Source organism: Rhizobium sp. JAB6 (assembly GCF_003024605.1).
GTDB lineage: Bacteria > Pseudomonadota > Alphaproteobacteria > Rhizobiales > Rhizobiaceae > Rhizobium.
On record NZ_PYJQ01000005.1, the window covers coordinates 333,671 to 390,690 of the forward strand.

The following is a 57,020-nucleotide window of genomic DNA, read 5'->3' on the forward strand; positions in this document are numbered from 1 at the left end:
GGCGCTTTGGGGCGGCGTGGGCGTTCCGGTCAACGACAAGCTGAAGTGGAACCTGCAGCTCGCCTACACCGAATCCAAGATGTTCGAGGCGACCACAAACCTCAAGATCTATCCGGTGAAAGATTTCCTCATCGAGCCGGAACTCACCTATGTGCGTTACGACTACATCAAGGATGATACGATCGCCGGCATTCTTCGTTTCGAGCGGAACTTCTGATCGAAAACGTTCTTCAGCCTGCGGGCCGCAGCCTGCAAATCGGATATGGGCCTCGCGATCAAAGCGGGGCCTTTTCATTTTGTCCTAACCCGCTATCCGGCTGTTAAGCACGATACGATCATTGCATGCAGCTTTACCTCCATGGGGAGAATTTTCGCCGTCCGCGAGACAAGGCTAACTTGCCAAAGCTTACCCTTGGCTGTATTTCGCTTCCCTGAGGTTGTATCACTATTGCCGGAGGGAACATGCGCATACGTGCCACAATGGCGGCGAGCCTCGTCGCTATATCGACCATTCTATCGAGCTGTCAGACACCGCAGGAATCTGCGATGAATGCCGAAATGACTTGCCAGTCGCAAGGGTTCCGTCCGGGAACGCAGCGTTACAATCGCTGTGTCGGCGCGACCTATCAGTCCAATCGCGCCCAGGCGCAACAGGCTGAAAACCAGGCTGCCGCTCTGGCTGCCGCCGGTATCATCGGCGGCGTTCTCGTCGGTGCCGCTGTCAGCGACAATCATCATCATCGCGGTTATTACGGTCGTCCCTATTATCGCCGCTGCTATCGCTGCTGGTAACGCACAGCCTATTCGGCGTCATATGCTCCGTCGGCCCGCGCTGACGGAGTTTTCTCTTCCAGGGCAGAGTCAGTCGCTAGTCCGGCGGGCTCATTTCCTGGCGGTTGACGAGTTTCACGCTTCGGTCCGGCTGAACGATGTAGGTTTCAACGACATCCTGGCCCCACTGATTGGTGAAATGATGCTGGAATTGCGAGCCGGGGGGTGAAAGCGAGAGCTTCATATGCGGCTGGCCGCCGTAGGTGATGCTGCCTGGTATCGGCTGCACCGTTTCGGTTGTGTTGCACGCGGCAAGCAGCGGTGCGCATATGATGAGAGCTACGAGCGACTTCATAACCTTGACTTTCCGCGCCCTTCCGCTCTGTGCAATCAGTCGCACAACAAAGGCGGGAGGGCATCTATGAGTGTGGTTTCAAATCACTATATAGACATAAGGACGGCGTACTCGGCAGCAAGGTTTGCGTTCAGATTTACTTCGTAACGCCGCCGGATTTCGAAGGAGTCGCATATGTTTACGATTGTCAGATCGATAACTGCCGCAGGCTTTGGTCTTTTGCTGGCGGCCGGCGCAGCGATGCCGGCTAGCGCCATCACCATGCCTGCGCTGACCGTTCCTGCAACCGAACGGCCTGACGTCATCCAGGTTCGCAACCACGGCCACGGCCATGGCGATGGCCATGGCCATTGGCATCATCACCATCATAATCGTTGGGGCAGCGGCCATCGGCTGCACGGCTCAGACAGCTATTATGACGATGATTCAGACAGCGGCGTGCTCTTCAAATCGTTCGTGACCGGCACTCTGTTCAACAGCCAGCGCTCGCAAAGCTATTACGAAGGTCATGTGCGTGACTGCGCAAGCCGCTACCGCTCGTATCGCGCCTCGGATAACAGCTATCAGCCGAGCCATGGGCCGAGGCAGCTGTGCCGCTGAACGGCAACTTTTTCTGAGCAGGCTGCTACTTTTCGCTTGCGTCGGCAAACGCTAAACTCTAAACGAAACAAGCCGTTTCGGCAGGTCGGGGCGTAGCGCAGCCCGGTAGCGCACTTGACTGGGGGTCAAGGGGTCGCTGGTTCAAGTCCAGTCGCCCCGACCATTTATCTCCTTGAACTCCCAATCGAATTTCTGAAAATCAGCTACACCAGGATGTCGCCTGGCCCGTCCAGCGGCGTGCGAGGCCTTCCGACACCATCTGGTCTCCGAGCGAGCGCCCCGCGCGCATGGCGATGCGCAGCTTGCCGCCATTCGGGTCGTCACGACGGCTGCTGCCCGAAAGCACGAAGTTTCCATCGTTAAGAATGGCCTGCAGCCGCAGCTTCGCGGCCAGGCCTCTCTGCTTTTCGCTGGGGCAGCGCGCTGCACTGGCATCGGGGACGTCGATATCCGCCAGCTGTATTCTGATGCCGTCCTGCCAGAAAGTATTGCCGTCAACGACGCAATTGGTGCCGGAACCCGCGCCGCAAAGCACGAAGCGGCCGCCGGATTGGGCTCGCAAGCTGGGTATGGGCCGTTCGACCGGTATCTTGTTAACCGGCATCGCCACCGGAATGATGGCGGGCGGCACCGGCAGGGAAGACGTCGCCCGCGGCTCGGAAGTAACCGCCGCCGTCCTTATCTGCGGCTTCGCTGCCGGTACCGGCGCTTCCCTGGCCACCTGCGGCATGCCGGCTGCTGCGCCGGCATGCGCCAGCATGGACGGTACATCCTTGCGATGCTGATAGGCGTAGATGCCGGCTACCGTTGCCAGACCGACAACACCCCATAGCCACATCGAATTGCCCGCCTTGGACTGCGGCTTGCGCCGCGTGCGTCGTTTCGCTTTCGCCATGGTATCATCCCTCAATTGCGAGGGGGATTATCGCCGCGATTTCTTACCGATCCGTTGGCTTCGGCGGAGATCGTGAGCAGCGACGAGCGGGGCTATTTCGCTGCCGCTGCCGACGCTTTCAATTTCACCGACATCGTCACCTGCCCGTTGATGGAGAGCCTGGCGCCGCGATTGTCGAGATTGTTGACCGAGGTATTGCTCGACACGGCGCTGATCTCGCAGGCATCGGCTATGGTTTCGAGCAGGGTCGAACAGCTGCTTGCGGCGATCTTATAGAAGGATTTCAACGCCTTCTCCTGCTGTTCCTCGCTGTCTCCATCCGGCACCGGATAGGAAATCGATACTCCGGATTGAACGGAAATATATCCCTCGGGCGGCTGACGAGGGGTGCGTAGCGGAAGGTTTGAAAAATTCTGCGCGAGGGCCGGCAGGGCCATCGCTGCCAGCATCAAGCCGAGAGTGGTCGGGATCAGAAGTCTGGTCATCATTGTGCCTCTGTTTATCCGCTTATTGCATATGCAGATGAAGGCTGGGTAATGCCATAACTTAAAATTGTATCTTGGATTGACTTTCCTTAAAATTTGCGAATCGGAAATACTTCGCGCTGAAATGCTTTCTTGCCAACCCAATATGCAAGGCGCATAGTCTAGTTCCATCGTCGGAAATAAAAGGGGTGCCGGCGAAGTACTGCGTGCTTCCCGAACGGACAATGAGACGCGCGAATGCTGGATACACCTATCCATCCACGAGATCTGCCGCTGTTTTCGGACGATCTGGATCGTCTTGAGAAGGTGCTTGACACTGTTTGCAAGGATCGTGACATGAACCCTCGCAGCCTCGAGGCGGAACGCCTTGGAGCGTTGATCATCCAGCTTTATCGCCAGGGCGTGAAGGATGACGCTAAGCTGCTGGCGCTCGCACGGGCTTATTTCTGACATAGCTGCGTTTTTTTGCGGCTGAAATCTAATCGATTTAAGCTGATTTCACATAGCTGCAATGATGCATTGTGCCTGTTCGAAGCGGGCCAGCCTTCCTATATTTGCTGCGTTGCACAAAGAGATTCGATTTCTCGATATCACTGATTCTCGAAAGGAACGGTGCGCGCCAGCCAGCGGGAAAAACCGAGCGCGGCTGGTGTGGATGGAAAGGTCCATAATGAATTTTAAAGTTCCGAGCCGGCTTCGCCGCTTGCTCGTCGATTCCGTCGAGCTGCCGCAGCTTAAGTTTCCGATGACGCAGCCGCAATCGCAGCCGTCGCGCCGTCGCGTTTCCACGCGTCCGTCGCCCCAGCGGCTGACGGAAGTCCTATGGTTCGGCCGCAATCCCGGCAATCTGCGCATGCTGGAATATGTGCCGCCGGGTGTAAAGGGCGCGGTGCCGCTTGTCGTCGTTCTGCACGGCTGTCATCAGAATGCCGAGGATTTCGATCGTGCGAGCGGCTGGACTGCACTTGCCCGTCAGCATGGATTTGCCGTGCTTTATGCGGAGCAAAAGGTTTCGAACAACCCCAATCTCTGTTTCAACTGGTTCCGTCCGAGCCTGGTCACACGCGATCGCGGCGAGCTCGGCTCTATCAGAGAAATGATCGATTTCAGCCGCCGGCTGCATGCGATCGACGATAGCAGGATTTTTGTCATGGGCCTCTCGGCAGGCGGCGCCTTGGCGGCTGCATTGCTGGCGACCTATCCGGAGCTGTTTGCCGCGGGCGCCATCATTGCCGGTCTGCCTTTTGGTGCTGCCCGCGACGCGATGTCGGCGCTTGATGTCATGAAGCGCGGTTCAAGCCGTCCGGCCGAAAAATGGGGCGAACTTGTGCGCGAAGTGTCTCCCGATGCCGTTCGCTATCCTGTCGTTTCCATCTGGCATGGCGATGCCGATGAGGTGGTATCCTTCGCCAACGCGGAAGCCTCCGCTGCACAATGGCTCGCCGCACGCGAGCGTCCGCGCACCAAGGGTCGGCTGCGTCTCTTCGAGGGCGGCGAACGGCGCGAATGGCGCGACGATTACGGCCATATGATTCTGGAGCTCGTGAGGCTGACCGATTTTGGGCATGGCCTACCAATAGGCGCAACCGTCGAAGGCTGGGAGCCGGCCAACGACACGGAGCGCTACATCCTGCCGGCTGCCCTGTCGGCGCCTGACGAGCTCGTCAAAAGCTGGAAGCTTGCATCCTGAGGCAGACCAGCAAAACTATGTAGCGGTTTGCGTCCGCAATCGAGGACAAGGAGATGGTGCGGTTGGGTGCTTTCGTGAAAAGCTGAACCGCTCTGGAGATCGGGGCTTGCTTCAGCCCTCAATCGTCATTGGTGGCATTCAGGTTTTCCGGCCGAATGCCATCATCGTCGGACCAGTGCTTGAAGCGAATGCCGGGTCCGCCCGTGCCGTCGCTGCCGCCGGCGAGGAAAAGCACGCCATGGTTCTCGAGGACGGAACGGACCGCCGCAAGAGCTCTCATGTCCGCCGCGGGGCCCTCTGTTTCCAAGGCTTCGATCGCCGAAACCGGCAGTTTGCTCTCGCTGGCAAGCGTCTCCACCGTCAATCCGAGCATGGCGCGCGCACCGCGCAATTGTGCTGAAGTAATCATAAGTTAAGTCTATCGCATCGGCTCGAAAAGCGGAACCGGTTTCGCATGAAAATCCCACGGGAGTTTAGAGGGCCGGCGCGCTTTTCTTGCGGTCTTTGATCGCGTCTTCGAATTTCGAATTTGCCGCCCATTCCAGCGGGGCGGGGAAGGGATGGCCAAGCAGGTCGTAATAGATCTTCTCGGTCGCATGAGCCATGCCCGCAAGCGTATAGTTATTCTTGCGGCGACGAGCTTCGGCGCTGAAACTTGCAAGCCGTGCCGGGTCAGCAAGCCTCGCCATCGCGGCTGCCAATGCTTCCGGATCATCGCTGTTTGGCACGATGTATCCATTCTTGCCGTGTTCCAGCACCGTGCGTGCGCCCCCGACATCGGTGAGCAGCAGCGGCTTGCCTGCGGCCGCCGCTTCCAGCATCACATAGGACATCGCTTCGTAGCGGCTGGGCATGACGACGACATCGACGGCATCGATGGCAGTCACTCCGGTCACGCTGCTGTCGATGCGGGCACGATCTTCAAGCCCGGCCGCCCGGATCATCTCTCTGGTGGTATCGGCGAGCTCGCCGATCCCGATCATCAGCAGATGCGCCTGCGGCAGATGGGCCGCTATTATCGCAAAAGCTTCGACCAGGCGCTCCGGCGCCTTCTGCCTTGTCATTCGGCCGACGAAGCCGAAGAGCAGGGCGTCCTGCGGGATGCCATAGCGTCTGCGGATGGCCGCACGCTGGCTGACGGGCGGGGCATTTACGCCGTTGACGACGACGCGCAGGCGTTTTTCCGGGATGCCGAGCGACAGGGCATGATCATATTCGTCCTGCGAAACACAGATCAGCCGATCCGTCAGAAAAGCCCCGAGAAGACGCTCTATGCCGCCATAGATCAGGCGGCCTTTCGAACCCAGCGTCGGATCCATAGTGCGAAAGGCATGCGGCGTGTAAAGAACCGGTACATGCCGTCCCGGCAGCCGCAAGCGCGTGAGAGCGCCGGCCTTTGAGCTATGACCGTGGATCAGATCGAATGGCCCATGAATGGCGGCGAGTTTGCGGAGCTGCCACCATGCCGTCAGATCCCAGGGGCCGGGAGCGCGCCGCATGGCAAGCGGAACGACATTGTCCAGGCCCATATTTTCCAGTTCCGCGACGAAGGCGGGCTCGGCGCGCACGGGGGAATAGATGGCGGTCACGGAATGGCCGCGATGCTGCATGGCTCGGCAAAGATCGAGAAAATGCCGTCCGGAGCCGCCGCCGCTCGGTTCGAGAACCTGCAGCAACGACAGGCGTTTGACGCTCGTGCGAATATTCACCGCGCGGCCTCCCTTCCGTTGAGGTCACGCTGATATTTTTGCTCCAGGGCGCCGCAGCCCCAGACGATGCCGATCAGCATGTAAAGATGGCGCCAATGGTCGGTGTCGATGACATTGCCGATGCCGACATGGCCGAGGATGACGATCCAGGCAATCATCAGGAAAGGCTGCCACGGCCGCTCCCTCAGCAGGTTGCGGAAGCCGATATAGACGGTCCAGCAGATCATGCTGATCCAGGTCGCGAAGCCGATCCAGCCATAGGTCGTCAGCGTTTTCAGCCAGGTATTGTGCTCGTCTTCGCGAAAGATCTGACCGAAGACCAATGGGCCGATGCCGAGCGGCCGTTCCATGGACATCTGGAAGCCGATGCTGTGGCGTTCGAAGCGGCCGAGATGGCCGCCATCATAGCTCTGCACCAGTTGCAGGCGCGTCGAAAACAGATCGCTGACCTGCGGAAACTGAAGCGCGACCATCAATAGCACGACCATCAGGATGATCGCCGTCAGCGACATCACCAGGATGCGCAGCCGGAACCTATTGCTTCGATGCTTCAGGAGCATGCAGAAGATCAGCATCGCCGAGGCGAAGGCGAAGAGGGCCCAGGCCGCGCGGGAAAAGGACAGGAAGATGCCGAAGGCGAGAACGAACAGGCAAATTCCCTTGATCGGCGCCTTCTTCAGATCGCCGATCAGCAGGCCGTGCATGAGATAGAGGCTTGGCGCCACCAGATACGGGCCGAAGACGTTCGGGTCCTGGAAGGCGCCCATGGCGCGGTCGTAGCGGGTGAAGATGTCGAAGCCCGGGACGGCGTGGAAATAGCCGAGGATGCCGAGGCTCGCAGTGATGAGCGCCGCCGCCACCCATGTATTGAAGATGAGCTTCAGCCGCTTTTCGTTGTCCTCGGTTATGGCAGCATAGAAGACCGCGCTCAGCGCCAGAAAGGTGGAGACGGCGATATAGATCGGACCATCGAGATGATTGCCGGCCGCAAGATCATGCATCTGCGTAATCGAGAGCATCCCGCCGACATTGAATGTCAGAAACAGCGCCAGCAGCGGCGCGACGCTGCGCGATATCCTGAGCCCGAGGATGAACCATGTGCCGATCAGGAAGGCGAGCCACAGCTCATAAGGTGCAGGCTCCGCGATGACGAAGCCCGACAGGAATACGCCCATGGCAACGCTTGCCGTGCCCATTAGCCGCAATGCGGCGAGCTGCGGCTGCAAGACGCGCAGTGGTGGCAGGTCGATCGCGCTCAATAGGCATTTTCCGTATTGAGCAGACGGAACGGCGTCAGGAACAGGATTTTCAGATCGAACAGCAGCGACCAATTCTCGATGTAATAGAGATCGTAGGCCGTGCGGAACTTGATCTTGTCGTCGCTGTCGATCTCGCCGCGCCAGCCGTTGATTTGCGCCCAGCCGGTCACGCCGGGCTTGACGCGGTGGCGCGCGAAATAACCTTCGACCACGTCGGCGTAGGTGCGGTTATGGCTGGCGGCAAGCACGGCATGCGGCCGCGGGCCGACGAGCGACAGGCTGCCGAGCAGCACATTGAAAAGCTGCGGCAGCTCGTCGATCGACGTCTTGCGGATGAAACGGCCGACAGGGGTCACGCGCGGGTCGTTCTTCGTCACGGCATTGCGGGCCGTCGGATCGTTCATATGCGTGTACATCGAGCGGAATTTGAACACGTTGATGATCTCGTTGTTGAAGCCATGGCGCTTCTGCATGAAGAAGACCGGACCCTTCGAGGTTGCCTTCACGGCAATCGCAGCCCCCAGCATGATCGGCCAGACAAGGGCGAGCGCGACCAGGCTGAAGAAGATGTCGAAGATGCGCTTTGCAACGCCATCCCAGTCCCGGATCGGCTTGTTGAAGATGTCGAGCATCGGCACGGCGCCGACATGCGAATAGGCGCGAGGACGGAAGCGCAGCTTGTTGGCATGCGCCGCCAGTCGGATGTCGACGGGCAGCACCCAGAGCATTTTCAGCAACTGCAGAATACGATCTTCGGCGCTGATTGGCAGTGCGATGATCAGCATGTCGATGCGCACGAGCCGCGCGAACTCGACCAATTCCGCCACCGTGCCGAGTTTCGGATAGCCGGCCACCATGATGGGAGACCGCTTTTCGCCGCGATCGTCGAAGATGCCGCAGATACGGATATCATTGTCGGGGTGATGTTCGAGGGCTCGAATGAGCTCTTTGGCCGGTTCGCCGCCGCCGACAATGACGGCGCGCCGTTCCATGACGCCGTTTCGGGCCCAGTTGCGGATGCCATAAGCAAAAAGCAGCCGGGCCACGAGAAGGAAGCCCGCGCCGGCCGCGAGCCAGAGGCCGAGAAGGGGGAGGGAATAGATATTGCTGATGTCGAACGGGACGAGGGCGGTGACCATGACCGCGAAGGCCGCAGCCCAGGCTCCGAGAATCCGGTGCAGGAAATGGTGAGGCGAGCGCAGGACGGGGATCTGATAGGCATCCGCGATCTGCAGGAAGACGATGGCAAGGCCGCAAAGGGCGGCCGTCACCACGGCCTTCGACAGGAAAGGATGACTATCCGGCGTGCCGAAAAAGAGGATCGCAAGCCCGAATGTGAGCAGCGACAGAAATTCAAACAACCGGTATTGTCCGAGGATGATGGACGGAGACTGGTTGGTTTCGCGAAACTGCTCGGCGATTTGCCGCGCATAGGCGTTCATGCCGCCGGGGTGGTGGTCGGACGTCTCGCCGACGCCGCGCGTGCGGATTTCCGAAACCTGCTTGCGAAGATTGTCCAAGTTGAACTGCTCGGACTTTTCGGTAGTGTTCATGACAGCTTATCCGGTCGTTACCGGAGAAGGGCTACCAGATATCAGCTAAGAAACACTTACAACATTCGCTTGTATTCTAATCGTCATTGGTCAGACCAAGTATATTTTGATACAGCCGCAAAGTATCCCGCGCCATGGCGGAGGCGGAAAAATTCGACTGGATTGTCCCGATATCGGGCATGTTGCTGGCGCCCCATTGCGGCTCCATGACCGCTTGCGCCATGATGCGGGAGAGGTCGTCGGCATCTTCCGGCTTGGCAAGTGCCGCACTGTTTTCGCCGAGCGCTTCCGGGATGCCGCCGACACTCGAGGCGATGACCGTCTTTCCGGCCGCGAGCGCCTCCAGAACGATATAAGGCATGGCTTCTGCGCGCGAGGGAACCACTACATTCTCGGACACTGCAAAGGCTTCCTGCACGCGCATGGCCGGCAGCATTCCAATGCGGTGACCCAGGCCCCGTTCGACCATCATCCGGTGATATTTGTCTCTGTCCGGTCCGTCGCCGATCATCAGCGCCGAAAGCGGCCTGCCGATCCGCCGCTCCGTTTTCGCAAAAGCGTCCACAAACAGATCGGGCCCTTTGAGGTCCCGCAGCATGCCGATATAGACGAAGTGCACCGAGTCCGATCGTGTCGGTATGATCCGAAAATCTCTTTCGGTGATGCCGTTATAGATCATAACCGAACGGGTGCGCGGTTTGCCGATCTTTGTTTCATAGGTGCGGCGTTCGAAATCGCAGATAAAGATCAGCCCGTCGGTCAGAAATTCCAGCATCCGCTCCAGGCTATGCACCAGCATGCCCTGGAACGAGCGGCGGGGAAAATGCAGGCTTCCGCCATGCGCTGTGTAAAGGCGGGCTACGCGATACTTGTTGACCCGCAGGATCGAGCCGAGAACGCGCGCAAGCAGGCCGCCCTTGGCGCCGTGCCCGTGCAGCACATCCGGCCGCAAACTCTTGATTTCCTTGTAGCTGCTCCAAAGAGTGCTCGCATCCGACAGCGCAATCTGCCGCCGGATCGGCAGGCGGATGATGCCGAGAGCGAGGAAGGGCGCGATGTCGTCGAAGAGACGATCCTCGTGCTCGCCGCCCGTCAGGCTGTCGCAAAGTATACCGATTTCATGGCCCGCTTTGCTCTGTTCCTCCGCCAAATCCCGGACATGGCGGAAGACCCCGCCGACCGGCGATCTGAAGCAATGAAGGATTCGAAGGGGTCTGGTCATGAGCGGTCGCGGTTAGAACAACCGCTCTCTGACATAGATGGTGTCACCCGCCAGTACCGGATCGGAAATGCCGACCCGCCCGGTCATGACATGACCGTTGATCTTGCGGGTAACATCCGCGTTGGATTGGTTCGCGCGGCTGGTGAAACCGCCCGCAACCGCAATGGCATTCTGGATAGTCATGCCAGGAACGTAGGAATATTGGCCCGGCTGACCGACTTCGCCCATGATATAGACGGAGCGATAGCGGTCGATGTCGATGGTGACGTCGGGATCGCGAATATACCCCTGGCGGAGCTTCTGCGCGATCTGGCCGGAGAGCTGCTGCAGCGTCCGCCCGCGCGCGGGAACCTGGCCGATCAGCGGGAAGGCAATATAGCCGGCTTGATCGACCGTGTAGGTGTTGGTCAGGCCGGCTTGATCGAACACTGTGACGCGCAACCGGTCGCCGCTATCCAGTGTATAGGGCTGGATCGTAGCCTCATTGAAGGCCTTGGGCGCCGGTTGATAGGTGTTGCAGCCGGTGAGCGCGGCGCTCGCGGCGGCCATGCCGAGTGCAAGGACAATCTTTGACTTTGCGAAGGGCATTTCGTGCTCATTGGAAAGGGGAAAACATTGCCGTCGTTATCGATCCGTTAGGGTTAACGGCCGGTAAAGAGCAACGAAAATTCGGAAAAAATCAGCGGGATCAAAAACAATGCCGACGAAATACTATTAACGCTTGGGTTACTATAGTCGTTTACGATTAACTCCGGCTTTCTATTACGGAGTTTTGTATATGTCCGGTGTCAACAGCACTCAGCAGGATGTGGACATCGATCTCGCTCAGCTCTTTCGCGCTGTCTGGCAGAGGCGGGTGCGCGTCATCGCCATCACGCTGGCCGGCGCGTGCGTGGCATTTGCAATTGCGAAGGTCATGGCGCCGGAATATCGCAGCGAAGCCCGCATCCTCATCGAGCAGCGTGCCCCGGCCTTTGCGACGACGACATCTGGCAATGATGCCGGTGCCGGACCGCTGCTGGATGAGCTGAACATTGCCAGCCAGGTGCAGATCCTGCAGTCGGCGGATCTGGTGAAGCAGGTCATTACCAATCTGAAGCTCTACGATCGTCCCGAATTCGCCTCCGGCAGCAATGGCTCCGCGCTATCGGATATCCTGATCAAGCTGCATCTGAAGCAGCCGGCGGCAGATAAGGCACCCGAAGAGCGGATGCTGGATGCCTTCAACAGCCGGCTGCAGGTCTATCAGATCAACAGCTCGCGCGTGATCGGCATCAGTTTCATGTCCCGCAATCCGGATCTTGCCGCGAGCGTGCCGAATGCCATGGCGCAGGTCTATCTGTCGATGCAGAGCGGAGCCAAACTCGATTCCAACAGCGAAGCAACACGCTGGCTGGAGCCGGAGATCGCCAAGCTGCGCGATAAGGTCAGCGAGGCCGAAAAGAAGGTCGCCGACTATCGTTCCGCCAACGGTCTTCTGCAGACCAGCCAGAACAGCAATTTCGCCACGCAGCAGCTCGCTGATATTTCGACGCAGCTGGCGCAGGTGCGCGGCGACAGGGCCAATGCCGAGGCGAGGGCGCAGGCGGTGCGCAGTGCGCTGTCCAGCGGCCGCTCTACCGATACGCTTGCCGATGTCGCTGGATCGCAGACAATTCAGCGGCTGAAGGCGACCCAGTCGAACCTCGAGTCCCAGATATCCGATCTCTCCACGACGCTGATGGATGGGCATCCTCGGCTGAAGAGCCTGCGGGCCCAGCTCGCTGATATCCGTCAGCAGATCGACCGCGAGACGCAGAGAATCCTGGCAAGCATCGAAAATGAAGCGAAAGTGGCGCAGCTGCGCGAGCAGCAGCTCCTGGCGCAATCGAATACCCTGAAGGCGGATAGTGCCCGAGCAGGGGAGAATGAAGTCGGTCTCAACGCACTGGAACGCGAAGCTGCGGCCGAACGGCAACTGCTTGAAACCTATCTTGCCCGATATCGTGAGGCAGCCTCTCGCGTCGACAAGAATTCCAGCCCTGCGGATGCACGCATCGTTTCAACGGCGGTCGAGCCGGTCGATCCGTCCTTCCCGAAGGTCGGTCCGATCGTCGTTGTTGCCACCCTTGCTACCTTTATCCTTACGGCCATCATCATCATGCTTGCGGAGCTGTTCAGCGGACGCGCATTGCGGCCCGTCGGGCCTGCCCGCGAGGAAGATGTTGCCGTGCTGGAGACGGCGAAGCGCCCCCAACCCGTCGCCGAACCGGCTCTGGTTCGGTCAGTGGCACGAGCAAGCAGCGCCGAGGCGCCGGCAAGCATGCTCTCGGTTCCCGTGGAGGAAATCCCGGTTCGGGTTGAGGACACCGCGATTGCTCCGGAGGCGGCAATCGCCTTGGACGCTGCAATCGCTCCGGATCATGGGCCAAAGCAGGCTGCTCAGGCTGCTGCAGAGGAGGAGGAAGATTTCTCCATCCAATCCGTCGCGGATTATCTGATCGACAGCGGCTCGCGGCTGGCGATCGCCATATCGCCGACCGGTGATAATGGCTCGACGGCGACCGTCATGCTGGCGCGGACTATCGCCGATGCGGGCTGCCGCATCGTGCTGGTCGACATGACCGGCACAGGATGTCCTTCAAGGCTGATGGCCGAGCATGACGAACTCCCCGGCGTGACCGACCTGCTGTGCAGCGAAGCGGCCTTTGGCGATACGATCCATCCGGATCGCCTGTCGGATGCCCATCTCGTGCCGCAGGGCATGAGTGATCTTGCACGCGCCATGCGCGGTGCCGATCGTCTGTCGCTGATCCTCGACGCCCTGAATTCGGCCTATGACATCGTTCTGGTGGAGTGCGGCGCGGCCGAGGTTTCCGGCGTCGCGCGGCTGACGCGCAGCAAGGAGACGGAAATCGTCCTTTCCATGCCCGAACCGGATGAAAGCCAGTTCATTGCGGCCATGACGGAGTTCCAGAAGGCCGGCTACGAGCACATCATCCTGATGTCCGGCTGGCGCGAGGAGCATGATCCGGATACGCGCCGCGACGCAGCCTGATCAATCGCCGTCACTGTCGTCAATATCCCCCGCTGCGCCGGCGCCGCGTCGCGCCCGCAGCCGCTGGATGAACGAATAGAGCTTTCGATTGGATTTGATCGCGGTCTTCGAGCGCGTGACGCCCCGTTGTGCCATTGCCGCCAGATAGCCAATGCCGGATACCGGCAGAAAAAGATCGTGCTGCACGGTTTCCGTAGGACACCAGGAGCGCTTGTAGATCTGGTCACCGATGCCGAAGTCGAAAAGCGCGACGCCTTCGCGATGCAGCCGCTCGATCATCAGCCAGAACAGCAATTCGCCAGGGCTTGCCTCTGCAACCAGAGCTTCGTCGATGGAGGCAAACTGGCAGATGACATGGTCTCCCTTGCGGGAGAGGGCGGCGATGGCCGGAATATGGCCCTCATGCTCGCCTTTCAATCGAAGCGCATGCATCTGCAGCGTCGCGCTGATCCCATCGTCTTGGCGTAGGTGCAACATCGCGTGCAGCGCAGCCTTGATCCGGTCGTCCTGGAACGCGTCGGGCAAGCCGGCATCCTGGAAGCGAACCGCCTTCTGCCGGAAGAACAGATCGAGCAATGCGTGCTGCTGGTCGGGACCGGCGATCACATATTCGTAGCCGCCCTTGGCGTCGAGAAGCCGGCTCTGATGCTTGAACTTTTTGCGCCGTCGCTTGGCATTCACCTGCTTTAGGCTTGCTTCGAAACTGTCGAGGAAGGGCAGTTGAAAGGCATGGTTCTGGTTTTCGATCGACGTCAGCGAGGCGAGCGCGCTTTGGCGTCCCCGCCATTCGAGCGGGATATTGCGCAGGATGACCACATCGACCTTGCCGCGCAGAGCCCTGGATATGGCGTTCACCTGCACGGGGGTCAGCGGACCGCTCAACAGGAACTCGGCTGAAAACAGGCCGGTATTGATATTGTTGTGGTGGCCCCCAATGAACTCGGCTCGTCTTATCCGGTGACTGCGGACGATCTCGAGCGGCAGGATGAAGGCGACGTTCTCTCCGATGGAACCCCTGACGATGGCGAGAGGGCGTTTGAGGTTCTCCACCCATGCTGCGCACCAGTCATAGCTCTGGTGCAGCGAGTTGAGGTGATCCCGTTCCAGCAAGCGCCATTCGGCTTCAAGCGGTGCCATGCTGTCGAAGATGTCTATCTGCAGGTGCTCGACGGCCGCGGGCTCCGTCTCGATCGACGCAATTTGCTCGGCTGCGGCCGCGATGCCGGCGATATCTTGCGTCTGGGTCTGCATCCGATCTTCTCCGCTCCGGCGGTATTCGAAGACAGTGTGGCGGGCAACGGCTTATTTTTGGCTTAAGATGAGACATTCGTGCCGGATACGGCACGGATCAGGGTTAGCCCAATGTAAATCGCGCCGGGCCGAGCGTTACTGCGGGCGTGGCCCGGCCATCCACTTGATGATGCCCATTGCCGGCAGCACCCAGATGATGCCGCTGAGAAAGAAATACAGGAAATGTACCCAGCCCGGTTGATCTGCAAGCGTTCGCACTGCAACGATCATGGCAACGATCGCATAAATTGCAACCAGCAGCACGAGCAGGATCATGCCAATGAATTTGCGCAAGCGAAGGGGCACGGGGTTTTCTCCTCATTATAACAGCACGCCGCGACGGCATGCCGCAAACTCCCGGGACTTGTTTTGCACGCGCCTATCGGGCAAATCAACAGCCTGATTGAAGGGAGAAGCCATGGCTGCCACTAATTTTACGACCGAACAGGCTATTTTGAAGGAAGTGGCTCGTCAGGACCGCAATCGCCGCGCCATCCGTATCTGGCTTGCCTGTGTTCTTCTCGTCCTCTTCGGCCTCGTGCTGGTGGGAGGTGCCACGCGGCTTACCAATTCCGGCCTGTCGATCACGCAGTGGCAACCGATCCATGGCGTCATCCCGCCTCTGAATGCGCAGGAATGGCAGGATGAGTTCGATCTCTACAAGCGCATTCCGCAGTTCCAGATCCTGAACAAGGATATGACGGTCGAGGAGTTCAAGAGCATCTTTTGGTGGGAGTGGGCGCATCGTCTGCTGGCACGCACTATCGGTGTCATTTTCGGCCTGCCGCTGCTGTTTTTCGTCCTGACCGGCCGGGTCGAGCGCAAGCTCTGGCTGCCGCTCGCCGGCATTTTCCTGCTGGGGGGCCTTCAAGGTGCGATCGGCTGGTGGATGGTCTCCTCGGGCCTGGAAGCGCGCACCGACGTCAGCCAATACCGGCTTGCCACTCATCTGGTGACCGCCTGTCTGATTTTTGCCGCCTGCATGTGGTTCATGCGTGCCTTGTCGCCGCATTCGAACGAGCCGCCGCCAACGCGCCATTCGGCGAAACTCGCCGGCCTCATCGCCTTCATGGCCTTGTTCCAGATCTATCTCGGCGCGCTTGTCGCCGGTCTCGATGCCGGCCTCAGCTACAATACCTGGCCGCTGATGGATGGTGCCGTCGTACCCAGTGATCTTTTCATACAATCGCCGGCCTGGATCAATTTCTTTGAGAACCCCAAGACGGTCCAGTTCGTTCACCGTCTCGGCGCCTATGCGCTCTTCGCCGTCGTCGCTATCAATATGGTCATCTCGCTGCGCGCGGCGGCGCATACGACTCATGCGCGCCGATCCGTCGTTCTCTTCGTGCTTGTGCTGATCCAGGCGATCCTCGGCATTTCGACACTGCTGCTGCACGTGCCGCTGCATCTCGCTCTGGCGCATCAGGCTGGTGCCCTGATCGTCTTCGGCTTCGCGATTGCCAATTGGCGCGGTTTCCATGGCGAATTGCCGCACCAGACATCGATCATCGTGAGGGATTGATTGAGGCGCATTGCGCCTCAATCCTTTTAGCGTGCCGAAGCGACGCTTGCCGCCGACGACATCCGCGAAACGACTTTCAAACGCTTGATTTCGCCGCGCCGGAAGGCGGCCAGAAAGCGGTTGTAATCCTTGAAGACCACGCAGCCATTCGATTCGCCGCGGCCTCCTCTGAGCATATACGTATGAGCCAGCAGGCCGTTGCGGCCATAGACCCGGGCACCGTTTGCAGGTGTCAGGCGCAGCGCCTGCACGCCATGGAACAGGCTTTCCCTATAGGTCAGATTATAAGTTTCAGGCGGCGTCGGGCCCGTATTCTTGCGGTCGACATAGCGCGGATTGTCACGCATGTGGCCGAGGCCGGAATGGGCCTCGAGACGTTCGCCGGTCGGCAGGTAAACGGTCTTCGCTTCGATGTCATAGATCGCCGTGCCTGGGCCGGGGCTGATGGCGGCAAACGGATTGATGAAGGGCTTTGTCTTGCGAACGGAGCTGTCATCCGGATCGGCATAGGCCATCATGCGCGATGGCGGCTGTGCGGTCGTTTCGCTGTTCGTTGCCCGGGCGATGGCACTTGTGGCGCTGGCGCGTTGCACCGGTGTTTCGCGGGCGGGGCGGGCCATGGGAATGACGTTCAGTACGGCTTCCGCCACCGCAATGTCGGCGTCTTTCGCAGGCACCGGCTTTGCTTCCGCAATGGCGGGCAGGCTGACCTCGGGGGCTGCGGAAGCGACCGCCGGCGGCTGCTCCGTAGTTTTCAGCGGACCTGCTGCCGGCATCAGGGCGGCCGCATATTTCGCCTGGCTTAGCGATTGCACTACGGTTGCGAAATTGATCGCGATCACCTTGCGCAGATGATCGATCTTCTCGGGAGAAGCCGCGGCCACTTCGAGACGGCCGCTCTTGATGCTTGCGGCCGCAACCTGAGCCTGCTTCATATCGGATGTCTGTTGTGCGAGCGCGTATGCCAGTTGCGCACGAACCGCATCGGTCCCGCCAGCATTCGTTTGAACCTCTGCAGCGACGAGGTTGCCGAAGCGGCTTTGCCCATGCAGCGAAGTTGTCTGGCTGACATAGCGGGCAGGGCGCGCCACGTAGTTTTGCGGAACGATGAAGGCCGAGGCTCGCGGTGCCAGGAAGCTGTCGGTCGATGTCGCCGCCCCGGGAAGCGACAGCACCATTGATTGGGTCGTCATCAGCGTTGCAGCGACCCAGGCAAAAGCCGCGACTGCGACGCCGGTGGCTAGGGTGCCGGGACGGATGCTGAGGGATTTTTTCGATCGCGAGGCGTAGCCGGAGCGCGAATTGAAGTTACCGAACGTTTCGGTCACGAACGCCATGATACTCGTTATCCAAACTACACAGACACTGAGCCGGCTCAAGAACGCACGAGCGATCCAACGCGAAGGTCGCGTTCGATCGCCAACTTGCCGGCTGTCTGGAAGCATGCCGAATTATGGTAACCAATTCCTTTACGATGTCTCATTCTTCGATATTCATTGAAAAAAGGGATAGTTTTGAACGTCCCACCCATCCCGGGCCAGCAAAGCCGTTAAAGAGCAAATCCGGCCGACAGTTGGTCGCAATCGCTAACGACGGTTCACTTTTCCGTGTAGCTTCGGCTAATTTAGAGCGGCGGCAAAAATAAGGCCGAGGGCGTCAGCAGAGCGGAAACTGCGCAAAAGTGCTTTTGACGTGAAAAAGCCCGGCCTGATCCATCACGATGGATAAGCATGCCGGGCTGGCAGAATTTCAATCCGCGTCAGGCTGAGTTATGCGCTCAGCATCAGGTCCATGTTCTGTACGGCCGCGCCGGAAGCACCCTTGCCGAGATTGTCGAGCAGGGCAACGAGATTGACCTGCGCGCCGCCCGGCGTGCCGAAGACGAAGAGCTTCATCGTATCCTTGCCCGCAAGCTCGACGGCGTTGACGCGGGGCAGGGCGCGGCTCTCATCAAACGAAACGACCTGAACGATATCCTGACCGGCATAATGGTCGACAAGCGCGCCGTGAATGCTATCAAGCGTCGCACCTTCCGCGAGGTCGCCGAGATGCAGCGGCACCTGCACGATCATGCCCTGCGGGAAACGACCGACGGAGGGGGAGAAGATCGGCGCGTGCTCGAGCAGACCGTGCGTCGTCATCTCCGGCACATGCTTGTGGGTCAGCGTCAGCCCGTAGAGGAAGTGCGGCGCGGTGATCGCATCCGCATGATCCGGATTTTCCATCTGCGCGATCATCTGCTTGCCGCCGCCAGTGTAGCCGGACACGGCATTGACTGTCACGGGATAAGCCGCCGGAAGAATGCCGGCTGCACGCAGCGGACGAATGAGACCGATTGCTCCGGTGGGATAGCAGCCGGGATTTGCGACGAAGCGCGCCGCCTTGATCTTGTTGCCCTGGCCGCTATCCATTTCGGCAAAGCCATAGGCCCAGTCGGAATGGATGCGGAAGGCCGTCGAAGTGTCGATCACGCGGACATTGTTGTTGCCGGCCACCATCTTCACCGCTTCCTTCGACGCATCGTCGGGCAGGCAAAGGATGGCGATATCGGCGCTGTTCAGCATGTCCTCACGCATGGCGGCGTTGCGGCGTTCGGCTTCGGGAATGGACAGCAGTTCGACGTCGCGGCGGTCGGCCATGCGCGTGCGGATCTGCAAGCCCGTGGTTCCGTGTTCGCCATCGATGAAGATTTTCGGTGCCATCTTATTCCTGCTCTTTCAATAGGTTGAGAGTATTTCCGGACTCAGTTTGCCATGCAGTTGATTCAATTTCATAACGGTCGTTGCCGAAGCGGCAGCGCGACTTTCGAAACCGTCGCCCCTATCCCGAAATCATGTCTCAACGACCGCCCGCACGTCGTTCGGCGTGGAGGCCGAGCATATACATCGCCACGGTCGCCCCCGCAATGGCGGTGATGTCGGCGTGGTCATAGGCGGGGGACACTTCGACGACGTCGGCGCCCCGGATGTCGAGTTGATGCAGCCTTTGCAGCACCGAGAGGATCTTGGCGCTGGAAGGGCCGCCCCCGACGGGCGTTCCCGTGCCCGGAGCAAAGGCCGGATCGAGGCAGTCGATATCGAAGGTCAGATAAGTCGGTGCGCCCTTGGTATGCGAGACGATCAGCGAGGCAATATCGCGGGCACTCATGTCCTCGACCTGATGTCCGTAAAGAATATGGATGCCGAAATCATCAGGCGCATGTGTGCGGATGCCGATCTGGATGGAGCGGTCCGGATCGATCAGCCCGTCGCGTACGGCGCGAGCGACGAAGGAGCCATGGTCGATACGTCTGCCGTCATCGAACCAGGTATCCTGATGGGCATCGAACTGCACCAGCGCCAGCGGCCCATGCTTGGCGGCATGCGCCTTCAACAGCGGCCATGTGACGAAGTGGTCGCCGCCGAGGGTCAGCAGGAAGGCGCCGCTGTCGAGGATCGTCGCCGCCTGCCTTTCGATTGCAGCGGGCGTATCCTGATGATTGCCGTAGTCGAGCAGGCAGTCGCCATAGTCGATCACGGCCATCTCGGCGAAGAGATCGCGGTTGAAGGGATATTGCGGATCGTTGTCGAAGATCGCCGAAGCACGCCGGATCGCCTGCGGTCCGAAGCGTGTCCCAGGCCGGTTCGAAGTCGCGGCGTCGAAGGGAATACCCCATACCACGGCATCGGCACCATCAAGCGATTTGGTGAAGCGGCGGCGCATGAAGGAGAGCGCGCCGGCAAAGGTCGGGTCGCTCGCAGCCGAGGTCAGGCTTGCCGCGGTAAACGCATGGTCAATCGACGTGCTTGGCAAGGGCTTCTCCTTTGCTCGCCTGGAAGTCGTAGGCCCGTTCTATCCTGCCCACGCGAACCTTGTATTCTTCATACCAGCGCTCGCGCCCGAGTTTCTGTGCGGCCAGATGCGACACCACGTTCTTCCAGGCAAGGATGCTTTCCTCGTCCCGCCAGAAGGAGTTGGTGATGCCGAAACCATCGGCGCCTCTCGCACTCTCAAGCCCAAGGCAGCCGTCTTGTGCCAGCGCCAGTTCCTCCATGCGCTTGCCCATGGCGCCATAGCCATTGTCACCGGCTGTTCGGATCGAGGCGAAGGAGACGATGTAATAGGGCGGCTCGGGAGTGGCCGCGAAACGCGAAGAGTTGCTGCTGCTCATGATAGTTCTCCGGAGAGCGATCAAATTCCGGGCTTCGGCTCGGCATTTCAAGTTGGGATCACGCGACTATTTGCCTGATCGCGCGGTACATTGATATGGTTTTTTCACGCAGGCGATCTGCGGCGTGGAGCACTCGGCCTGCCTATCGGTCACCCTACAATAGGAGCAGCTGTCGCTGAACTCGCGACAGTCCGGGTTTGCGTGGAGAAAATCCTTCATACTCTGCATCTCCGCGGCCTTGTCGGCGGGAGGAGCCGGCTGTGCATCGTCGCACAGAGCCGGTGAGATTATGCCGATGAAGAATAGAAACGAAAAGATGAAGCTGCGCATTGAGCTCCCCCGATGCTTGTCGGCGGACTTTGCCACAAAAAGCATTTCCTGCCTTGGCAAATTTGCATCATTTCAATGCGGCAAAAGAAAAAGGCCGGGGAAGCCCCGGCCTTTCCAAAAATCCGATCTCGGATAAGCGATTAACGCTTGGAGAACTGGAAGGAACGACGTGCCTTTGCACGGCCGTACTTCTTGCGTTCGACGACGCGGCTGTCGCGGGTCAGGAAGCCACCCTTCTTCAGCACCGAGCGCAGGCCCGGCTCGAAGTAGGTGAGCGCCTTGGACAGGCCGTGACGAACGGCGCCGGCCTGGCCGGAGAGGCCGCCGCCGGCAACGGTTGCGATGATGTCGAACTGGCCGTCACGGGCAGCAGCCACGATCGGCTGACGCAGGATCATCTGCAGAACCGGACGGGCGAAATAAGCCGTGTAGTCCTTGCCGTTGACGATGATCTTGCCGGAGCCGGCCTTGACCCATACGCGGGCTACGGCGTCCTTGCGCTTGCCGGTCGCGTAGGAGCGGCCGAGCGAGTCAACCTTGCGGACGTGAACCGGAGCGGCAGCTGCTTCCGACGTCGTGCCGAGGTCCTTCAGGGAGGAGAGGTCAGCCATTATCAGGCGCTCCTTACGTTCTTCTTGTTCAGCTTGGCGACGTCGAGGACGACCGGCTGCTGAGCTTCGTGGGGATGGTTCGGGCCGGCGTAGACGCGCAGGTTCTTCATCTGGCGACGGCCGAGCGGGCCGCGGGGAACCATGCGCTCGACGGCCTTCTCAACGACGCGCTCCGGGAAGCGGCCTTCGATGATCTGGCGAGCGGTGCGCTCCTTGATGCCGCCGGCATAACCGGTGTGCCAGTAGTAAACCTTGTCTTCGTACTTCTTGCCGGTGAAAACGATCTTGTCGGCATTGATAACGATGACGTTGTCGCCGTCGTCGACGTGCGGCGTGAAGGTGGCCTTATGCTTGCCGCGCAGACGCATTGCGATGATAGAAGCGAGACGGCCAACGACAAGCCCTTCGGCGTCGATGAGAACCCACTTCTTCTCCACCTCTGCAGGCTTCTGGGAGAAGGTTGCCATGTTGCATACTCTCTTTTGGGACCCTTGGCCCGAAGGCCTATGGGCGTTTCTTGTTGCTTGGTTTGGCGTGCATGGATGCGTGCCAAAAAGAAAGCAGCCCGGAAAGGCTGCAATCTGCGGCGGCTTATAGAGCGATTAAGAGCGCGGGTCAATATCGCCGGATCGGTAGATCGTAAAAATAACGTTGCAAAATCAACAAGTTGTCTGTGTGGTAAAATAAAACCACATAATTTATCGTCAACCCAGCCGCAAAACCAGCACTCCGCCGGCAATAATGGCGCCGGCAATATAGCGCCAGATGCTGGACCGCTCCTTCAAAATGACGACGGATATCGCCAAAGCGAAGAGGATCGAAGTCTCGCGCAAGGCGGCGACCATGGCGACCGGCGCTTTCGTCATTGCCCACAATGCCAGCCCGTAGGAGGCGATCGAGCCGCCGCCGCCGATAAGCCCGCGCCACCAATTATAACGGACGTGGGCGGCAACGGCATTGAGGCCGCGTTGCGATATCGCCCAGGCGAAAAGGAGAACCGGAGGCAGGAGCGCCATCCAAAGCGTATAGGATACCGAATTGCCCGATGCCCGCGCACCGATGCCGTCGACATAGGTATAGGTCGCGATGACCACGGCATTGGCGAGAGCCAGCACGATCGCCCGGCGGCTGCCCTTTCGCGCCTCGAAAGCGAGCGTCAATATGCCGGCGCAAATGGTCATGGTGCCGATCAATGCGCCGCCCGAAAGGGTTTCCTTCAGGATGAAACTACTTGTCGAGACGATGATGAGGGGTGCCACGCCACGCATCAGCGGGTAGACAAGCCCGATATCGCCGGCCCGATAGGCCGCTGCCACAAGCTGGAAATAGACAAATTGCAGGATGGCGGAAGCGCCGATGAAGGGCCAGGCCGCGGAGGCGGGCAAAGGCAGAAACGGCAGCAGGGGAAGAGCGGCAACTGCGCCGCCGGCCGAAACCAACGCGGCATCGAGCGATTTATCGGTTCCCGCCTTGATGATCGCATTCCACGTCGCATGCAGCAGAGCGCCGAGGAGGACGAGCGCGATAACGTCGAGAGACACGGAAAACCTCGCGATTTTGCAGGCATATGGCAATGCGTGGCATTTTGTGGGAATGCGGCCTCCATATGATCCGCAATGCATCGAAAAGCAACGGAATATCACCTGTTATCGAGGCTTGTTACACCGGCGGTGATTGGCAAATAGGCATCGGGAGTTGTGTTCCTGTTGCGTTCCAAGTTGCTCGCATAGACATATAAATTACTAATTTATTGGAGTATGAAGCGCGATCGAATATCGCACGCCTTGTGAACGCGAGAGTGGTATAAGACACTTCTTACTTGAAAAGCGCGTGCCGCTTTGGGCGACCGCAACGATGCTACCGTCGCGGATAAAGTGGTTCGCCGCAACGTCGTCGTTCGGCGATCCGCGCGCTTCGGCCCCTTATCAGCAATGCTGTATAATTCCACAGCAGTTGAAAAATATTGCAATTTTCGGCTGCCTTTGTCGATCAGGATTCTATAAAGGCTCCATATTACAAGTATAGGTTCGGAAGATCGATGGATTTCCATATATATTTATATTTATATAATTGCATAGCTATCAAAATTATTCTGTCCGAAACTTATGAGTAAGTGCGTATTCCCATATTCGGAATCAGTTTCCATTCGAATTCTCGATTCATGCAAATTTCCTAAATTACATGTGAATAAATGGCGAACAAAGGTTGCATATCCGCAGAACGCACGTCCGCAGTTCCGAAAATTTTCTGAAGGCGCTTTAAAGAACGACCTCAATACAACCTCCCGACGCTACACGGACGGTTGCGGCGCCGGAATGCCCAATTCTGATTGCAACCAATTAGCCGTGCCCGATGGGCATCGTGATGAACACATGAATAGTCCACATATCCAACTCGGTCGTACTTCGATTAGCGTGGGAAGATCAAATCCTCGTCATCGAGGTCCGTCATCGGCCGGCATATATAGACCGGGCAGGAGGAACGGTCCTTGGTGGGCAGATAGTCCTGATAGGCATAAAAGCCCTGGTCACATGCCCCGCTGTCCGCGACGTAGCGGTCATAGAGCGTCATTTTCGGCGTTCTCCTGGCCGGATAGCGCATGATGACCGCGCGCTCCCGGTTTATGACAGCCCTCGCTTCGGCGCAGGTCATGGACATGGAATTATATCGCGAGATGGCCAGGGCCGGCGTTGCGGCCGATGTAACGAGCAGGCTCAGCAGGATGAATTTTTTCATCTGAGTAATCCTCTCCGAAGTTGCTATAATACAATATATATACGCGGAGAGTGCATTGCGGTTTCCGTATTCGTGACAAAAACGCAAGTGTGATCGAGGCGGGAGGCTTCGTGATGAACCACGACAATTATGACGATTCCTATATAGCCGATATCCTCTTGTCGGTGAGGACTATCGCGCTCGTGGGCGCTTCGCCCAATCCCGCCCGTCCAAGCAACGGTGTGATGGCCTATCTTCTGAACAAGGGCTATCGCGTCATCCCCGTCAATCCCGGGCAGGCCGGCAAGGAAATTCTGGGGCAGTGGGTCTATGCGCGCCTCGCCGACATCCCCGAGCCCGTGGATATGGTCGATGTTTTCCGGGCACCCGAATATCTCCGGTCCGTGGTGGAGGAGACCATCATGATCGAGCCGCGGCCGCCGGTCATATGGGGGCAGCTTGGCGTGCGCGACGACGCGGCTGCTGCGCGGGCGGAGGCGGCGGGGGTGAGGGTCGTTATGGACCGTTGCCCGGCTATCGAATATCCGCGCCTGGTCGCCTGATCGAGATCGGTGATCGACGGCAGCCGGCCGTTTATCGCGCGATCTCACAGAAAGATGGCAAGTTTTTTCCGTGAGCCGAGAAGCGCGGCAAAGTTCGCGGTTAACTTTCATATGCCAGGCATTATGCTTCCCCGTCACGAACAAAACCCGGCGGGAGGAAAAACATGCCAGCCAACAACCCAGGTTTCGACACGCTTGCAATCCATGCAGGCGCGCAGCCGGATCCGGCGACGGGCGCGCGCGCGACGCCGATCTACCAGACGACCTCCTTCGTCTTTCAGGATGCGGATCATGCCGCCGCCCTCTTCGGATTGCAGCAGTTCGGCAATATCTATACCCGCATCATGAATCCGACCCAGGCCGTGCTGGAAGAGCGAGTTGCTGCCCTCGAAGGCGGAACCGCGGCTCTCGCCGTCGCCTCCGGTCATGCAGCCCAGCTGCTCGTCTTTCATGCCATCATGCAGCCGGGCGATAATTTCGTCGCCGCCAAACGGCTATACGGCGGTTCGGTCAATCAATTCGGTCAATCCTTCAAGAATTTCGACTGGCGGGTCCGCTGGGCCGATCCCGCCGATCCTGCAACTTTCGAAGCGCAGATCGACAGCCGCACGCGCGCCATTTTCATCGAAAGTCTCGCCAACCCGGGCGGCACTTTCGTCGATATTGCCGCGATTGCAGCCATCGCACATAGGCATGGCCTGCCGCTGATCGTCGACAATACCCTGGCAAGCCCCTATCTCATCCGGCCGCTGGAGCATGGCGCCGATATCGTGGTGCATTCCCTGACGAAGTTCCTCGGCGGCCATGGCAATTCCATGGGCGGCATTATCGTCGATGGCGGCACTTTCGACTGGTCCGCCTCGGGCAATTATCCCATGCTGTCGTCACCGCGCCCGGAATATAATGGCATCGTGCTGCATGCGACCTTCGGTAACTTTGCCTTTGCCATTGCCTGCCGGGTGCTGGGCCTGCGCGATCTCGGTCCGGCCATCTCGCCGTTCAATGCCTTTTTGATCCTCACAGGCATCGAGACGCTGCCGCTGCGCATGCAGCGCCATTCCGACAATGCGGCTGCCGTTGCGCGTTGGCTGAGGGAGCAGGAAAAGGTGGGATGGGTCAATTATGCGGGTCTTGAGGACGATCCGAACCACGCCCTGCAGCAGCGTTACTCGCCGAAGGGCGCCGGCTCCGTCTTCACCTTCGGTCTGAAAGGGGGATATGAAGCCGGCAAGGGGCTGGTCGAAAGCCTTCAGCTCTTCTCGCATCTCGCCAATATCGGCGATACGCGCTCGCTGGTCATTCATCCCGCTTCGACCACGCACAAGCAGCTGAGTGATGAACAGCAGATCGCAGCCGGCGCCGGTCCGGATGTCGTGCGTTTGTCCATCGGTATCGAAGACGTCAGGGATATCATCGCGGATCTGGAGCAGGCGCTGGCGAAAATCTGAGGACGGCACCGGCAGGACGCCGAAAAAGCGGCCGAGGTTCTTTGATCCCGGCGCATTCCATGTTTGTCTCGGTCCGCGCTCCCGCTTGGCGGTCGCGGACCTTTTTATCTCGGCGAAGCGTGATCGACGGGGGATCTGAATGGCAACTTACCTGCAACTGAATGTCGATGGTGTTGAGCCCGAGCTCGGAGCGCCCGCAGCGGATCGTCTCATTTCGGGAGCCCCGACCTTCCGAACCTGGAACTTGGATGAGGCAGATGGCGGTCTCTATGCCGGCATATGGGAAGCAACCCCAGGCAAATGGAGGATCGTCTATGACGAATGGGAGTATTTCCACATCCTCTCCGGCTATTCTATTGTGACGGGTGAGGATGGCGAATCCTTTCATCTGCGTGCGGGCGACCGCCTTATCTTGAGGCCGGGCTTCAAGGGGACCTGGGAAGTGATTGAAACGACTCGCAAGGACTATGTGATCCGCCTCTGACGATGGTCCTCGAATCAGAACATGACGTTCGTGTTCATGCGCCCTTTGGCGCGCCTCGTTTCACGCCGTTCCACATTGGCCGCCATGATTGCCGCAGGTTGTGTCACTGCCGCTTCATTAAACTGTCATCAAACTGAAACAATGCGTCTTTAGAGCCAAGTCTGTCGCCGGGAGATTTCAGGCGGGGAGGTTCGTTTACCATGGATGCCTCGCGCCGATCTTCTGCTCGCCATCCTTTCATTCACTTGAGGAAGTGAGTCTACTATGCTTAACCTGAAACTCCGTTCGCTTTGCCTGACTGCAGGCCTCATCGCGGCTATGTCCGCTTCGGCCTCGGCTGCCGACATCACGGGCGCCGGCTCGAGCTTCATTGCACCGGTTCTGTCCAAGTGGGCCGAAGGCTACAAGGCTGCGACGAACAACGTCGTCAACTACCAGTCGGTCGGTTCGGGCGCCGGCATCAAGCAGCTCCTCGACAAGACCATCGTATTCGGCGCTTCGGACAAGCCGATGAGCGACGCTGACCTCGAGAAGAACGGCATTGCCCAGTTCCCGATGATCTCCGGCGGTATCGTCGTTTCCTATAACGTTGAAGGCGTAAAGCCGGGCGAACTCGTTCTCGACGGCAAGACGCTGGCCGACATCTTCCTTGGCAAGATCGCCAAGTGGGACGATGCAGCCATCAAGGCTCTCAACCCGGACGTGAAGCTGCCGTCCACGCCGATCTCCGTCGTTTATCGCGCCGACAGCTCGGGCACGACCTTCAACTTCACCGACTACCTGTCGAAGGTTTCGCCGGAATGGAAGGAAAAGGTCGGCTCGAACACGGCTGTTGAATGGCCGGTCGGCTTCGGCGCCAAGGGCTCTGAAGGCGTTTCCACCACCGTCAACCAGACGGCTGGTTCGATCTCCTACGTTGAATATTCCTACGTCGTCGCCAACCACATCGGTTTCGCGAAGATGAAGAACGCTGCCGGCAAGGTTATCGAGCCGAGCCTGGAAACCTTCAAGGCTGCTGCTTCCAACGCCGATTGGGCCAAAGCCAAGAACTTCAATCTGATCATCACCAATCAGCCGGGTGAAAAGAGCTGGCCGATTGCCGCTTCGACCTGGGTTCTGCTCTACAAGAAGCCGGCCGATGCTGCTAAGAACGAAGAGGCACTGAAGTTCTTCAAGTGGTCCTATGAGCATGGCCAGAAGGACGCGACCGCCCTGTCTTATCTCGCGATCCCGGACAATGTTGTCGAGATCGTCGAGAAGTCTTGGAAGACGGACTTCGGCACGAAGTAATTTGTGCTAGGCGAGAAAGTTGCGGCGGGCAGGGAAGTTCCCTGTCCGCCTTTCGTGACAGGACAAGGGAAAATCGATGGCTGACGCGACTCAGATGGCTGGCTTCCAGGCTGTGAATACCTCCGCCGCGACCAGAAAATTCCGAATCCAGGATCGGATTTTCTATTTGATGACGCTTAGCTCGGCTGTCCTGGTCGTGTTGCTGCTGCTGGCAATCCTCGTGGTTCTTGTCATCGATGCACTGCCGACATTTCAGGCCTTTGGCTTGTCGTTCCTTTGGGGCACCAAGTGGAGCGCGCCGGCCGATATTTATGGCGCCGTGCCTGCCGTTGTCGGTACGCTGGTAAGTTCGTTCATCGCCATGCTGATTGCCGTTCCCTTGGGCATCGGTATCGCTATCTTCCTCACGGAACTTTGCCCCGGCAGCCTGCGCCGCCCGATCAGCACGGCCATCGAACTTCTGGCCGGCGTTCCCTCTATTATCTATGGCATCGTCGGCCTGTTCATTCTCGTGCCGCTGATGCAGAATTATATCCTGCCCTTCCTTATATCGACGGTCGGCCAGGTGCCGGTAATCGGCCTGCTGTTCCAGCCGCCGGCGCCCGGCGTCGGCCTGCTGACGGCAAGCCTCGTGCTCGCCGTCATGATCCTGCCGTTCATCACCGCGATCTCCCGCGACGTGTTCAGCACCGTGCCGCCGATGCTGCGTGAATCCGCCTACGGCATGGGCATGACGACATGGGAAGTGGCGCGCCACATCCTGATCCCCTACACGCGCCGCGGCCTCGTCGGCGGCATCATGCTCGGCCTTGGCCGCGCGCTTGGCGAAACCATGGCGGTCACCTTCGTCGTCGGCTCGGTGAGCCGTCTCCAGTCGTCGATCATCTCGCCGTCCACAACCATTTCCGCCCAGATCGCGAACAACTTCGGCGATGCCGACGGTCTGCAACTGTCGAGCCTGATTGCGCTCGGCTTGCTCCTGTTCGTCCTTTCCTTCTGCGTGCTTGCAGTGGCGAGATGGATGATCGGCCGCGGCGACTCGCTCTGAGGAAAAACCCATGGAAAATGCAGTTCGTCAGAATCTCGTGTCCCGGCGTTATACGAAGAACAAGCTGATGATGGCCCTGTCCTTCCTCGCGGCCATTCTCGGCATATTCTTCCTCAGTGTGATCCTTGCAAGCCTGGTTTATCGCGGCGTATCGGCGCTCAGCCTCGACGTGTTCACCATGTCGATCCCAGCCCAGGGCTCGCGCGGCGGTCTGATCAACGCGATCTACGGCACGGTGCTGGTCACCGGCTGCGCCATCCTGATCGCAGCGCCGATCGGCATACTCGCCGGGACCTACCTGGTGGAATATGCCAACGGCACCAAGCTTGCCGAGGCTGCCAAATTCATCAACGACATCCTGCTGTCCGCACCTTCGATCATCGTCGGCGTGTTCGTTTACGGCGCCGTGGTCGTGCCGATGCACGGCAACTCCGCCATTGCCGGCATCCTTGCACTCGCGCTGATCGCTCTCCCGGTCGTCAACCGCACGACGCAGGATATGCTGTTGCTGGTGCCGAATGCGCTTCGCGAGGCGACTGCCGCGCTCGGGGCGCCGCGCTGGAAGTCCATGATGATGGTGATCTACCGTTCCGCCTGGACCGGCATTCTTACCGGCATCCTGCTGGCCATCGCCCGCATCAGCGGCGAAACCGCACCGCTTCTCTTCACTGCCGGCTACAGCAAATTCATGAATACGGGCCTGACCGGTCCGATCGCCACGCTGCCGGTTGCCATCAACACGCTTGCCGCCGATCCCGGCGAGGATCTGAAACAGCTGGCCTGGGCCGGCGCGCTGATCATCACCGTTGCCATCCTTGCCCTGAACATCCTTGCCCGTGTCTTGAGTGGGCGTCGCCAATGACGCAGCCGCCGAACGATAGGAATAAGACCATGAACATGAGCGACAGCAATTTCCAGAGCGTCAACGCACAGCAGGGGAAGGACGCCGCTTCCCATTCGGATCTCGGTGCGCTCGCGAAGCTCGAGGTGAAGAATCTCGATTTTACCTACCAGAACGGCCATCGCGTTCTGAAGAGTGTGAATATGAATATCCGCAAGAATGCGGTCACCGCTTTCATCGGCCCCTCGGGTTGCGGCAAGTCGACGCTGCTGCGCACTTTCAACCGCATGTATGATCTTTATCCGGGCCAGACGGTCGCGGGTGAGATCCTGCTTGATGGCCGCAATATTCTCACCAAGGACGTCGATCTGAACGATCTGCGCGCCAAGGTCGGCATGGTGTTCCAGAAGCCGACACCATTCCCGATGTCGATTTACGAGAACGTCGCTTTCGGCATCCGCCTTTATGAGAAGGTCTCCAAGTCGGAAATGGACGCACGCGTCGAAGCGGCGCTGACGGAAACGGCACTGTGGAGCGAAGTCAAGGACAAGCTGCACCAGAGCGGACTTGGCCTTTCCGGCGGCCAGCAGCAGCGCCTCTGCATCGCTCGCGCCATCGCCATTCGTCCCGAAGTCCTGCTGCTCGACGAGCCGACCTCGGCTCTGGACCCGATCTCGACCGCCAAGGTCGAGGAACTCGTGTCGCAGCTGAAGGGCGATTTCACGATCGTTATCGTCACGCACAACATGCAGCAGGCAAGCCGTATCTCCGACAGCACCGCTTTCATGTATCTCGGCGAGCTGATCGAATATGGCGCGACCGAACAGATCTTCCAGGCGCCCAAGGTCAAGCGTACGGAAGACTATATCACCGGTCGTTACGGCTGATATGGCCGAACCTTGCCGGACGTTTGCAATGGCGCGCCCTTGAAGCGCGCCTTTTGCATTTCAGGATAGCTGCCCTGTCCGGCGGTCGCGCAACTTGGTCAGTCCAAGATCTATGGATGTGTGGTCGAGCCGGTCACATCCGCGCAAGCGTGCCCATGCGCCGCAAGGCGTGGATCTGGTCGTCGAGGGTCGGCACCAGTTCGCCTTCGTCCGCCGCAGATGCGGTGTCGGGCTCCCTGGCAGTCTCGGCTTCGTTGAAGAGGATAGTGCAGTTGCGGCCCGCGCGTTTGGCGGCGTAAAGCGCACGGTCTGCGAAAGAGACCAGGCGATCCCAGCTGACGGTGTCGTGCGGCATGATCGAAACGCCGATGCTGACGGTTGCCGGCACCAGCGTGCGGCCGGCAAGCAGCGGCATGCGGCAGAAATCGGCGCGTATGGTTTCCGCCAACGCTTCCGCCTGGGATTGATCGTCTATCGGAAGGAAGGCGACGAATTCTTCACCGCCCATTCTGCCGAATGCGCCGTTGCGCGGCACGAACTGGCGGGCGATACGGGCAAATTCGACCAGCACCGCATCGCCTACCTGATGCCCGTGGCGGTCGTTGATCTTCTTGAAGTGGTCGAGATCGAACAGCAGGGCGGCAAGCTTTTGCGGCTGTTGCTGTCCTTTGCCGACGAGAATTTCGTAACTTTCCTGAAGCCCGCGCCGGTTCAGAACTCCCGTCAAAGTATCGGTGATGGAAATCGCCCGCCAGCGGCGCTCGGCGCGTTCCATGAGAAGCTTGCCGTTGAGAACGATGGCGATAATGACGAGCAGCCCGTAGCCGAGCGCCATATAGCCACGATAGATCATTGCCTCTTCCAGTGAAGGGGCCGCAAATACCATCCAGAGAGCCGAGCCGAAACAGAAGCAGGCAAGCGCCACGAAAACGATGCCGAGCTGGCCGCGTGCCGGCTCCTGTCGGCCGTCGCCCGGATGCACGGCGAAGGCGAGCAGGGTCGCGCCGACTGCGCCGGCAAGATCATAGACGATGACGCGATTGGCGAAGTTGCCCGTCACCCAGGGAAGGCTGGCGCCGATGAGCCAGATGGCGGGTGGCAGGAATGCGGACCATTCCAGCCTGCGCCGGTCCATGACGCGAAAACCAGTAATCCAGGCGCTTTCGCCGAGCAGGGCCACGGCATTGCCGATCTGGATCGACCATATATCGGGGATGATGCTTCGCGCTGCCACCAAGGCGAATCCCACGGCGCTGACCGTGAAGCCTAGTGCCCAGATCAAATAGGCCGGGGATTTGCGATCATGCCGCCAGGCGAGAAGGAGAACGGTCGCCAGGGTTATGGCCTCCGAGCACCAGATGGTCAGGCCTGTAGTCATATTCAGCACGATCGGACAACTCCGCTAGTTTCGGTCGCCGGCGCAAACTGCGCGACGATTTGCGTGATCGCTCCATCCTTGCCCAATAAGATGGCAAGTTCCTTAAGTGTCTTGGTAAATTTTGCCTGTGCTGAAGATGTATCTCGGGGCGAACCGGCCTTCATGCTTCCTTCACCTTGTGATGGGGAAATATGGTGGGTAGCAGATTGCGTGTCGCTGCAGCGCCTTGGCATTCGGCGAGGCGCGGGTAGAAATGCTTTGTGAACGCTTCCTGGGGCATTAGAGCATGTCGCGCCAAAGTGTGCAGCGGTTTTGCGACGACGACATGCGCACCTAGTGCTTTTTGACGTTATGCTTTCGGGCGTCTTGAAGTGCAGGGCAGGGACACTCTATGTAGGAGTAAAGGATTTTTACTCCGATTCCCGGCGTTTCCGTCGCCGGGACAAGTTTGATAAAGGACGCACATGAGAAATCCAGTCGATACAGCTATGGCTCTGGTGCCGATGGTTGTGGAGCAGACCAACCGCGGGGAACGGTCTTACGACATTTATTCCCGCCTGCTGAAGGAACGCATCATTTTCCTGACCGGACCGGTCGAAGACCATATGGCGACGCTGGTGTGCGCACAGCTCCTCTTCCTTGAGGCCGAAAACCCGAAGAAAGAAATCGCGCTCTATATCAATTCGCCGGGCGGCGTCGTCACCGCCGGCATGGCGATCTACGATACGATGCAGTTCATCAAGCCGGCCGTTTCGACGCTCTGCATCGGCCAGGCCGCATCCATGGGGTCGCTGCTTTTGGCTGCGGGCGATAAGGACATGCGTTTCGCCACGCCGAATTCCCGCATCATGGTTCACCAGCCGTCGGGTGGTTTCCAGGGCCAGGCTTCGGACATCGAGCGCCACGCGCGCGACATTATTAAGATGAAGCGCCGTCTCAACGAAGTTTACGTCAAGCATTGCGGCCGGACCTATGAAGAGGTCGAGCAGACGCTCGATCGCGACCATTTCATGTCCTCCGACGAGGCGAAGGAATGGGGGCTGATCGACAAGGTGCTGACGTCGCGTACTGAAATAGAAGGTGAAACCGCCTCGTAATTATCCACCAGGCGGTGACTTCTGCGCCACAGTTCTATCCCATTTGTGATCGAATAGGGGTTTAATGTGGAACGGAACGCGGTAATAGTAAGCATTAATGCTATGTAGCGTTTTATGACATAGCATTCGGCATTCGAAGGGGGATTCGTTGCCACGCAGTTCCGGTTTGGTTGCCTGGCCTGCGTTCAGTACCCTGAAGGGCGCCGCGATCTGCAAACGAGGGGCAGGTCCGGCGGGCGCATAGAGTGGACCGCGATTTCAAGTTGGAAATTTGCGGCGTGCTGGAAGGAAAGTGATATGAGCAAAGTCAGCGGCAGCAACGGCGGCGACTCAAAGAACACGCTTTATTGTTCGTTCTGCGGTAAGAGCCAGCATGAAGTCCGGAAGTTGATTGCCGGACCGACCGTATTCATCTGCGACGAGTGCGTCGAGCTATGCATGGACATTATCCGCGAGGAAAACAAATCCTCGATGGTGAAGTCTCGTGACGGTGTTCCGACCCCGCAGGACATCATCAAGGTTCTTGACGAATACGTCATCGGCCAGCGGCAGGCGAAGAAGATCCTCTCCGTGGCCGTTCACAACCATTACAAGCGGCTCGCTCACGCATCGAAGAACGGCGACGTCGAGCTGGCGAAGTCGAACATCATGCTCGTCGGCCCGACCGGCTGCGGCAAGACCTATCTTGCCCAGACGCTCGCCCGCATCATCGACGTTCCCTTCACCATGGCCGACGCGACGACGCTGACGGAAGCAGGCTATGTCGGCGAAGACGTCGAAAACATCATCCTCAAGCTGCTGCAGGCGGCCGACTACAATGTCGAGCGCGCACAGCGCGGCATCGTCTACATCGACGAAGTCGATAAGATTTCCCGCAAGTCGGACAATCCATCGATCACGCGCGACGTCTCGGGCGAGGGCGTGCAGCAGGCGCTTCTGAAGATCATGGAAGGCACCGTGGCTTCGGTTCCCCCGCAGGGCGGCCGCAAGCATCCGCAGCAGGAATTCCTGCAGGTGGACACGACCAACATCCTCTTTATCTGCGGCGGCGCTTTCGCAGGCCTCGACAAGATCATCTCCGCCCGCGGCGAGAAGACCTCCATCGGCTTCGGCGCCACCGTCAAGGCCCCGGATGATCGCCGCGTCGGCGAAGTACTGCGCGAACTCGAGCCGGAAGATCTGGTGAAGTTCGGCCTCATCCCGGAATTCATCGGCCGTCTGCCCGTTCTGGCGACGCTGGAAGACCTCGATGAAGACGCACTGATCCAGATCCTGTCCGAGCCGAAGAATGCGCTGGTGAAGCAGTATCAGCGCCTGTTCGAGATGGAAGACGTCGAGCTGACCTTCCACGAGGATGCCCTGCGGGAAATCGCCCGCAAGGCGATCGTCCGCAAGACGGGCGCCCGCGGGCTGCGCTCCATCATGGAGAAGATCCTCCTCGACACCATGTTCGAGCTGCCGGCGCTGGAAGGCGTTCGCGAAGTGGTCATCTCCGAGGAAGTGGTTCGCGGCTCCGCCCGCCCGCTCTACATCTATGCCGACCGGCAGGAGGAGAAGGCCAACGCCACGGCCTGATCCACCATCCGTGATCACGAATAAGGGGCTCGTCATCGACGGGCCCCTTTCTGTTTGAAAAGTCGTACGGTTTGCTGATAAAGTCTTGGATAAGCTTATGGGAATGCCGTCGAAACCGGTTGTGAAGAGCCCCTGCTGCAGCCATGATGGCATGATTCTGGAGCACAAGGCGGTCAGGGCGCAGGCCCGACGTTTTTTCTTCGGATATTAGCGTCGCCGGCAGTGTTCGAGTTGCCGGGCTTTGGTGTTTTGTTGTTGCGTTCCTCCTTGCGGATATGCGGGATCGTTGCCTCGTGGCGGGCGTTTCCTGTGACTTGAAATAGGCAGTGCGAAGCTCCACTTGTTTACCAAGTGAGAGAGCCGGCTAACTCCCCCAAGCCGGCAGAGAGCCCGGGAACGGGACGACGGAAAGGAAATGACATGAGTAAGAAAACGTCTGCGGCACACGACAGCATTGCCTATCCGGTATTGCCGTTGCGCGACATCGTGGTCTTCCCCCACATGATCGTGCCTCTGTTCGTCGGACGGGAGAAATCCATTCGCGCGCTGGAAGAGGTGATGGGTTCGGACAAGCAGATCATGCTCGTCACGCAGATCAATGCCAGCGATGATGATCCCGCGCCGGACGCCATCCATAAGGTCGGTACCGTTGCCAATGTCCTGCAGCTGCTGAAACTGCCCGACGGCACCGTCAAGGTGCTGGTGGAAGGCCGTGCGCGCGCAGAAATCGATGAATATACCGGCCGTGAAGACTTCTACGAAGCCCTTGGCCATGTCCTGCATGAGCCGGAAGAAGATCAGGTCGAGCTCGAAGCTTTGAGCCGCTCCGTCGTTTCCGAGTTCGAGAGCTATGTGAAGCTCAACAAGAAGATTTCGCCGGAAGTGGTCGGCGCCGCCAGCCAGATCGACGATTATTCGAAGCTGGCCGACACTGTCGCATCGCATCTCTCGATCAAGATCACCGAAAAGCAGGAAATGCTGGAGACCACCAGCGTCAAGGCTCGCCTGGAAAAGGCGCTCGGCTTCATGGAAGGCGAGATTTCGGTCCTGCAGGTTGAGAAGCGCATCCGCTCGCGCGTCAAGCGTCAGATGGAGAAGACGCAGCGCGAATACTATCTGAACGAACAGATGAAGGCGATCCAGAAGGAGCTTGGCGACGGCGAAGAAGGCCGCGACGAGATGGCCGAACTGGAAGAGCGCATCTCCAAGACCAAGCTGTCGAAGGAAGCCAAGGAAAAGGCCGATGCCGAGCTGAAGAAGCTGCGGCAGATGAGCCCGATGTCGGCTGAAGCGACCGTTGTGCGCAACTATCTCGACTGGCTGCTGGGCATCCCCTGGCACAAGAAGTCGAAGATCAAGACCGATCTGAACAATGCCGAGAAGATCCTCGAAGCCGATCATTTCGGCCTGGATAAGGTCAAGGAGCGCATCGTCGAATATCTGGCCGTGCAGGCTCGCGCGACGAAGATCAAAGGCCCGATCCTGTGCCTCGTCGGCCCTCCGGGCGTCGGAAAGACCTCGCTCGCCCAGTCGATCGCCAAGGCGACCGGCCGTGAATATGTCCGCATGGCGCTTGGTGGCGTTCGTGACGAAGCCGAAATCCGCGGTCACCGCCGCACCTATATCGGCTCGATGCCCGGCAAGGTCATCCAGTCGATGAAGAAGGCGAAGAAGTCCAACCCGCTCTTCCTGCTCGACGAAATCGACAAGCTCGGCCAGGACTATCGCGGCGATCCGTCTTCGGCCCTGCTTGAGGTGCTGGACCCGGCGCAGAACTCGACCTTCATGGACCACTACCTGGAAGTCGAATACGACCTGTCGGATGTGATGTTCATCACGACGGCGAATACGCTGAATATCCCGGCGCCCCTGATGGATCGCATGGAGATCATCCGTATCGCCGGCTACACCGAAGACGAAAAGCGCGAAATCGCCAAGCGGCACCTGCTGCCGAAGGCCATCAAGGAACATGCGTTGCAGCCGAATGAATTCTCGGTCACCGACGGCGCCCTGATGGTCATCATTCAGCAGTACACCCGCGAAGCCGGCGTTCGTAACTTCGAGCGCGAATTGATGAAGCTCGCCCGCAAGGCGGTCACCGAGATCATCAAGGGCAAGGTGAAGTCGGTCGCCGTCACGGCAGAGAACGTCCCGGACTATCTCGGCGTGCCGCGCTTCCGCCATGGCGAAGCCGAACGCGACGATCAGGTCGGTGTCGTCACCGGTCTCGCCTGGACCGAAGTCGGCGGCGAGCTGCTGACGATCGAAGGCGTGATGATGCCGGGCAAGGGCCGCATGACGGTTACTGGCAACCTGAAGGAAGTCATGAAGGAATCGATCTCGGCGGCGGCTTCTTATGTCCGCTCGCGCGCTGTCGATTTCGGCATCGAACCGCCCCGCTTCGACAAGAGCGACATCCACGTGCATCTGCCGGAAGGCGCGACGCCGAAGGATGGTCCGTCGGCCGGTGTCGCCATGGCAACCGCGATCGTCTCGATCATGACCGGCATCCCGGTTTCAAAGGATGTCGCCATGACCGGTGAAATCACGCTGCGCGGCCGTGTTCTGCCGATCGGCGGCCTGAAGGAAAAGCTGCTCGCAGCCCTGCGTGGCGGTATCAAGAAGGTGCTGATCCCGGAAGAGAACGCCAAGGATCTGGCGGAGATTCCAGACAACGTGAAGAACAGCATGGAAATCATCCCCGTGTCGCGCATGGGCGAGGTGATCAAGCACGCGCTTGTTCGCCGTCCCGAGCCGATCGAGTGGGATGGCACGGTGGAAACGCCTGTGATCGCAACAGTCGAAGGCGTGGACGAAGTGGGTTCCGCCATCGCTCACTAAGCCCTTTGCCTCAATTCTGTCGAATTGACATAGATGGACGAAAAGACCGGCATTTTTGCCGGTCTTTTTTTGTGAAAAGCGTATGCCAACGCTTGCTTTTCCTTGTTTTGCAGGGCTTTTGGGGTTGCGGCGGGTAAGAGCATTGCTATTTTGCGCCCCGCTTACTGATAAGTCGTTTCATACCAGAGAAAGGGGTGGAAACATGAACAAGAATGAGCTCGTGTCCGCAGTGGCCGAGAAGGCCGGTATCACGAAGGCTGACGCTGCTTCCGCTGTCGACGCTGTTTTCGATACTGTCCAGGCCGAACTGAAGAAGGGCGGCGACATTCGCCTTGCTGGTTTCGGCAGCTTCACCGTTTCCCACCGTGCAGCCACCAAGGGCCGTAACCCGTCCACCGGCGCCGAGGTCGATATTCCTGCCCGTAACGTCCCGAAGTTCACGCCCGGCAAGGGCCTGAAGGACTCGGTCAACAGCTAATTCGTTTTCACCCGCTGCGAGGCTTTGCCTTGCGGGTGGACAGGATTGGGCCCGCTTTTGCGGGCCCTTTTTTATGGTCTCATACGGCAAGTGTCACCGTTGCCGCTTTCAAAAGCATGTCGCGGCAACCGCGCCGTTTCCCCTCCGGAATGCGTTGGGAAACAGGATGAGCGCGCGGTACAGCGATTCGAGGAAAAGCGGAAATGCTCTGGCCCAAAGCAGCAAAGCTCAATGGGCTTATGCCTCCGTCCTATCATGCATTCCCAACGCTATCCGTGCCGATCGGGTCAATTGCCAGACCCGCGTTCAGAGCTGACCCGACACCATCCGCATGATGAGCGTGATGCGTTGAGCCCGGAAGGCCGGTCTTATTCTGCCGTGACGTTCAAGCTCTGCCAGACCGTGAAGCGCTGCCCAGAAAGTTTCGGTTGCGGTATCCACATCCTGGGCGAACGGCGCAATCACCGTCGCCATGGCTCCGAAACCATCGCGAAGTTGGGGTGGCGTATCGGATCTGGCGAAGCGGAGGCCAGTCGGCAGGACGAACATCGCCTCGTACATTGCAGGGCGGGCGAAAGCAAAATCGAGATAGGCGGTTGCGACATCCTCCACTCGCTCCTTTGCCGTGGACGACGGCCCGATCGCGGCACGCAGTATCACAGCCAATTCGCCGAAGCCTTCGAGCGCCACCGCGCCGACGATCTGATCGCGATTTTCAAAATGCGAATAGAGAACTGGCTGACTGTATTCTATCTCCTCGGCGAGGCGCCGGATCGTGACGGAAGCCCAGCCGTCACGTTCCGCGATCGTCCTCGCAGCGACGATGATCCTGCGTTCGCGTTCACTTCGTTCTCGAGTCTTTCGTTCGCTGATACCCACTCCCATGTCCTCAATCTTCGTGCGCGATTTTCCTCATGCGAAACTATCAAAGCGAACATCGATTGACAAATTAGCGTCGCTAGATTATTTAGGATCGATATAAAAACTTCATACGCAAGGTCGTCAGCGAAGAGAATATCAATGAGTCTTCCTATGGAAATTTTCACCGGCACAACGTCACTCGATACCATCCTCGTCTGGCTGGCTGCCGGGGCGTTTCTCGTCGGCGCCGTCGTCAACGCGAGTGGGCATTCGAAAATCCGCGCGGGCTTCGTGCGGCTTGGATTTCCTTTCTGGTGGTGCTGGGTCACAGCCGTCTTTGAACTCATGACGACGGTGCTTTTGGTCACCGCCGGCACCCGATATATCGGAGTCGCGCTAGGCGCCTGCATCATGCTCGCCGCGATCGCGGCTATTGTCCGTATCCGGAACTATCGAGAACTCCCGCCACCTTTCGTATTTCTGTTGTTGCTGGCACTTGCGGGTGTCGGCGGCCAAATCTGAATATCGCGCGGCGAAGAGTTCATTTCACCGAGGACCCCCATGTAACTGGCCGGATGCAGGTTTCCATTGCCAGGACACAGGGTTTCATCCGCCTCAGTCCTCGATCCATCGAAAAGAAGACGCAAGTCGGAGCGGCCTCGCTTCCGGACAGCGCAAAGCAGTGGCCAGAAGGAGGCCAGGAACCGTCATGTCAAATCGCACAGCAAACACAGTCGTCGTCTATCATTCCGGCTACGGCCACACTCAGCGGATGGCGGAAGCCATAGCGGAGGGCGCGGGCGCGGTACTTTGCGCCATCGATGCGGATGGCAACCTCTGCGAAGAGGGATGGGTCGCCTTGGACGCCGCCGACGCCATCATCTTCGGATCGCCAACCTACATGGGCGGGCCAAGCTGGCAGTTTAAGAAGTTTGCCGACGCGTCCTCGAAGGCTTGGTTCACCAGCAGATGGCAGGATAAGGTTTTCGGAGGCTTCACCAACAGCGCCAGTTTGAACGGCGACAAGCTAAATACTCTCGAATACTTCGTTCTTCTGGCGGGGCAGCACGGTGGCCTTTGGGTCAGTCTGGGAGTGAAACCAGCGAACGTAAAGGCTTCGAAGCGCGATGATGCGAATAGGATGGGATCATACATCGGGCCAATGGCGCAATGCGATGCCGACGCCGCTCCGGGTGAAATGTCGATCGGCGACCTGGAAACTGCTCGCGCTTACGGCGAGCGCGTAGCGCAAGTTGCACAGCGGTTCGCGTCGGCGTGAACGACAGATGAATCCGGCGAGCAGAGTGGTTCGTTTATGGCATAGGCGCGCTCCGCGCGACGGTGCAGCCTTTTGTCGGGAAACACAGAATAAACGGAGGTCGCCCGCTCTGCTCGCCATACACAGAGAGACATTCCCCCAAGGTGGCCGAAGTGCGTTCCGGCCACCCATTTCAGATATGGACGTTACCAGCGATGATGAACGTGCGGAGCGATCAGGCGCACATAGATTTCACGCGTCGCCGCCATGACGTCGGCCGAAAGAGGCGCTAGGTCGGCTGCGGCCGCATTGGCCTTCGCCTGTTCGGCATTGCGTGCACCCGGAATGACGACGGTGACGGCATCGTTCATCAGGATCCAGCGGAGAGCGAATGCCGCCATGCTGGCGCCGGTCGGAACCAGCTTGCGCACTTCTTCCACGGTCTGCAGACCAACTTCGAACGGCACGCCCGCGAAGGTTTCGCCGACATCGAAGGCTTCGCCATGACGGTTGAAATTGCGATGGTCGTCATGGGCAAATTGCGTATCGCGGGTGATCTTGCCGGAGAGCAGGCCGGAGGCCAGCGGCACGCGGGCGATAACGGCTACGTTCTTGCGCCTGGCCTCCTTGAAAAATAGATGGTCGGGCCGCTGGCGGAAGATGTTGTAGATGATCTGAATGCTGATGACGCCCGGATATTCGATCGCCTTCAGCGCTTCTTCGACCTTTTCGACGCTGACGCCGTATCCCTTGATCTTGCCAGCCCTCTGCAATTCATCGAGGCCAGCGAAAACTTCGGGCCGATAAAGAACTTCGGTCGGCGGGCAGTGGAGCTGCACGAGATCAAGGCTCTCGACGCCGAGATTCTTCAGGCTGCGATCGATGAAGCCTTCGAGATTGGCCTTGGTATAGCCGTCGGCGACATGCGGGTTCAGCCGTCGGCCGGCCTTCGTTGCCACCATCGGGCGATCGCCGCCACGCGCCTTCAGCACATCGGCAATGATCTTCTCCGAGCGGCCGTCACCATAGACGTCGGCGGTGTCGATGAAGGTCATACCGGCATCGAGAGCGGCGTTCAACGCTGCACGGCCGTCGGCCTCGCTGACATTTCCCCATGCGCCGCCGATCTGCCAGGCCCCGAAGCCGACATCGGTCACGATAAAGGGCGTCCGTCCAAAGGCATGATATCTCATGAGAAGTCTCCTCTCTTTTATTCATAAGATGATAGCGCAGTAGCAGCCGCCCGACAGGGCCACAAGCGCACATTGAGGATCGAGGATCGCAATCGCGTGACCCAGGAATATTGGCAATCCGGATCTGGTGACGAAACCCTTGGATGAAGTCGCCGGTGCGGTATTCATGGCGCCTCTATTTCCTTAAAAGGAAAGACCGGATTTCTGACTGTTATCGGAGCCCATGCCCTCTTTCAGCTTCATCCACGCCGCCGATCTCCATCTTGGCAGCCCCTTCCAGGGCCTTGCCTTGAAGGATGCCGCCGTGGCCTCCGTCTTCGTCGAAGCGAGCCGCAAGGCCTTCTCGACGCTTGTGGGGCTGGCGATCGAAAAGCGCGTCGATTTCTTCGTCATTGCCGGCGATATCTACGATGGCGACTGGAAGGACAACAAGATCGGCCTGTTCTTCAATCGCGAGATGGCGCGGCTGGAGCGGGCGGGAATTCCGGTCTACCTGCTGCGCGGCAATCACGATGCGGCAAGCGTCATCACTAAAACCATCACATTGCCGCCGAACGTCCACGAATTTCCGACCGGCAAGCCGGGTAGTGTCCGGCTGGATGCGCTCAAGGTGGCGCTGCATGGCCAGGGCTTTGCTGAACGCTCCGCCAACGACAACCTGGCGATTGCCTATCCGGCACCCGTTTCCGGCTGGTTCAATATCGGTATTCTCCACACCTCTCTGACCGGGCGGGAGCCGCATGCGCCGTATGCCCCATGCTCCGTCGATGATCTGCGCTCGCGCGGCTACGACTACTGGGCGTTGGGCCATGTGCATGATTTCGAAGTGGTGGCACGGGACCCGCTGGTCATCTTTCCGGGCAATCTGCAAGGCCGCAATATTCGCGAGCGTGGTGCCAAAGGCGCGGTATTGGTGACCGTCGAAGATGGGCATATCGAGCATGAGCGCATCATCGTCGACGAGGCGCGTTTCGCGCAGGCCGATATTGTCGTCGATCCGGAAGATGATCTGGCGGCGATCCTTCGTCGTGTGGAGCAGGCGGTGCAGGCCCTGGCCGACGGGATGGAAGGGCGCATGACAGCGCTGCGGGTCCGGATTTCCGGCGTGACGCCGCTGCATGGCGCGATCGCCGCCAACCGCCAGCAATGGCGCGACGAGGTGGAAGCCGCCTGCCATCGCGTGCATGAGGATATCTGGCTGGAAAAGCTGGAGCTGCGGCTCGAACCGTTGCCTGAGAAATCGGTGGATGCGGATGGCGCGCTCGACCTGCGTCAGCTTTTGGCGGAGCACGCCGGCGACGCCGATGTTGTGGCGGAAGCGAGCCGCTTGATCGACGAGATCGCCGTGCGCCTGCCGGGCGGCCTCGGTGCCACCGAGATCCCGCTCGGCGATAGCATCGAAATCCTTATCGAAGAGGCGCGGCAATTGCTGCTGGCGCGCGGGCAGGGGGCTGGCTGATGCGCTTTACCCGGCTCGATATTCTCCGCTACGGCGCGCTGACCGACCGCGTCATCGATTTTCGGCCCGATGCGCGGCTGCATGTGATCTACGGTCCGAACGAGGCGGGAAAATCCTCGGCTCTGAGCGCGATCTCCGATCTTCTGTTCGGTTTTCCCGCCGCCGCCGAGCAAAGCTTCCTGCATGAGCCGAATACCTTGCGGATCGGCGCCGATCTCAGGGCGCGCGATGGCGCAACGCTGAGTTTTCGCCGTCGCCGAGGCCGGAAGGGGACGCTTCTCGCGCCCGACGACAAGGAGATGGCGCTCGCCGACGACGCGCTTTCACCCTTCCTCGGCAATTTGAGCCGCGATGTCTTCGAGCGCGCCTTTGGGCTCGATTCGCAACGGCTGCGGCAGGGGGCGGCTGCCATGCTGCGCAGCGGCGGCGAGATCGGCAGCCTGCTGTTTTCAGCAGCTTCGGGCCTCACGGGCCTGTCCAGGCTGCGTCAATCGCTGGAAGCGGAAGCCGATGGCATCTATGCGGCCCGGCGCTCGAAGGACCGTGGCTTCTACCGGGCTCTCGATCGCTATGAGGATGCCCGCAAAGCCGAGCGGGACAACGAGCTAAAATCCGGCGATTGGAAGAAGCTTCTTGCCGAGGCGGCCGAACTGGAGACGGAGCTGGAGCGCCTGCAGGCGGAGCGTCGTGGCACGCGCGAGGCTCTGGACCGCTTGAAGCGGCTGAAGACATTGCAGCCCTTGCTGGCGGAAATCGATGCGGAAACCGTTGCACTCGACGGTCTTTCCGATCTCGCCGATATGCCGAGCGGCTTCGGTGAGAAGCTTGAGCAGAAACTCCGCGATAAACAAGCGAGCGAAGCGGAATTGCGGCGGGCTCAAGAAGCTGTTCAGCGCGCGGAGGAAGATCTTTCGCGTATTCAGATCGATGAAGCGCTGCTCCAGATGTCGGGCGATATCACACAGCTTTTTGCCGATACCGGCAACTACCGCGCCCAGCGTCACGACCTGCCGCGCGTCGACCAGGAGCTCGCCGGCTACGACACGACGCTTTCCCGGCTTGCCCGTCGTCTCGGTCTTGCCGAGGCCGAGCTGGAACGGCAGCAGCCGAGCGATATCGACCGTGTGCGCCTATCCGAACTGGTGGACGAAGGCCGGCAGCTCGCGCGGCAGCTGCAGTCTCTTGCCGAGCAATCCGAAAGCGAGCGCCGGCAACTTGCGGCGCTTGAGAAAGATAGTCTTGCGGGCCGGTTGATCGACCCCCGGCCCTATATCGACCAACTCGAGGCGCTGGGGAGCGATCTCTCTGCGCTTGGTCGTCTTGATGGTCTGGAAATACGGATACGCCGCATCGAATCCGATCTCAGGGAAGCCGCGGGAAGGCTCCAGCCACCTGCCGATGATATCGATATATTGTTCTCGGCGCCGCTGCCGGAAACGGCGGAGATTGCCGGACATCGTGATGCCATCGGGGCCTTACGATCGAAGGTGCGGGACGCTGCCGGCAAGCTGCAGAGCTATGACGAGCAGTTGGTGGAGATAGAGCGAACGCTTGTGGATGCCGAGCGGATCGGGCCGATCGTCACGCGCGAGCAGATCGCCGCCGCGCGTGAAGGCCGCGATGCGCAGTGGTCCTCGCTGCAGCAAAGATTGGTGGATGGTGCGGCACCGGAGGCCAAGCTGCTTTCGGCGCTAACCGTTGGTATTGCTGAGGCAGACCGTCTGGCCGATGCCGCACTGAGCAATGCGGATCGTGTTGCCCGCCATGCCGATTATCGTTTGCGTCAAGCGCGCCTGCAGCAGGAGCGTGAAGCGGCCTTTGATCGGTTGAAGGAAGCCGAGAGAGCGCTGGAGGATGCGCAGGCAAGCTTCGCCGCGCTTTTTGAACCCTGCGGCATCGATGCCCTCGATCCATCGGCGATGCTGGAGTGGCGGCGCGGAGTGGAACTGCTGCGGCGCGAGCGTAAGGCATTGCTCGAAATGCTGGACGAAAGGGATGAGGATGCGCTGGCGGAAACCCGCGTCTTGCCCGCATTGCAGGATATCGTCGAGGCGACCGGCTATAAGAGCGGCCGCCTTCCGCCGGCCGCGGTTGCGGAAGGCCTGCGCAAGCATCTGCGCCTTCTTTCGGAACGCTGGAGTGAAAGCCGCACGCGGGAAGGGGAGATCGGCGCGGCACGTGATCGGCTGGCGCGTTTCGAAGACCAGTGGCAGACGTTGGAACGGCAGCAGGTCGCCTGGCGCAGCGCCTTCGGCAAAGCCGCCGAACTGCTCGGGTTGCCGAGCGACACGACCCTGGAGATGGCGGACGCCGCCCTGAAGGCATGGCAGGAACTGCCCGATATCCTGGCGGAGCGGGAAAACCGTCTGCGCCGTGTCAATGGCATGCGCCGCGACATGGCCGATTTCGAGCGGCGACTGGCGACGCTTACCGCCAATAGCGGCTATGAGCTGGACCATTTGCCGCCGGATGCCGCTGCGGAGGCGCTGCATAGCCGTGTCAACGCCACACGCGGAGAGCTGAAAAAGCGCGATGGCCTCGAAGAGGAGCGGCAGCGCTGGCAAGGCCTGGTGACACGCCAGGAGGCAGCGCTTGCCGCCATCGCCGCCGACCTCGATCGGCTGACCGCGGATATTGGGGTTGTCGACGATCTGCCCGCATTGCTCTCGCGGCTGCGCGAACGTGCACGTCTCGCCGCACGGCTTGCCGAAAGCCGCGAGCGATTCCGCCAGCAGGCTGAGGGCAAGGCCGAAGACGAGCTTCGCGCCGAGCTTGCCGGCTTTGAACGGATTGCTGCCGATTTGGAAATCGAGCGATTGACCGAGGAAGACCAGCGGCAGTTCGCCGTGCATGGCGAACTTTCGGCACGGTTGGCGGAGAACCGCCGTCAGCGGCAGGCCCTGGAAATGGGGCTCAGCGCCGAATATGCGGTTTTCGAGAAGCTTTCGGCTGAGCAGGAGGCTCAGGATCTTGCGCGGCAATGGGTTGTTCTCAAGATCGCAGCGCGCATGCTGGCGGGCTCGATGGAAGCCTATCGCGAAAAGCAGGCCGATCCCGTCATCAGGCGGGCGGGCGAGCTCTTCTCGCAGCTTACCGGCGGTCGTTTCTGCCGCCTTGTCGAAGCGCATGATGAAAGCGACACGCTGCAATTGCTGGCCGAACGTGCGGCGGGCGAGCGTGTACCGCTCCACGGCCTCAGCGAGGGAACGGGCGATCAGCTTTATCTCGCGCTGCGGCTGGCATTCCTCGAAGATTACTCCGCCCGCAACGAGCCTGCGCCGCTGATCGTCGACGATATTTTCCAGACATTCGACGACGAGCGCGTCAGCGCCGGTCTGCAGGTGCTGGCTGCTACGGCCGATCGTTTCCAGACGATCCTGTTTACCCATGAGAAGAGCGTGGTCGAGATCGCCAAGAGCGAGATCGGCGCCGGTCTCGATCTGGTCCAGCTTTGATGTCTAAAAACAAAGACATAGAGCGGTTCGAGAGCCCGTGAAAAGCTGAACAGCTTTAAGACATCGACGGGATATGCAGTCGCGCGGGCACCACGATCTTTGGCTCCGATTTATCGCGGCTATAAGCCGGGTTGAGTGCGCGATCGATGAAGCCCTGTGTCCCGTGCAGCCGGCGCAGGTTCTGCTTCTCTTGTTCGAAGCGCTTCTTTCTTTCGCCGGATTTGTCCGAGCCACGCGACAGTGATTCATGGTGATAAAGACAGGCGAAGGGCGTCCAGACGATGCGGTAGCCGGCCTTGTGGGCGCGCAGGCAATAATCCACGTCATTATAGGCGACCGCGAAATTCTCCTCGTCGAACAGGCCGATCTTCCGAAGACAATCCCCTGAGATCAGCATCACCGCGCCGGTCACGCAGGTCATCGTGTTGCGCACATGCAGCCGGTTCATCGGTCCGCCGAACTCCTTCGGCTTGTTCATGTACCAGTGACCGGCAAGTCCGCCGAAGCCGATGATGACACCGGCGTGCTGCATCTTGTCGTTCGAGAACAGCAGTTTGGCGCCGACAACGCCGGCGCGGTCGTAGGCAAGACAGGAGACCATCTCTTTCAGCCAGCCCGGCTCGATGACTTCGACGTCATTGTTGAGGATCAGGCAGTGGTCGCCCGTCGCTGCGTTCAGGCCGCGATTGACCGAGCGCGAGAAGTTGAAGGCCTCTGGATTGATGAGGGCCGAAAAGCAAGGCTGCGTCCTGCTATAGTGCTCATAAAGATCAAGGACGGCTTGGTCGGTGGAGCCGTTGTCGATGACCAAGACCTCAAAATTAGGATAGTCTGTCTTTCCGAAGAGATCGCCGAGGATACGGGAGATCAGATCGAGATTATCCTTGCTCGGGATGACGATTGAGACTTTCGGCCACTCACGAGGCGCTTCAAAGACAACGCGGTGCAGGGTCTTTGTGAGAGCGTCTTCCACCGCGATCGTCCGCTGCTGCCGCTCGAATCTTTCAGCCAGCGCTTTCCTCGCATTGGTCGTGGCGGCGTCCATGAATGTGCGCGAATAGGTCTTGCCATTGCGGCGCCACCAATAGGCGGGGTAAGGCAGATGAAGGATGCTGTTTTCGGGGACGCTATCCAGATAGCGCAGCAACAGATCGTAATCCTGCGAACCGTCGTAGCCGGTGCGCAGATAACCGATTTCCCGAAGACGGCCGTGGCGGTAGACCGAGAAGTGATTGATGTAATTGACGCCCGTCAGCAGCACGGAATCATAGGCCGGTTTCAACATGACGCCGGTCGGCTTCAAGGTGTCGTCGACCACCAGCTCGTCGGTATAAAGGAAGTTCGCATCCGGATTTTGCTCCAGCACATGCCGGATGAGCTTCAAGGCATGCGGTGCGATGACGTCGTCATGATCGAGAAAGGCGATCCATTGCCCCTGTGCATGGGCCAGGCCCGCATTGGTGGCGGCAGCGATCCCGCCGTTGCTCTCGTTCAGCACGAGGCGGACATTGTCTTTCGATTGGCGGCTCTGATACCACTGCCGCGTTTCCGGAGATGTCGAGCCATCATCGCTCAGGATGAGCTCTGCTCCTGTTTCCCCCTGCGCTTCGAAGGATTTGACGAGATCGTCCAGATAGCGCGGCGGAGCATTGTAGACGGGAACGATCACACTGAGCCAGGTTCCCGCCGTCGCCGAGACCGATGCCGTCTCCAGCTCCGCGGCAAGCCTGTAGCTCGCCTCGGCATATTGTATCGTCAGATTGGGAGCGCGGCGTCCGAAGGGCAGTTTGGGCAATTTCAACCAGTACTGGGGCAGCCTGCCGAGATCGACACGTTTGGTTTGTTCCTCGCTTCGAAGAAGAGTTGCAATATATTTTTCGGCTGATTTTTCGGACGCGAAAGCCCTGACGGCAAAGTGGAATGACGTTGGAAAACTGGCTGGATCGGCACGCAGGGCACAGATCGAGCCGACGGAACCGATATCCGCGGTGATGACGAAGCGATTGCCCTCCGGCAGGGTAATCGCATCCTTCTCGCGAAAACCATAGCCACGATTGATATAGAGTTTCGGGTCTACGGGCTCGGTGGTCGCGGCGACATGAATGACGACCAGTTTCTTTCGTAAGGGCGAAAATCTGATCTCGAAAGCCGGATCGTCTCCCAGGGATTTCCATAGGCCGAGATGGGCCTCATTGGATATTTCCCGTTCGAGATCGGCATTTGGTATGATTTTGAGTGTCATCGAAATATCGGTTTCATCCACATGCTGGAAGGAGCATTGTCTGCGAAATTCAAGCTCTAGCCGGCGCCGCTGAGAGGCTCAAAACGTATGCCGGGAAATGTTGGGCTCGCATGCTGCCGCATTTTCTCGATCGAGTTCCGCGTAGCATCGCGGACAGAGAGCCGGCGAGCGCGGTCGACAACGAGCAGATCGATAGCGGCCAGCCACTCTTGGGCGGTGTTGCCGATGTGGAGCTCGCCAGGGACCGCACATCGCTCGAAGGTGGGGCATCTGGAAAAGACGGCGGCCGCCTGAAGGCGGCTGATGTCGATCCGCTTGGTGTCGGACCGGCTGGCATTGGTCTTTCCCGACAGGAGGGGCGCCAAGGCGATGTCGGCGCGGTGATGCATTGTCTTCGCGAGGTAGGCCGGCCACGGCAAAGGCGGAATGATGGTCATTCTCGCCGGGTCGATCCCCTGCTGGCTCCAGCGTCGGGCGAGGGATCCGGCAGCAAAAACCTCAAAATGGAGGTTGCCGTGTTTTTCCATTGCGTCCCTGATGATCGGCATCAGGAACTCATGTTCGCGGCGATGCACGCCGGTGGCATGATAGACCATCTTTAGCGGCGCGGCGTCTTCATTCGTGCCATCGATCGCGATTTCAGGCGCATCCGCCGGAAGGGGAGGCAGAATATGGATCCGATGGTTTTTCATTGCGAGTGCATTTGCCAGCGCATCGGTGGAGGTCCACACATGGGTGAGCAGCCTGTTGACCCTTGGCAGCGGGCGGACCGCGAGTTTGATCAGCCTGAACTTATAGAGCCACCCTGCTTCGCTGCCTGTGACAACGGCAGGAATGTCGTCATCGACGAAATAGGCAACCCCGGCGAGGGAGGCTCGCCGTTCTTCGAGCCAACGCAATTGCGGCCGCTTGATGTAGCGGCAGATGATGACGAAGAGCCCGTCGCTATCGATCGCATCGAGCGGATCGTCGAGGCCTTTCGTGATCACCGGAATGTGATCAAGTGTTTTGGCGCGCTCGTCGAGATAATAGCTGAAGCTTGGATTCGGGTGGCGGGATAAGATGAGCAGGCGTCTTGCAACGCGCTCGTCATCTTGCGGCGGTGCTCCGAAGGGCCGCGGTCTTGGAAGCAGTTGGTAGAGGATGTTGCGTAGAACTTGCATGAGTTTCCGAGCGACTACGCCAGACGATTTCGAAGATTGGCGAGGATGCCGAAAACCGCGCTCCAGGCGAGGAGCGTCGCGCCGAAGATACCTGCGATCCAGAGCGCCCGCTGTGGATACTCGGGCTCGTCCGGCAGGCTGGGCGCCAGGAAGGTATCGAGGTAGAGAAGCTGCTGCTTGCTGACGAACTTGACCTGTTCGAGCGTCTTCATGCTCGTAGCGAATTGCTGCTCGGCAAGGCTCTGCTCCAATTCGCGCTGTGACATATCGACGGAGACATCCGCAAGATTCTGTTCGGATTTATTCCGCCCCGCGACTTGGCTGTTGAGCTCATCGATCTGCTTCTGCCTGCTGTCGATCTCGCGTTTGAGCACGCGCATCTGCGGGGCATCGGCGGAGACCGTACCAAGCAGCGCATCATATTTCTGCTGAAGGTCTATTCTTTCCTTCTGAACGGATGAGATCAGGTTCGTAATAACGGTCGAGGACCCCTCGACGCTGAGGACGCCGGTCTGATTGCGCGCAATCAGAAGTTTGTCCCGCGCCTTCTGCAGCTGATCCTTTGCATTGTCCAGGTTCGCTTGAGCGGTCGCTATGACGTCACGCCAGATGCGGGTGTTGACATCGTTAACAACGACTTCGGACGCGGCCACGACCTCGCGCAACACCTTCTGGGCATCGGCCGCCGTGAAAGCGCGCGCCTTGACCGTCACGATGCCGCTATTCGCATCGATCTTGACCGAGACCATGTCTTCCCAATAATCTAGCAGTTTCTCCGAACTCGCATCTTTCTTCAGGCGCGCGATCCGGTCGATCGAGTCGTTTCCGTATATCTTTTGAAAATCGACCTTTTCCTCGAGAGCGGCAACCATATCCTTGCTCTTGATGAAGTTGGTGACGATCAGCGTATTCTGGACGATCTGTGCCGGCGGCAGACCGGTCACCTTGGTAATCTGATTGCTGCCGAGTGCCGGCGTCGACGTGCGGACGGTAAAGCGCGTTTCGGATTGATACTGATCGGATGCGACGCAGGTGAAGTAATAGATCGAAGCAATATTGGGAATGACAAGCAGCAGAACGGTCGACGCCAGGATGGCCTTGCTGATGACCTGCTGCATCGGGCGGGGCCGCAGGCCAACGGCCTTGAACAACTGGCTTCGTCTCGATGTCGAGAAGCGCAATTTCCGCGCCGCCACGGACAGATTCGCGGCCACATTGCGGCTATGCTCCGTCGCGCTGAGCTGAAGCGCTTTTGGCGCGTTTTCGGTATCATGAGCCATATTTTGGGCCTTGCCGTCGATCCCTGGTCTTCTAGCGGTTCAATCTGTAATAGGATTCTATAGCCTGCTCTACCTTATCGAAGGCGATGAGTCTGCCGTCGACAAGTACCATACCCCTGTCGCAATGCGTATTGATCATGCTCATGCTGTGCGAGATCATGATGATGTCGGAATTCTTGCGCCTGTTCTCGAATGCGACGCGGCAGCGCTCCTGGAAGCGCGCATCGCCAACGGCAAGAACTTCGTCCACAAGATAGCACTCGAATTCGATCGCCATCGAGAGCCCGAATGCCAATCGTGCTCCCATGCCCGAGGAGTAGGTGCGCACGGGTGCATCGATATAATCGCCGAGTTCGGCGAATTCTTCGACAAAGCGGGAGACGCGCCTCACGTCCTCGCCATAGGCGCGCGCGACGAAATGGACATTGGCTCGTCCTGTCATAAGAGGATTGAAGCCGCTGCTCAAGCCGAGAGGCCAGGACACGCGGACGTTCTTGCTGATTCTGCCGGAGTTCGGCAGCATCGTGCCGGCGATCATGCGCATCGTCGTCGATTTCCCGGCGCCATTGACGCCGAGCAAGCCATAAGAATAACCGGACTCGAACTCGCAGCTCACCCGGTCGAGAATGACCTTCTTGCCGCTTTGCGTCTTGAAGAATTTCGAGACGTTCTTGAAGCTGATCATTCTGCCTCTCCACTCATATCCGGTGATCTTCTACGGATGCCCAGATAAGGGAAAGCGTCGCCCAGGTGACGACAAGCGCAAGCAATATGATCAACGGCGTACTGACGCGGCGGGGGAATATCGACTCGTCCGGCAACACGGGTTTGACGAAGACGGCAAGGTATAAGGTCTTGCGCAGAGCTTCGGCGAGTACCGCATCGTAGTTCTTCTGCGCACTTTCATAGAGCTTTTCGGCGATCATGCGATCGGTTTCCAGCCTGGAATACTCCAGCAAGGATTTTGCAAGGCTCGCATTCTCGGGGCCTGTCAGCTCCGCTCTCATCTTCTCGATCTGCGCGTCGAGGCTCTCTTTGGCGAGATTGAGCTGCTGATAGGTCGGAGAATTCTGGGCGTTGGATTGCCGCATGACGAAGAGGCGCGTTTCGAATTCAAGTTTCTGGGCCAGAAGGCCCGTCAGAATCGTGCCGCTATTCTTGGCCTGTGTCTGCGGACTGAGAAGGCCGGATGCGTTTTGAAACTGATTGAGGGCGATCAACGTATCGCCATAGGCCTTGCCGCTCTTCTGGACATCGGCCTTCATGCTCTGCACGATGTCGTTGCGCGCCCTTTCCGAAAGCTCGTTGATGAGCTTTTCGCTCTCTTCGATGATGGCATCCGCAAGCTTGACGGAATCATCGGGCGAGAAGGTTCTGACCTTCAGCGTTATGATGCCGGAAGTCACATCGATATAGGCGCTGACGTGATCGTTCCAGTATTTCAGAAACTCTTCGTCGGATCGGGACGAGCCGAATCGCGACAGGAAATCCGCATCCTGCCGGACAAACATGGAGCGATAATCGAGTTTCTTGCCGATGCGATTGAGGATTTCAGACGAATGGATGAAGCTGGTGACGACATAGGCATCTTGTGAAGCCGAGCGCATGTTGAGAGCGCTGGTGGCTCCGCCGGGATCATTCGCATCGCCGGTGTCGCCCGTTCCCGACACGGCTCGCACGGCGAAGCGCGCTTCCGCTACATACTGATCCGAAGCGACGAAGGCATAGTAGACCGAGCTTGCGAGGAAAGGCAGGATGACGAGCAGGAGAAAGCCAATAAGCCTTAGGGGCGGCTTGCCCCCCGACCGCGTTTCGGGGTCGTTGCCATCATGTACCGGTATGTATTCGATGCCCTCGAGATCGGTGCGCGCACGCTGCGCTGGCAGCCTGCGCCGAAACAGCGAAGGCAGGATCGGCCGGCTCGTTTTTACCCGCGGAGAGTCCTGAACAATCGCGTCTTCAATGATTGGCTTCGGCATGTCAGCTTGCAATCGTTTCCGGCAATTCGGGCGCGGCTGTTTTCATCGCCTGACGCACATAGTGATCGAAAATCAAATCTTCCTCGAGCATGAGCTCCGCAATATGCAACGAACGCAGCCGTGCCGCAACGTCCTCGAGGGTGCTGTGCCTGGGGGGCAATGGAAAATCACCAACCGAAATCCCAATGAGCTCGCTGACCGCCTGCTGAAAATAAAGGCTGTCCGTGTCGAAACCGGCAACGGCGAAACGTGAGAGGAGGTCGATCGCAGTGGCAACATCGCTGCGCGTCACCGTCTGTTCCGGTATGGTCGTGGCCAATTGCCTGGTGACTGGGGATACCAGAACGTTTCTGACGCTCTGAGGGGCTTTTTTCAGTGCTGCCTTGAGGGAGGCTTCGTTTTCAAGGCTTACCTCGGCAAAATGCTCCGCAGCAGGCGCCAGGATGATTTTGTCTCGGTCGCCGAAGAAGGAAATCTGAGTTTTCGCCATCCGTTTCAGAAGAAATATCCGCAGGGCAAGTTCATAATAGGGGTCGGTAAGCAGAACGATGGCCTTGAATCCCTTGTCGAGGAATTCTTCGTAATTACGCATCAATAGCCGGCCGCTGATATAGATCGACTGAATGGCGTTCAGATGAAAGGCCTGAAGCGTCGTTTCATGACCGAAGCGCTCGACGGATGAAATTTCGTATTGAAAGTGGCGGCCGCAATGATAGTCGAATTTGACCATTGGCAGCAGCTGCGTTTCAAGCCTCAGAATCTTTAACGGAATCGTGTTCGATACTTGTGGCCGCCGGTAGATCAGAAGCCCGGACTTGGCGTCATGGATCATCAGCGATGTGCGCTCAGCCAGATCGGGAATGATCGTCGTATCGAGCTTGAACCCGACACGGCCATCTTCGTGCCGTCCGGAATCGATGACCGCCTGTTTGACCTGGTCGCACGGCAGGATCATCAGATCGCCGTCGGCGTCGGAGACTCTGATTTGCGGTTTGTCGGAAAAGCCATCTGGGATCAGATAACCCTCGATAACATGGCCATGATCGTATTCGAGGTTAAAAAGCACGGATTTTCTCCGTCGCTTCTATCCGTTGGGGACAGGGCCGAAATTGGCGATGGCGCGGCGTCATTCTCTTCTGCATAGCTTTATATCTATTAAGATGCCTATCGATATCGCAAATATCGGCTTAGCATCCGGACCTCGTCAGGCGTCGCTGGACGTTTTCCGGGCTAGCAGCGAGAAGCTGGGCCCCCCGGGATGACTGAGATGTTCATCCCGGATAATAATGTCGTCAAAGCCGAACGCGTGCAGCAGTTTCAATATGTCATCCCTGTGCATCCAGAAGTGCCGGTCCTTCATGCCGCCGCAGAAAGACGCATTGGCGTTGGCGTGGTGGTAGCTGCGCTCGTAATAGCGCACCTCAATGCCATCTATCAGTTTCGTCTCCACCTTGCCGCTGAAGGGTAGCCACCGCACGTCGCCCTCCGGCATCGCCTCCTCCAGGACGAAGTGAGTCCAGATGAAAACCGCGTTGGTCCTTTTTGCGAGTAAGCGAAGGAATTCGCCGGGGTCGGCCATATGGTAAAGAACCCCCGACGCAAGTGCAAAGTCATAAATCTCTTCGCCTTCCGTCAGCCAGGCCTGAATGTCGCCGAGCATGAAGGAGGCGGTATCGATGTTCAGGATCTGCTTGGTAACAAGGCATCTTAGAAAGCAGAGGCGGTTTGCCTCGATGGCGTCGATCCGCGCCGGCCGGTGGCAGTTCAGCATATGAGTATGCATTCCCTCAAGCGGGCCGATCTCGAGAGCTGTTCTACCTTCTATCGATCCGAAAGTCCGCAGTGCCCAATCGATTCGGTCATCCGCATAGAGGGGCAGATTGCCGGCATTGAGTTCGAGTTCCGGCGGAAACGCGCAATTCCATCCCTGAAGGGCATTGATAGCATTTTGATGAGCCGGTTTGCTTTGTTCGTACTGATCGAATATCTCCAGAGGGCTTTTTGAGGCTTTCTTTTGTGAGCGCTTTGAAAAACCAAGCATTAATACATAACCTTCATTTCCATCGGCGTCTCGCCGATCCGGAGAATTACGGGATCGTTCTCAGCTGTCGTATCACGGTTCCAAAGCCGTTTCTTGGCCGGAAGTATATTTCGCCGCAATTTGTAAGCAACGATGGACAATCGAAGATTGTCGGCATCGTTTCGCCGGCGGCGGAAATTTGGCAAGCTCCGATTGTTGTGGTTGGTCGTCTTCTGCGTGAGTTGCGGGTCTCAACTCGATTCTTTTATAGGCAATACCAGTCTCATGAAAAGCGGCATAAATGCGATTCAGCGAAACCTGATGGTAGCTCCTGTGCTCAAGGCGTTGCTTAACGGGTCCTGTTTGTTTTTCAGAAAATTTTAATTTTAAATCTTAAAATAATACTCGCGTAAATTGCTTCCTGTCTTTTTGGCCCCTATAAACCGTAGCTGGTCGGGCGGCTCTTAAATCCCGGGTGTGTTCAGATGAGCGCATCTGATTTTTTTGATTGCATTTCCGCTATTTGGGCTTGTTGGCGCGTGCCCGTTATGCTTTTCAAGGCGTCGATAGATTTGGTGCATTCCATGTCGGTGTATGCCATCAGGTAATCGCGGTAGCTAATTGTTTGAGGTTTTCAATTGTTTCGTATTGGCGCCGTAATGTGTTGCGTGCTTCTTGCAGGGTGTAATTCCGTCTCGAGCGAAGGTCCATTGGCTGGCGCCATTGTAAAGGACGCCGGTCAATCCAGCGTCGAACTGGGTCGTAGGAATGCTGCAGTGTTCGATATCGTCGATATCGACAGCCGCAGTGCGCGTCTGGTTTCCGATTATGTTTCATCCACACTCAATCGCCGTTTTGGAATGGGTGGTGGCGTCGGCGCCGTTGTTATCGGTGTTGGCGATGCATTGAAAATCACGATTTTCGAAGCCGGCGTCGATGGGCTGTTTTCGACGGCGCAATCAAAGCAGGTATCGCTCGATGTCGTCGTGCAGCCGGATGGCACGGCGGCAATTCCTTATGCCGGCTCGGTTCGATTTGCGGGCAAGACACTTGATCAGGCCCGCAAGGCAATCCTGGCGGCGCTGGCGACCAAAGCCGTCGAGCCGGATGTCATCGTGACGAGCATGGGCACGCCGTCGCGTACCGTTACGGTTTCGGGTGCCGTTGGCCGTCCGTCCATGGTGCCGCTCGATCTGACCAAGGAAAAGATCACCGAAGTCATCGCGAAAGCCGGTGGGCCTTCGACACAACCTTATGAGACCTATGTAACGCTGGTTCGCGGCAGCCGGACGGGAACGGTCCTGTTGAAGTCGATCATCGAGCATCCGTCGGAAGATATCTATGTCCAGCCGGGCGATCAGATTTTCCTCGTCCGCGATCCGAGGACCTTCACCCTGCTTGGTTCTGTTCGGGGAGACGGCCGCATCGAGTTTGGAGCGAACGATCTGAACCTGCTCGAGGCCGTTGCGCTGGGCCATGGCGCGATCGACGATGCGAGCAACGCGAAAGGCTTCTTCCTGTTCCGCTACGAGGAGCCCGAAATCGCCAAGGCTCTGCTCGGTCCCGCTCGCTTCGAGGGTCTACTGCGTAAGGGAATGGTTCCGGACGCCAAGGGACGCTATCCTATCGTCTATCGTTTCGACATGTCCAATCCTGACAGCCTGATCGTCGGCCAGACTTTCCCGGTCAAGAGCCGCGACGTCATCTATGTGTCGCGTCATCCTTCCGTCGACATCAGGAAGTTCTTGAATCTGATCGGCACGCCGCTGGGAATTGCATCCCAGGGAGCGGCGACAGCGGTCAATCTGGGACAGTAATTGCGAGAAGGGAGGGATTCGGCTCTGCTCGGTCTATGACGATGCTGATATCTGTATGATCGTGACGAATGGGCTTGCCGATACCGGAAGTTCATCGCGAACTGATTGAGAGAAAGAACTGCAACCAGCGGAAGCAAGCACTGCGATTTCTGGCTTGAATTGAAAGCTT

Annotated in this window: 53 protein-coding genes and 1 tRNA gene (1 of these 54 cut by a window edge); 25 read left to right on the top strand and 29 right to left on the bottom strand. The window is 58.9% G+C overall.

The window, feature by feature from the left end; all coding sequences use genetic code 11:
* Both C7U61_RS07455 and C7U61_RS07460 read left to right on the top strand, forming a co-directional pair.
* Nucleotides 1–217 carry the end of a porin gene (locus C7U61_RS07455; RefSeq protein WP_106997503.1) on the top strand. Its footprint begins 890 nt before the window's first position, so only the last 217 of its 1,107 coding nucleotides appear in the window; its start codon lies off the left edge, out of view; it ends in the stop codon at nt 215–217.
* Between the two features lie 245 nt (nt 218–462).
* Nucleotides 463–792 carry a hypothetical protein gene (locus C7U61_RS07460; protein WP_069616257.1) on the top strand — a complete coding sequence of 110 codons (330 nt, stop codon included), beginning with the start codon at nt 463–465 and terminating at the stop codon, nt 790–792.
* A 76-nt stretch (nt 793–868) separates the two neighbouring features.
* Here the strand turns inward: C7U61_RS07460 and C7U61_RS07465 are convergent, their stop codons facing one another.
* Complete coding sequence (locus tag C7U61_RS07465; protein WP_106997504.1) at nt 869–1,126, bottom strand: hypothetical protein; 258 nt, start codon at nt 1,124–1,126, stop codon at nt 869–871.
* Between the two features lie 174 nt (nt 1,127–1,300).
* Here C7U61_RS07465 and C7U61_RS07470 point away from each other — a divergent pair, with 174 nt between their 5' ends.
* Nucleotides 1,301–1,726 carry a BA14K family protein gene (locus C7U61_RS07470; protein ID WP_106997505.1) on the top strand — a complete coding sequence of 142 codons (426 nt, stop codon included), beginning with the start codon at nt 1,301–1,303 and terminating at the stop codon, nt 1,724–1,726.
* Between the two features lie 86 nt (nt 1,727–1,812).
* Nucleotides 1,813–1,889 (top strand) — tRNA-Pro (locus tag C7U61_RS07475).
* A 36-nt stretch (nt 1,890–1,925) separates the two neighbouring features.
* Here C7U61_RS07475 and C7U61_RS07480 read toward each other — a convergent pair.
* Nucleotides 1,926–2,621 (bottom strand): hypothetical protein, encoded by a 696-nt coding sequence (locus tag C7U61_RS07480; protein ID WP_106997506.1) that lies wholly within the window; start codon nt 2,619–2,621, stop codon nt 1,926–1,928.
* A 92-nt stretch (nt 2,622–2,713) separates the two neighbouring features.
* Nucleotides 2,714–3,109 (bottom strand): hypothetical protein, encoded by a 396-nt coding sequence (locus tag C7U61_RS07485; protein WP_106997507.1) that lies wholly within the window; start codon nt 3,107–3,109, stop codon nt 2,714–2,716.
* 234 nt (nt 3,110–3,343) lie between these two features.
* Here C7U61_RS07485 and C7U61_RS07490 point away from each other — a divergent pair, with 234 nt between their 5' ends.
* Together C7U61_RS07490 and C7U61_RS07495 are read left to right on the top strand one after the other, a co-directional pair.
* Complete coding sequence (locus C7U61_RS07490; RefSeq protein WP_106997508.1) at nt 3,344–3,556, top strand: hypothetical protein; 213 nt, start codon at nt 3,344–3,346, stop codon at nt 3,554–3,556.
* Nucleotides 3,557–3,776: 220 nt separating this feature from the next.
* On the top strand, nt 3,777–4,796 hold the full coding sequence (locus C7U61_RS07495) for a PHB depolymerase family esterase (protein WP_106997509.1): 1,020 nt from the start codon (nt 3,777–3,779) through the stop codon (nt 4,794–4,796).
* Between the two features lie 118 nt (nt 4,797–4,914).
* On the opposite strand, the gene C7U61_RS07500 is transcribed toward C7U61_RS07495, so the two are convergent.
* The 6 genes from C7U61_RS07500 to C7U61_RS07525 form a co-directional block, all read right to left on the bottom strand.
* Nucleotides 4,915–5,205 carry a helix-turn-helix domain-containing protein gene (locus C7U61_RS07500; protein WP_106997510.1) on the bottom strand — a complete coding sequence of 97 codons (291 nt, stop codon included), beginning with the start codon at nt 5,203–5,205 and terminating at the stop codon, nt 4,915–4,917.
* A gap of 64 nt (nt 5,206–5,269) precedes the next feature.
* Entirely contained in the window at nt 5,270–6,505 is a 1,236-nt protein-coding gene (locus C7U61_RS07505) for a glycosyltransferase (RefSeq protein ID WP_106997511.1), read from the bottom strand.
* Nucleotides 6,502–7,764, bottom strand: a complete 1,263-nt coding sequence (locus tag C7U61_RS07510; RefSeq protein ID WP_106997512.1) for an O-antigen ligase family protein — start codon at nt 7,762–7,764, stop codon at nt 6,502–6,504. The genes C7U61_RS07505 and C7U61_RS07510 overlap by 4 nt, the downstream gene beginning before the upstream one ends.
* Nucleotides 7,761–9,317: an undecaprenyl-phosphate glucose phosphotransferase gene (locus C7U61_RS07515; RefSeq protein ID WP_106997513.1), complete on the bottom strand. Its 1,557-nt coding sequence runs from the start codon at nt 9,315–9,317 to the stop codon at nt 7,761–7,763. The genes C7U61_RS07510 and C7U61_RS07515 overlap by 4 nt, the downstream gene beginning before the upstream one ends.
* Nucleotides 9,318–9,393: 76 nt before the next feature.
* The gene (locus tag C7U61_RS07520; RefSeq protein WP_106997514.1) at nt 9,394–10,539 is read right to left on the bottom strand and encodes a glycosyltransferase; all 1,146 of its coding nucleotides are present in this window, start codon (nt 10,537–10,539) and stop codon (nt 9,394–9,396) included.
* A 12-nt stretch (nt 10,540–10,551) separates the two neighbouring features.
* Nucleotides 10,552–11,127, bottom strand: coding sequence for a polysaccharide biosynthesis/export family protein (locus C7U61_RS07525; protein ID WP_106997515.1), 576 nt, complete (start codon nt 11,125–11,127; stop codon nt 10,552–10,554).
* 190 nt (nt 11,128–11,317) lie between these two features.
* Between C7U61_RS07525 and C7U61_RS07530 the strand changes: the two genes are divergently transcribed.
* A complete protein-coding gene (locus C7U61_RS07530; protein WP_106997516.1) occupies nt 11,318–13,576 on the top strand; it encodes a Wzz/FepE/Etk N-terminal domain-containing protein in 2,259 nt (752 codons plus the stop codon).
* Here the strand turns inward: C7U61_RS07530 and C7U61_RS07535 are convergent, their stop codons facing one another.
* Entirely contained in the window at nt 13,577–14,827 is a 1,251-nt protein-coding gene (locus C7U61_RS07535; RefSeq protein ID WP_106997517.1) for a GNAT family N-acetyltransferase, read from the bottom strand.
* Between the two features lie 135 nt (nt 14,828–14,962).
* Nucleotides 14,963–15,172, bottom strand: coding sequence for a DUF2842 domain-containing protein (locus C7U61_RS07540; RefSeq protein ID WP_015339457.1), 210 nt, complete (start codon nt 15,170–15,172; stop codon nt 14,963–14,965).
* A gap of 112 nt (nt 15,173–15,284) precedes the next feature.
* Here C7U61_RS07540 and C7U61_RS07545 point away from each other — a divergent pair, with 112 nt between their 5' ends.
* The gene (locus tag C7U61_RS07545; protein WP_106997518.1) at nt 15,285–16,388 is read left to right on the top strand and encodes a COX15/CtaA family protein; all 1,104 of its coding nucleotides are present in this window, start codon (nt 15,285–15,287) and stop codon (nt 16,386–16,388) included.
* A 26-nt stretch (nt 16,389–16,414) separates the two neighbouring features.
* On the opposite strand, the gene C7U61_RS07550 is transcribed toward C7U61_RS07545, so the two are convergent.
* The 8 genes from C7U61_RS07550 to C7U61_RS07590 all read right to left on the bottom strand — a co-directional run bounded on the left by C7U61_RS07550 (nt 16,415) and on the right by C7U61_RS07590 (nt 24,215).
* Entirely contained in the window at nt 16,415–17,725 is a 1,311-nt protein-coding gene (locus tag C7U61_RS07550) for a tlde1 domain-containing protein (RefSeq protein WP_106997519.1), read from the bottom strand.
* A gap of 432 nt (nt 17,726–18,157) precedes the next feature.
* On the bottom strand, nt 18,158–19,090 hold the full coding sequence (gene argC, locus C7U61_RS07555; RefSeq protein ID WP_106997520.1) for an N-acetyl-gamma-glutamyl-phosphate reductase: 933 nt from the start codon (nt 19,088–19,090) through the stop codon (nt 18,158–18,160).
* 136 nt (nt 19,091–19,226) lie between these two features.
* Complete coding sequence (gene speB, locus C7U61_RS07560) at nt 19,227–20,180, bottom strand: agmatinase (protein WP_106997521.1); 954 nt, start codon at nt 20,178–20,180, stop codon at nt 19,227–19,229.
* On the bottom strand, nt 20,161–20,538 hold the full coding sequence (locus tag C7U61_RS07565) for an antibiotic biosynthesis monooxygenase (protein WP_106997522.1): 378 nt from the start codon (nt 20,536–20,538) through the stop codon (nt 20,161–20,163). The genes speB and C7U61_RS07565 overlap by 20 nt, the downstream gene beginning before the upstream one ends.
* Before the next feature lie 470 nt (nt 20,539–21,008).
* Nucleotides 21,009–21,479, bottom strand: coding sequence for a 30S ribosomal protein S9 (gene rpsI, locus C7U61_RS07575; protein ID WP_106997524.1), 471 nt, complete (start codon nt 21,477–21,479; stop codon nt 21,009–21,011).
* 2 nt (nt 21,480–21,481) lie between these two features.
* Entirely contained in the window at nt 21,482–21,946 is a 465-nt protein-coding gene (rplM, locus tag C7U61_RS07580; RefSeq protein WP_106997525.1) for a 50S ribosomal protein L13, read from the bottom strand.
* 237 nt (nt 21,947–22,183) lie between these two features.
* Complete coding sequence (locus C7U61_RS07585) at nt 22,184–23,020, bottom strand: EamA family transporter (protein WP_106997708.1); 837 nt, start codon at nt 23,018–23,020, stop codon at nt 22,184–22,186.
* An 868-nt stretch (nt 23,021–23,888) separates the two neighbouring features.
* A complete protein-coding gene (locus C7U61_RS07590) occupies nt 23,889–24,215 on the bottom strand; it encodes a hypothetical protein (protein ID WP_106997526.1) in 327 nt (108 codons plus the stop codon).
* Between the two features lie 113 nt (nt 24,216–24,328).
* Here C7U61_RS07590 and C7U61_RS07595 point away from each other — a divergent pair, with 113 nt between their 5' ends.
* From C7U61_RS07595 to pstB, 7 genes are all read left to right on the top strand, one after another.
* On the top strand, nt 24,329–24,757 hold the full coding sequence (locus C7U61_RS07595; RefSeq protein ID WP_106997527.1) for a CoA-binding protein: 429 nt from the start codon (nt 24,329–24,331) through the stop codon (nt 24,755–24,757).
* Nucleotides 24,758–24,921: 164 nt separating this feature from the next.
* Nucleotides 24,922–26,205 (top strand): O-acetylhomoserine aminocarboxypropyltransferase, encoded by a 1,284-nt coding sequence (locus tag C7U61_RS07600; protein ID WP_106997528.1) that lies wholly within the window; start codon nt 24,922–24,924, stop codon nt 26,203–26,205.
* A gap of 139 nt (nt 26,206–26,344) precedes the next feature.
* Nucleotides 26,345–26,689, top strand: coding sequence for a cupin domain-containing protein (locus C7U61_RS07605; protein WP_106997529.1), 345 nt, complete (start codon nt 26,345–26,347; stop codon nt 26,687–26,689).
* A 264-nt stretch (nt 26,690–26,953) separates the two neighbouring features.
* Nucleotides 26,954–27,979, top strand: a complete 1,026-nt coding sequence (pstS, locus tag C7U61_RS07610; protein ID WP_069616286.1) for a phosphate ABC transporter substrate-binding protein PstS — start codon at nt 26,954–26,956, stop codon at nt 27,977–27,979.
* A gap of 76 nt (nt 27,980–28,055) precedes the next feature.
* Nucleotides 28,056–29,027: a phosphate ABC transporter permease subunit PstC gene (gene pstC / locus C7U61_RS07615; protein WP_106997530.1), complete on the top strand. Its 972-nt coding sequence runs from the start codon at nt 28,056–28,058 to the stop codon at nt 29,025–29,027.
* Nucleotides 29,028–29,037: 10 nt separating this feature from the next.
* Entirely contained in the window at nt 29,038–29,889 is an 852-nt protein-coding gene (gene pstA, locus C7U61_RS07620; protein ID WP_106997531.1) for a phosphate ABC transporter permease PstA, read from the top strand.
* 29 nt (nt 29,890–29,918) lie between these two features.
* The gene (gene pstB / locus C7U61_RS07625) at nt 29,919–30,755 is read left to right on the top strand and encodes a phosphate ABC transporter ATP-binding protein PstB (protein WP_106997532.1); all 837 of its coding nucleotides are present in this window, start codon (nt 29,919–29,921) and stop codon (nt 30,753–30,755) included.
* Nucleotides 30,756–30,888: 133 nt separating this feature from the next.
* On the opposite strand, the gene C7U61_RS07630 is transcribed toward pstB, so the two are convergent.
* Entirely contained in the window at nt 30,889–32,133 is a 1,245-nt protein-coding gene (locus C7U61_RS07630) for a GGDEF domain-containing protein (RefSeq protein WP_245410773.1), read from the bottom strand.
* Nucleotides 32,134–32,597: 464 nt separating this feature from the next.
* Here C7U61_RS07630 and clpP point away from each other — a divergent pair, with 464 nt between their 5' ends.
* From clpP to hupB, 4 genes are all read left to right on the top strand, one after another.
* A complete protein-coding gene (gene clpP / locus C7U61_RS07635) occupies nt 32,598–33,230 on the top strand; it encodes an ATP-dependent Clp endopeptidase proteolytic subunit ClpP (protein WP_015339477.1) in 633 nt (210 codons plus the stop codon).
* Nucleotides 33,231–33,527: 297 nt separating this feature from the next.
* Nucleotides 33,528–34,805, top strand: a complete 1,278-nt coding sequence (gene clpX / locus C7U61_RS07640; protein WP_047627083.1) for an ATP-dependent Clp protease ATP-binding subunit ClpX — start codon at nt 33,528–33,530, stop codon at nt 34,803–34,805.
* Nucleotides 34,806–35,225: 420 nt separating this feature from the next.
* Nucleotides 35,226–37,646, top strand: coding sequence for an endopeptidase La (lon, locus tag C7U61_RS07645; RefSeq protein ID WP_106997534.1), 2,421 nt, complete (start codon nt 35,226–35,228; stop codon nt 37,644–37,646).
* 202 nt (nt 37,647–37,848) lie between these two features.
* Nucleotides 37,849–38,124: a DNA-binding protein HupB gene (gene hupB / locus C7U61_RS07650; RefSeq protein WP_015339480.1), complete on the top strand. Its 276-nt coding sequence runs from the start codon at nt 37,849–37,851 to the stop codon at nt 38,122–38,124.
* Between the two features lie 306 nt (nt 38,125–38,430).
* Here the strand turns inward: hupB and C7U61_RS07655 are convergent, their stop codons facing one another.
* A complete protein-coding gene (locus C7U61_RS07655; RefSeq protein WP_106997709.1) occupies nt 38,431–39,003 on the bottom strand; it encodes a TetR/AcrR family transcriptional regulator in 573 nt (190 codons plus the stop codon).
* A 141-nt stretch (nt 39,004–39,144) separates the two neighbouring features.
* Here C7U61_RS07655 and C7U61_RS07660 point away from each other — a divergent pair, with 141 nt between their 5' ends.
* Both C7U61_RS07660 and C7U61_RS07665 read left to right on the top strand, forming a co-directional pair.
* Nucleotides 39,145–39,507 carry a DoxX family protein gene (locus tag C7U61_RS07660; protein ID WP_106997535.1) on the top strand — a complete coding sequence of 121 codons (363 nt, stop codon included), beginning with the start codon at nt 39,145–39,147 and terminating at the stop codon, nt 39,505–39,507.
* A 187-nt stretch (nt 39,508–39,694) separates the two neighbouring features.
* Nucleotides 39,695–40,264, top strand: coding sequence for a flavodoxin family protein (locus C7U61_RS07665; RefSeq protein WP_106997536.1), 570 nt, complete (start codon nt 39,695–39,697; stop codon nt 40,262–40,264).
* A 185-nt stretch (nt 40,265–40,449) separates the two neighbouring features.
* Here C7U61_RS07665 and C7U61_RS07670 read toward each other — a convergent pair whose 3' ends face one another.
* Nucleotides 40,450–41,436 (bottom strand): aldo/keto reductase, encoded by a 987-nt coding sequence (locus C7U61_RS07670; RefSeq protein ID WP_106997537.1) that lies wholly within the window; start codon nt 41,434–41,436, stop codon nt 40,450–40,452.
* 223 nt (nt 41,437–41,659) lie between these two features.
* On the opposite strand from C7U61_RS07670, the gene C7U61_RS07675 reads away from it, so the two are divergent.
* Nucleotides 41,660–42,895: a DNA repair exonuclease gene (locus tag C7U61_RS07675; protein ID WP_106997538.1), complete on the top strand. Its 1,236-nt coding sequence runs from the start codon at nt 41,660–41,662 to the stop codon at nt 42,893–42,895.
* Nucleotides 42,895–46,350, top strand: a complete 3,456-nt coding sequence (locus tag C7U61_RS07680) for a YhaN family protein (protein WP_106997539.1) — start codon at nt 42,895–42,897, stop codon at nt 46,348–46,350. Before C7U61_RS07675 ends, C7U61_RS07680 begins: the two co-directional genes overlap by 1 nt.
* Before the next feature lie 55 nt (nt 46,351–46,405).
* Here C7U61_RS07680 and C7U61_RS07685 read toward each other — a convergent pair whose 3' ends face one another.
* The 6 genes from C7U61_RS07685 to C7U61_RS07710 are packed head-to-tail and all read right to left on the bottom strand — an operon-like array spanning nt 46,406 to nt 53,846.
* Nucleotides 46,406–48,592 carry a glycosyltransferase family 2 protein gene (locus C7U61_RS07685; RefSeq protein WP_106997540.1) on the bottom strand — a complete coding sequence of 729 codons (2,187 nt, stop codon included), beginning with the start codon at nt 48,590–48,592 and terminating at the stop codon, nt 46,406–46,408.
* Nucleotides 48,593–48,648: 56 nt separating this feature from the next.
* Entirely contained in the window at nt 48,649–49,755 is a 1,107-nt protein-coding gene (locus C7U61_RS07690) for a hypothetical protein (protein ID WP_106997541.1), read from the bottom strand.
* Between the two features lie 14 nt (nt 49,756–49,769).
* On the bottom strand, nt 49,770–51,035 hold the full coding sequence (locus tag C7U61_RS07695) for a capsule biosynthesis protein (RefSeq protein WP_106997542.1): 1,266 nt from the start codon (nt 51,033–51,035) through the stop codon (nt 49,770–49,772).
* 31 nt (nt 51,036–51,066) lie between these two features.
* A complete protein-coding gene (locus tag C7U61_RS07700) occupies nt 51,067–51,720 on the bottom strand; it encodes an ABC transporter ATP-binding protein (RefSeq protein WP_106997543.1) in 654 nt (217 codons plus the stop codon).
* Between the two features lie 13 nt (nt 51,721–51,733).
* Nucleotides 51,734–53,014 (bottom strand): capsule biosynthesis protein, encoded by a 1,281-nt coding sequence (locus C7U61_RS07705; RefSeq protein ID WP_106997544.1) that lies wholly within the window; start codon nt 53,012–53,014, stop codon nt 51,734–51,736.
* A 1-nt stretch (nt 53,015) separates the two neighbouring features.
* On the bottom strand, nt 53,016–53,846 hold the full coding sequence (locus tag C7U61_RS07710) for a hypothetical protein (protein ID WP_245410765.1): 831 nt from the start codon (nt 53,844–53,846) through the stop codon (nt 53,016–53,018).
* Here C7U61_RS07710 and C7U61_RS19620 point away from each other — a divergent pair.
* Nucleotides 53,838–54,158 (top strand): hypothetical protein, encoded by a 321-nt coding sequence (locus C7U61_RS19620; protein WP_245410766.1) that lies wholly within the window; start codon nt 53,838–53,840, stop codon nt 54,156–54,158. The genes C7U61_RS07710 and C7U61_RS19620 overlap by 9 nt on opposite strands.
* 60 nt (nt 54,159–54,218) lie before the next feature.
* Here the strand turns inward: C7U61_RS19620 and C7U61_RS07715 are convergent, their stop codons facing one another.
* Nucleotides 54,219–55,055 (bottom strand): SAM-dependent methyltransferase, encoded by an 837-nt coding sequence (locus C7U61_RS07715; protein ID WP_106997546.1) that lies wholly within the window; start codon nt 55,053–55,055, stop codon nt 54,219–54,221.
* A gap of 617 nt (nt 55,056–55,672) precedes the next feature.
* On the opposite strand from C7U61_RS07715, the gene C7U61_RS07720 reads away from it, so the two are divergent.
* A complete protein-coding gene (locus C7U61_RS07720) occupies nt 55,673–56,851 on the top strand; it encodes a polysaccharide biosynthesis/export family protein (protein WP_106997547.1) in 1,179 nt (392 codons plus the stop codon).
* Nucleotides 56,852–57,020 lie beyond the last annotated feature (169 nt).

Coding starts and splice junctions, on each gene's coding strand:
- C7U61_RS07460 (WP_069616257.1), top strand. CDS start 463: ATGCGCATACGTGCCACAATGGCGGCGAGCCTCGTCGCTATATCGACC.
- C7U61_RS07465 (WP_106997504.1), bottom strand. CDS start 1,126: ATGAAGTCGCTCGTAGCTCTCATCATATGCGCACCGCTGCTTGCCGCG.
- C7U61_RS07470 (WP_106997505.1), top strand. CDS start 1,301: ATGTTTACGATTGTCAGATCGATAACTGCCGCAGGCTTTGGTCTTTTG.
- C7U61_RS07480 (WP_106997506.1), bottom strand. CDS start 2,621: ATGGCGAAAGCGAAACGACGCACGCGGCGCAAGCCGCAGTCCAAGGCG.
- C7U61_RS07485 (WP_106997507.1), bottom strand. CDS start 3,109: ATGATGACCAGACTTCTGATCCCGACCACTCTCGGCTTGATGCTGGCA.
- C7U61_RS07490 (WP_106997508.1), top strand. CDS start 3,344: ATGCTGGATACACCTATCCATCCACGAGATCTGCCGCTGTTTTCGGAC.
- C7U61_RS07495 (WP_106997509.1), top strand. CDS start 3,777: ATGAATTTTAAAGTTCCGAGCCGGCTTCGCCGCTTGCTCGTCGATTCC.
- C7U61_RS07500 (WP_106997510.1), bottom strand. CDS start 5,205: ATGATTACTTCAGCACAATTGCGCGGTGCGCGCGCCATGCTCGGATTG.
- C7U61_RS07515 (WP_106997513.1), bottom strand. CDS start 9,317: ATGAACACTACCGAAAAGTCCGAGCAGTTCAACTTGGACAATCTTCGC.
- C7U61_RS07520 (WP_106997514.1), bottom strand. CDS start 10,539: ATGACCAGACCCCTTCGAATCCTTCATTGCTTCAGATCGCCGGTCGGC.
- C7U61_RS07525 (WP_106997515.1), bottom strand. CDS start 11,127: ATGCCCTTCGCAAAGTCAAAGATTGTCCTTGCACTCGGCATGGCCGCC.
- C7U61_RS07530 (WP_106997516.1), top strand. CDS start 11,318: ATGTCCGGTGTCAACAGCACTCAGCAGGATGTGGACATCGATCTCGCT.
- C7U61_RS07535 (WP_106997517.1), bottom strand. CDS start 14,827: ATGCAGACCCAGACGCAAGATATCGCCGGCATCGCGGCCGCAGCCGAG.
- C7U61_RS07545 (WP_106997518.1), top strand. CDS start 15,285: ATGGCTGCCACTAATTTTACGACCGAACAGGCTATTTTGAAGGAAGTG.
- C7U61_RS07550 (WP_106997519.1), bottom strand. CDS start 17,725: ATGGCGTTCGTGACCGAAACGTTCGGTAACTTCAATTCGCGCTCCGGC.
- argC (WP_106997520.1), bottom strand. CDS start 19,090: ATGGCACCGAAAATCTTCATCGATGGCGAACACGGAACCACGGGCTTG.
- C7U61_RS07565 (WP_106997522.1), bottom strand. CDS start 20,538: ATGAGCAGCAGCAACTCTTCGCGTTTCGCGGCCACTCCCGAGCCGCCC.
- rpsI (WP_106997524.1), bottom strand. CDS start 21,479: ATGGCTGACCTCTCCTCCCTGAAGGACCTCGGCACGACGTCGGAAGCA.
- rplM (WP_106997525.1), bottom strand. CDS start 21,946: ATGGCAACCTTCTCCCAGAAGCCTGCAGAGGTGGAGAAGAAGTGGGTT.
- C7U61_RS07590 (WP_106997526.1), bottom strand. CDS start 24,215: ATGAAAAAATTCATCCTGCTGAGCCTGCTCGTTACATCGGCCGCAACG.
- C7U61_RS07595 (WP_106997527.1), top strand. CDS start 24,329: ATGAACCACGACAATTATGACGATTCCTATATAGCCGATATCCTCTTG.
- C7U61_RS07600 (WP_106997528.1), top strand. CDS start 24,922: ATGCCAGCCAACAACCCAGGTTTCGACACGCTTGCAATCCATGCAGGC.
- C7U61_RS07605 (WP_106997529.1), top strand. CDS start 26,345: ATGGCAACTTACCTGCAACTGAATGTCGATGGTGTTGAGCCCGAGCTC.
- pstS (WP_069616286.1), top strand. CDS start 26,954: ATGCTTAACCTGAAACTCCGTTCGCTTTGCCTGACTGCAGGCCTCATC.
- pstC (WP_106997530.1), top strand. CDS start 28,056: ATGGCTGACGCGACTCAGATGGCTGGCTTCCAGGCTGTGAATACCTCC.
- pstA (WP_106997531.1), top strand. CDS start 29,038: ATGGAAAATGCAGTTCGTCAGAATCTCGTGTCCCGGCGTTATACGAAG.
- pstB (WP_106997532.1), top strand. CDS start 29,919: ATGAACATGAGCGACAGCAATTTCCAGAGCGTCAACGCACAGCAGGGG.
- C7U61_RS07630 (WP_245410773.1), bottom strand. CDS start 32,133: ATGACTACAGGCCTGACCATCTGGTGCTCGGAGGCCATAACCCTGGCG.
- clpP (WP_015339477.1), top strand. CDS start 32,598: ATGAGAAATCCAGTCGATACAGCTATGGCTCTGGTGCCGATGGTTGTG.
- clpX (WP_047627083.1), top strand. CDS start 33,528: ATGAGCAAAGTCAGCGGCAGCAACGGCGGCGACTCAAAGAACACGCTT.
- lon (WP_106997534.1), top strand. CDS start 35,226: ATGAGTAAGAAAACGTCTGCGGCACACGACAGCATTGCCTATCCGGTA.
- hupB (WP_015339480.1), top strand. CDS start 37,849: ATGAACAAGAATGAGCTCGTGTCCGCAGTGGCCGAGAAGGCCGGTATC.
- C7U61_RS07660 (WP_106997535.1), top strand. CDS start 39,145: ATGAGTCTTCCTATGGAAATTTTCACCGGCACAACGTCACTCGATACC.
- C7U61_RS07665 (WP_106997536.1), top strand. CDS start 39,695: ATGTCAAATCGCACAGCAAACACAGTCGTCGTCTATCATTCCGGCTAC.
- C7U61_RS07670 (WP_106997537.1), bottom strand. CDS start 41,436: ATGAGATATCATGCCTTTGGACGGACGCCCTTTATCGTGACCGATGTC.
- C7U61_RS07675 (WP_106997538.1), top strand. CDS start 41,660: ATGCCCTCTTTCAGCTTCATCCACGCCGCCGATCTCCATCTTGGCAGC.
- C7U61_RS07680 (WP_106997539.1), top strand. CDS start 42,895: ATGCGCTTTACCCGGCTCGATATTCTCCGCTACGGCGCGCTGACCGAC.
- C7U61_RS07685 (WP_106997540.1), bottom strand. CDS start 48,592: ATGACACTCAAAATCATACCAAATGCCGATCTCGAACGGGAAATATCC.
- C7U61_RS07690 (WP_106997541.1), bottom strand. CDS start 49,755: ATGCAAGTTCTACGCAACATCCTCTACCAACTGCTTCCAAGACCGCGG.
- C7U61_RS07695 (WP_106997542.1), bottom strand. CDS start 51,035: ATGGCTCATGATACCGAAAACGCGCCAAAAGCGCTTCAGCTCAGCGCG.
- C7U61_RS07700 (WP_106997543.1), bottom strand. CDS start 51,720: ATGATCAGCTTCAAGAACGTCTCGAAATTCTTCAAGACGCAAAGCGGC.
- C7U61_RS07705 (WP_106997544.1), bottom strand. CDS start 53,014: ATGCCGAAGCCAATCATTGAAGACGCGATTGTTCAGGACTCTCCGCGG.
- C7U61_RS19620 (WP_245410766.1), top strand. CDS start 53,838: ATGGATCATCAGCGATGTGCGCTCAGCCAGATCGGGAATGATCGTCGT.
- C7U61_RS07710 (WP_245410765.1), bottom strand. CDS start 53,846: ATGATCCATGACGCCAAGTCCGGGCTTCTGATCTACCGGCGGCCACAA.
- C7U61_RS07715 (WP_106997546.1), bottom strand. CDS start 55,055: ATGCTTGGTTTTTCAAAGCGCTCACAAAAGAAAGCCTCAAAAAGCCCT.